The sequence below is a fragment of the Pseudomonas sp. NMI760_13 genome (assembly GCF_021283245.1).
GTDB lineage: Bacteria > Pseudomonadota > Gammaproteobacteria > Pseudomonadales > Pseudomonadaceae > Aquipseudomonas > Aquipseudomonas peradeniyensis.
In genome coordinates this window covers 1-55,998 of record NZ_JAJSRC010000013.1, presented here as the reverse complement: position 1 = coordinate 55,998, position 55,998 = coordinate 1, and the positions used below count along the sequence as shown (strand labels likewise).

The following is a 55,998-nucleotide window of genomic DNA, read 5'->3' as shown; positions in this document are numbered from 1 at the left end:
GCGGCCGACCTGCTGCTCGCCCTCGGTGCGGGGCCGTCGATGGTCGGGGTGGCCTACCTGGATGACAACGGCGTCGCCTACAAGCAGGGTCGCTACCAGGGCGTGCCGGTGATCGCCCGGGAGTATCCGGCCAGCGAGGTGCTGTACGCGCAAAGGCCGGACCTGGTGGTCGGTGGATTCGCCACGGCCTTCGGCGATGGGGTCAGCTCGCGAACCCGGCTGGCCGGCAACGGGATCGCCACCTACCTGCTCGAGTCGGCCTGTGCCGGCCATTCCCTGGACTACTACGCCCATGTCCGGCGTGACCTGACCCTCCTTGGCGAAATGCTCGGCAGGCAGGCGAGAGCGCAGGCGTTGATCGAGGCGATGGAGGCGGACCTGGCGCGGGCCAGGGCGATCGCGCCTGTCGGCAAGCCGCTGTCGGTGTTCTACCTCGACAGTGAAGTCCGGGGGCTGGACAGCGAAGGTGGGCGGGGTTTCGTCACGCGGTTGCTGGCCGCTGCCGGGGCGCGCAATGTGCTCGCCGGGCTCGACCAGTACCGCGTGACGGTCAACCGCGAGGCGCTGCTGAGCAGCGACCCCGATGTGATCCTGCTGGCCGACGCCCTGTGGTCGCCGGCCAGCCGCAAGCGTCAGCTGCTGACCCGCGACCCAGTGCTCTCGAGCCTGCGGGCGGTGCGCGAGAACCGCATGATCGATATCCCGTTCACCGAGCTGGTACCCACGCCGGCCAGCGGGCGGGTGGCCCTGGAGCTGGCGCGGCGGCTCAGGGAAGTGGCCGTCCCATAGCTGGCCAGCCCTGATCGCGAAGCTTGGCGTGGGAGCGGGCCTGCCCCGCGATGGGCTGGGTGCTACTCGCCGATGACCAGCTGACGCGCCAGCTGGTTGTGACGCTCCAGTACCCGCGGCAGGTCGACGGTGGTGATGCGCCCACCCTGAACCACCACACGCCCGTTGATCACGCTGGTGTCGACATGGGTCGGGGTGCAGAACACCAGCGCCGCCAGCGGGTCGTGCAGGGCGCCGGCATAGGCCACATGGCCAAGGTCGAAGGCGACGAAGTCGGCGACCATGCCCGGGGCGAGGGCGCCGATATCGTTGCGGTTGAGCACCTTGGCGCCGCCCAGGGTGGCAATCTCCAGCGCCTCGCGGGCAGTCATCGCATCCGGCCCGAAGCCGACCCGTTGCAGCAACAGCGCCTGGCGCACCTCGCCGATCATGCTGGCGCCGTCGTTGGACGCCGAACCATCGACCCCCAGGCCCACCGGCACGCCGTGGTCGCGCATCTTGCGGATCGGCGCGATGCCTGAGGCCAGGCGCATGTTCGAGCACGGGCAGTGGGCGACCCCGGTGCCGGTGCGGGCGAACAGCTCGATGCCGTGCTGGTCGAGCTGCACGCAGTGGGCGTGCCAGACGTCGTGGCCGACCCAGCCCAGGTCCTCGGCGTACTCGGCCGGGGTCATGCCGAACTTCTCGCGGCTGTAGGCGATATCGTTGACGTTCTCGGCCAGGTGGGTGTGCAGCGACACGCCATACTGGCGGGCCAGAACCGCCGCCTCGCGCATCAGGTCGCGGCTGACCGAGAACGGCGAGCAGGGCGCCACCACCACGCGCAGCATCGAGCCGTGGCTGGCATCGTGGTAGTCCTCGATCAAGCGCTGTGACTCCTTGAGGATGTCGCTTTCCTTCTCCACCACCGAGTCCGGCGGCAGGCCGCCCTGGCTGCGGCCGACGCTCATGCTGCCGCGCGCGGCGTGGAAGCGCATGCCGATCTCCTCGGCGGCGTGGATGCTGTCGTCGAGCTTGCAGCCGTTGGGGTAGATGTACAGGTGGTCGCTGGAGGTGGTGCAGCCCGAGAGGATCAGCTCGGCCATGGCCGTCTGGGTCGATACCGAGATCATCTCCGGGGTCAGCCGCGCCCAGATCGGGTAGAGGTTGGTCAGCCAGTTGAACAGTTCGCCGTCCTGGGCCGCCGGCACCACGCGGGTGAGGCTCTGGTACATGTGGTGGTGGGTGTTGACCAGGCCCGGGATGACCACCTTGCCGGTCATGTCGAGGATCACGTCGGCGTGTTGCGGCAGGGTATCGCTGGGGCCGACCTGCCTGATCACATTGTCTTCGATATAGAGGCCGCCGCGTTTGATCTCGCGGCGTTCGCCGTCCATGGTCACCAGCAGTTCGGCGTTCTTGACCAGTAGTGTCTTGGGCATGGGTGTCCCTCCCGCTTGGGGTGTGTTTTCTGATTGTAGGGAAGCGTCAGGCGCCGTGGCGAAGCCCGGCGTCGAAGGCTGGAGCAGAACCGCGCACGCGCAGGATCGGCCCTGGCGAGGGCGTATCGGGCGTGTGGGTCGATGGCAGCAGGGCGGATGCGGCGTTCAGGACGCACGGCATTCGAGAAGGGGGCCCGGGGAGGTTGGGCGATAGCGGATGTCGCATGGCTTGAGCCTGTCGCAATACGCAACGGCGATGACCGTTGTCGTAGGCGTGAGGCAGTGTAAACAGAATTTCTTTTTTTTGTATACGAGTTTTTTGCCGCAATTCTGACGACTGCGGGACGGGCCACTCTCATGGAACAAACTTGATTTAGCTTGACCCTGTGGGAGCGGGTTTATCGGACCGCCGCACCGCCGTGAAGAATCCAGCGCGGTGTATGGCACCGGCTGCGCCGGTGTTTGCGGGCAAGCCCGCTCCCACGGGGATCGCGCCAGATTCTAAAAATTGAGCAAGACAGTTGCTCCCACAATGATTCAGGGCATGATTGATGTCGTTGCGCCAGCATGCGACTGTCTCGCTACCAGCCACTGTCACAGGCCGGCAGGTTCGCGCGGGCTGATTACACTGTGGAAATCGCCACACGGGGAGTACCTGGGATGGGCTGCGCGTTGATGGGGCATGCGGCAAGGCTGGCGTCTGCACGGGGCAGGCGTTCATGAACAACCGTGGCCGGAGTATCTCCCTGCAATGGCTGGTGGCGCTGGCGATCATGCTGGGCATGCTGGCGCTGGGCGCGGCCCTGGCCTGGCAGGGCTACCTGGGGGTGCGCCAGACCCTGGTGGCCGCCGCCGGCGATGCCGCCCAGCAGATCGGCCGGACCATCGACGAGCGCGCCCGACGCCTGGTCGATCCGGTGCAGAGCAGCATCCGCCTGCTGGCCTTCGATACCGCTGCGGGCACAATGGCGCAGCACCTGGAGCGCCTGCCGCAACTGGTCGAGAGCCTGCGCGCCAACCGCATGCTCAGCGCCGCCTACCTCGGCTACCCCAATGGCGAGTTCCTGCTGGTCCGCCGCCTGCGCGACCCACAGTTGCTGCAGCGCTTCGCGGCACCGGCAGGCACGATGTTCCTGGTACAGACCGTCAGCCTGGGCGAAGACGGTGCGTTGCATGGCGAATGGCGTTTCTACGACCAGGCGATGACCCTGCTGCTGCACCAGCCCAAGCCGGACTACCGCTACGATCCGCGTCAGCGCCCCTGGTTCGTCGAAGCCTCTGCGCAAGCCACCACCGTGCTTACCCGCCCTTATGTGTTCTTCACCACCCGCGAGATCGGCCTGACCATGGCCCAGCGTAGCGTCGATGGCGCGGCGGTGATCGGCATGGACGTCTCGGTCACCGACCTGGCCAGCGAGAGCCGCGACCTGCGCATGACGGCTGGCACCGAGATCGCCGTGGTCGATGACCAGGGCAGCGTGGTGGCCTATCCGGACCTGCAGCGGGTCATCGTCCGCGAAGGCGAGGGCGTGCGCCTGTCGCGCATCGATGAACTGGGCATTGCCAGCCTCGCACGGATCCATGCTGATACCCTCCAGGGTACCCGGCCACAGCCGTATCAGGTTGAAGGGCAGACCTGGTATGGCATGCGCGTGCCGCTGACCACCGTGGCCGGGCAGGACCTGCAGGTGCTGATTGCCGTGCCGGCCCACGAGCTGCTGGCCGGCGCGCGCCAGGTGTTGTTCGAGCAACTGCTCTGGGCCGGCGCGCTGGCGGCGGTGTTGCTGTTGCTCGGTGGCTTGCTCGGCCGGCGCATCGGCCGCCCGTTGCGCCGGCTTACGGAGCAGGTGCAGGGCCTGGCCGGTTTTGATTTCAGCCGTGAGGTGGGTGTGCTCTCGCGGGTGTCGGAGGTGCGTGAACTGAGTCGGGTGCTCAGCCGCATGTCCGGCACCATCCGCAACTTCCAGGCGATCACCCTCACGCTCAGCCGCGAGACCCAGCTCGAGCGTATGCTCGACGGCGTGCTCAACCACCTGGTGGCGGCTGCCAGCGCCAGTGCCGGCGCGGTGTACCTGTACGATGCCGACAACGCACGCCTGCGCCTGGCTGCGGCCTGCCGGGCCCAGGACTATCCGACTGAACTGGCGGTACATGAGCACGACCATCAAGACCTCGCCAAGGCCGTGACCCAGGCCTTGTCGTTGCAGGGACGCAGCCTGGCGGTGGTGCTCAACGACCGCGGCCAGTCGCTCCTCGGCATTCTGGTCCTGCAACTGGAGGACGAACACGCCGGGCAGGCGTTCCGGCGCTTCGTCGAGGAACTGTCCGGCGCCGCCGCCGTGGCCATCGAGACCCGCCAACTGGTCGAGGCCCAGCAGCGCCTGCTGGATGCCATGATCAAGCTGCTGGCCGACGCCATCGACGCCAAGAGCCCCTATACCGGCGGCCATTGCGAGCGAGTGCCGCAGCTGGCGCAGATGCTCCTGGACCAGGCCGTGCAGGCCGAAAGCGGCCCCTATGCCGGCTTCAGCATGAACGAGGACGAGCGCTACGAGTTTCGCGTGGCCGCCTGGCTGCACGACTGCGGCAAGATTACCAGCCCCGAATACGTGGTGGACAAGGCGACCAAGCTCGAGACCCTGTACAACCGTGTGCATGAGGTGCGCATGCGCTTCGAGGTGCTCTGGCGCGACGCCGAGATCGCCTACTGGCAAGGCGTGGCCAACGGCGATGACGAGTTGCTGCTGCGCCAGGCGCTGGAGCAGTGCCGGGCCGAGTTGCAGGACGAATTTGCCTTCGTCGCCCACGCCAATATCGGCGGCGAGTTCATGCAGGAGGCCGACATCGAGCGCCTGCGCCTTATCGGCCAGCGCCGCTGGCTGCGGCACTTCGACAACCGCCTGGGCATCTCCCGCGACGAGGCCGCGCGCTTCGCCGACACGCCAGTCGCGCCCTTGCCGGTGGAGGAGCCGCTGCTTGCCGACCGCGACGAGCACCAGGTGCCCTGGGGGCCGCGCAAGCCACCGGTGGCCAAGGACGACCCGCGCAACCACTGGGGTTTCGACATGCGCCTGCCGGCCCATGCCAGCAACCACGGCGAGCTGTACAACCTGTCGATCCGCCGTGGCACCCTCAACGACGAGGAGCGCTTCAAGATCAACGAGCACATCGTGCAGACCATCATCATGCTCAGCGCGCTGCCGTTCCCGCGTCAGCTGCGGCGCGTGCCGGCGATTGCCGGCAACCATCACGAGAAGATGGACGGCAGCGGCTATCCGCGCCGGCTTGGCAAGGATGCGCTGGGCATCCCCGAGCGGGTGATGGCGATCGCCGACATCTTCGAGGCGCTGACCGCGGCGGACCGGCCGTACAAGGCGCCGAAGACCCTGTCCGAGTCGGTGAAGATCCTGGTGTCGATGGCCCGTGACAACCATATCGACGGGCAGTTGCTGCGGCTGTTCCTCAACACCGGCGTGTATCGCCAGTATGCCGAGCAGTTCCTGCGCCCCGAGCAGATCGATGAGGTGGACGTGGCCTACTGGCTGGCGCAGTTGTAGGTATTCAAAGCCTCAGACCCTCAGCAGCAGGTGCTCACGCTCCCAGGCGCTGATCACCTGCCGGTAGTTTTGCAGCTCGGTGCGCTTGACCGCCACATACCCGCGCACGAACCGGTCGCCCAGGTACTCCCCAAGCAGCTCGCAACCCTCCAGCCGCGCCAGCGCCTCGTCCAGCGTGGCCGGCAGGCGCAAGCCGCCATGGTCGTAGGCGCGTCCCTGCACGGGCGCGCTGGGCGCCGCCTGTTCGAGCAGGCCGAGATAGCCGCACAGCAGACTGGCGGCCATGGCCAGGTAGGGATTGGCATCGGCGCCGGGCAGGCGGTTCTCCACGCGCAGGGCGGCCGCTGTCGCGGTGGGCACGCGCAGGCCCACGGTGCGGTTTTCTTCGCCCCATTCGACATTGACCGGGGCACAGGCGTCGGGCAGGAAGCGGCGGTAGGAATTCACGTTCGGGGCGAGCAGCGCCAGTGCCTGGGGCAGGTACTTCTGCAGGCCGCCGATGTAGTGCAGCAGCCGATCGCTCGGTGTGCCGTGGGCGCTGGCGAAAAGGTTGGCGCCGGTGGCCCTGTCCAGCACGCTCTGGTGGATGTGCATCGAGCTGCCAGGTTCATGGGCGATCGGCTTGGCCATGAAGGTCGCGCTGATACCGTGCTGCAGCGCCGCTTCGCGCAAGGTGCGCTTGAAAACGATCAACTGGTCGGCCAGGCGCAGCGGGTCGCCATGGTGGAAATTGACTTCCATCTGCGCAGGGCCGCTTTCGTGGACCAGCGTGTCCAGGTCCAGGCCCTGGACGGCGCACCAGTGGTAGACGTCCTCGAACAGCCGGGCGAATTCGTGGGTGGCTTCGATGGAGAAACCCTGCCGACCCGTCTCCGCCCGGCCCGAGCGGCCTTCGGGCGCTTCCAGCGGCAGGTCCGGGTCATGGCTGCGCTTGGTCAGGTAGAACTCCAGCTCCGGCGCCACCACCGGTTGCCAGCCACTGTCGCTGTACAGGGCCAGCACGCGCTTAAGCACATTGCGCGGCGATAGCTCGATGGGCTGGCCGTGCCGGTCGAAGCTGTCGTGGATGACCATGGCGGTCGGCTCCGCCAGCCACGGCAGGCGGTAGATGGCATGGGCGGCGGGGCGGCAGTGCATGTCGATGCCGGCTTCGTCCAGCAGCGCGTAGAAGACCTCGTCGTCGACGAAGTCGCCGGTCACCGTCTGCAGCAGCACACTCTCCGGCAGGCGCATGCCGCCCTCGTCGAGGAAGCGGTCGAGGGAGGCGACCTTGCCGCGGACGATGCCGGAAAAGTCGCTCACCACGCATTCGACCTCGCAGATACCCTGTTGCCTGAGCTGCTGCGCCAGTGGTTCGGCGGGGGTGTTCATTCCCACCCCGGAAGGGGGCATGCGTTCATCCTGAATGCCGGCCCGCCCAGGCAGGGGATTCGCGTACAGCGTCATGTTGCACTCTCGATACGCCAAAGACCTGGCAAAGGGTATTGAGTTGCGTATCAAGTTGCTGTCGGTTTGCGGCTCGTCGGCGTAAAGAGTTGATAAAGCGTGGCGGGTAAAATCGGCCCGCCACCGCTCTATGAAACAACAGGCGCCTTTCAGGCTAGACAACGTCAGCGTGGGAGCGGGCTAGCCCCGCGATCACCGGCGTAGCCGGTGCCATACACGGCATCGCGAGGCAAGCCCGCTCCCACAGCGATCGCTCAGGACGGTTGGGCCGCCAGGCGATTGCTGACGCTGCGCCCCAGCACCAGCACCGTGACAAAGCCGCAGCCCACCAGCGCCGTGGCCAGGCTGAACAGCACCGCGCTGCCCATCTGGTCGACGATCCGCCCACCGAAGAACGAGCCCAGGGCGATGATCACCTGGAACATGGCGACGAACAGCGGCATGCCGCGCTCCACATCCTTGGGCGCCACGACGAACATCCAGATGCTGGCGCAGGCCGGGAAGGCGCCGAAGGCGAAGCCCCACAGCGCGATCAGCATCGCCGCGCCGGTGAGGTTGGTGGCGAAGTAGGGGAACAGCGCGGTGCCGACGCCGATCATCAAGGCGACCAGCATCAGGGTGTAGCGCACGCTCTGGTTGGCGGCAAAACCGGCGAAGACATTGCCCAGCACCCCGGCCACGCCGTAGAGCAGCAACAGCGAGCCGATCATCGGCCCGTCGAAGCCGGCGTTGTGCTTGAAGAACGGCGCGACGTAGGTATACGCGGCAAAGTGCGCCAGGCCGATCAGCAACACCGCGATCAGGCCGACCCGCGCCTGCGGGTTGATGAACAGCGCCGGCAGGTCGCTGATGCGGATGGCCTTCTCCGGGTTGAGCCGCGGCAGCAGCAGGACCTGCGCCAGCAGCACCGGCACGCCGACCAGCGCGGTGACCAGGAAGGTCATGCGCCAGCCCATGAGCCCACTGAGCCAAGTGCCCACGGGCACGCCGAGCACGGTGGCCAGGGTCACGCCGACCATGATGATCGAGGTGGCCTGGGCCACGCCCACGCCCTTGGGCGCCAGGCGGCCGCTCAGGGCGATCGCGGTCGCCCAGAAACCACCGATGCTGATGCCCAGCAGCACCCGGCCGAACAGCAGCAGGCCGAAGTCGGTGGCGTAGGCCACCACGGCGTTGGCGACGATCATGATCAGCGTCAGGGCGATCAGCAGGTAGCGTCGGTCCAGGGCACCGATGCCCACCGACAGCAAGGGCGCGGCCAGGGCCGCCATGATGCCGGGCAGGGTCACCATCAGGCCGGCCTGGCCGGCGCTGATGCCAAGATCAGCGGCGACATCGTTGAGCACGCCCACCGGCAGGAACTCGCTGGTCACCAGGGCGAAAGCGCCCACGGCGACCGAGAGAATCGCCAGCCACTGCTGACGGACGCTCTGCTGGCTGTGTTCGGGTGGGCTGTGGGGGGACGGGTTGGGGCTTGGCATGGTGCGGGCTTCCATAGGGGACTGTCGCCTGGGACAGGCGCTGCAGCGAGGGGAAAACGGGGAGGCGATTATAGGGGGTGGATTTTGCAGCTCGACAGGCGGGCGGCTTGATAGTAATCATCAGTGGGATCGATGGGTGGCTTGGGGTAGAGCGTTTGGCCATCCCTTTGAGGGTATTGCGATTGTCGGGATATGACTGCTCAATTCAAGATTGCCGGGGTCGCTTTGCGACCCTTTCGCGGCACGAGGCCGCTCCTACATGGGGTACGCGATCCCTGTAGGAGCGGCCTCGTGCCGCGAAAGGGCTGCAACGCAGCCCCAGTACGCTGACTGACAGTCATCACAATTTTTCACCTGCACAGAAGGGCATATGACAGCGGCACATCAAGGAAGCTGCCTGTGCGCAGCGGTCAGCTACGAGTTGCTCACGCCACCCAAGGCCGTGAGCCATTGTCACTGCAGCCAGTGCCGCAAAGGCCACGGGGCTGCATTCGCGTCATACGGTAGCGTGCTGCGCAGCGCGCTTCGCATACTTCGCGGGGCCGACAGCATCAATGCCTACGCCTCATCGCAGACAGTGTTACGCGAGTTCTGCGGGGCGTGTGGCTCGACGTTGTTCTGGTCACGAACCGAAGGTGAGTTCGCCGACTGGATCTCGATCGCGCTGGGTACACTTGATACACCGTTCCAGCCAGGCAAGCAAAAGCACGTCTACATCGATTCTGCGGTGCCCTGGTATACGCCATCCCGTTATTGTCCCGAGGCCGACTGACGGCTTGCATCGCCGGAACGGGGTATGTTGTTGCCTCTGCGCTTGTTTACTGGCCTGTCATCACTGCTTGAGTACTCGATGCTGATTTCCACGCTTTCCAACGGTCGATTCATTACGCCATCGCTCCAGGCCGAACCCTGTGTGCCATGGTGGAGTTTCACCAAGACGGTGTTGGCCGCGACCGCCCTGACTCTGGTGCGCGACGGACGACTCGCCCTGGATGCCGCGCTGCCTGAAACCACTTACACCTTGCGTCAGCTACTGCGTCACGAAGCGGGTCTTGCGGATTATGGCGAGCTTCCCGCGTACCACGCGGCGGTTGCCAATCATGAAGCCGCGTGGTCCGCGGACGAGATGATGCAGCGCCTGGATGGCGCTCGACTTCGCTACGACCCTGGAGCGGGTTGGCGCTACTCGAATGTGGGCTACATGCTGGTAGCCAGGCTCATCGAACGTGCCACAGGCCTGCCGCTTGAAGAGGCGCTCAGGCAGCAAGTTCTGGCTCCACTTGGCATCTTGTCGGTTCGCTTGGCAACGAAACGCGCAAACCTGCACGGTGACTACCTCGGTCATTCGTTGAACTACGACCCTGGCTGGGTCTACGACGGCTTGCTGATCGGCCCTGTTTCCCAGGCTGCCCTTTTCCTGGATCGCCTGCTTGCCGGGACACTGCTTCCGGGCAACCTGCTCCAGGAAATGCAGGCAACAAAGGTGTTGGGTGGGCCAATGGCCGGCCGGCCGTGGATCGCACCAGGCTATGCCTTGGGTCTGATGCGAGGGACGATCGAGGGCGGCCTGACGCTGGCCGGGCATACCGGGTGTGGCCCCGGCAGTGTGGTGGCGGTCTATCGATGTGCGGTTGGGGAGGCCATCGCGTGTTGCGCAGTGTTTTCGATGGCGTCGGAGGAAGGACGTATCGAGGCGCTGGTCGCTCAGGAGATACGCAAGGTGCTTGAGGCTGTGCGCTGAAGCTGCCTGGTTCTTGTCCCGCTTTCAATGGATATCACTTGCTGCCCGATTCAATACCCATTTTGAATTGGTAACGGATACACGTGAGTGGCTGCTTCCGACCCAAAGCGGACAATCATGAAGCGCAGTAATCGGCCAAATGCGACCGCTCGGATATGCCTACGAATGAAGTGGCAATTGCCGAAACAACGGATTCGGATCAACACCCGCTTGGGCTCAGACACCCTTGCCACGAGCTTTACACTATCCCGTGTGGTACTTGTCCCAGAGCTTGTTCCGGAATCGCCCTCCTGGATCGACTTGCGCTTTGAGTGCTAACAGACGGCGCGCGTTTGGGTAGGCACTTGAGAACTGTTCCGGCGTGGCATGCAGTTGGTAGGGCAGATAGTAAGTACCGCCAAGCAACAGCGCCGCGTTGATGAGTTCGCGTGTCCACACGCCAACTGCCTCGCGATCATCCACCCCGACGCGCTGCCAATAATAGAGCACGAATGAAAACACTTCTTCGCGTGCCCAGGACAGAAGCGAGTCGGGGTCGGCCGGAGCGTGTCGGATGGAGATATTAACGGCGTCAACGCTGTGCGCCTGAAGAATGGCGGCCATTTGCGTTACGAACGCATTGAGCTGTGTCACTGGCACAAAATATTCTTGCAACGCATAGGTACTGTTTCGGGTTGCAATGGGGCCAAGCGAAGCGACATCCGCACTGGCCTCGTAGTTGCGCCGTACGACCGGTTGATTGAGATAGCGCAGTGGATCGATCACATCCTTGCGAATCATTGGGCCACCGGGAAGCTTGGTCACACTCCACATGACGGTCTGGTTGATCTTGTACGACTGCCCCGGGGCCACCAGCCTTTCCGCGACGGTCAACGCTTTGTCCGAGGCACGCCAAGTGACGGAAGTGGCCATGTCGAAATAAGGGGGGGCCAAATCGGCATTATGCAGGATAGCCTGTTCGTTCTCGCGGACGTGCTCATTGAAAAAACGCGGGTAATCAGCAACTGGCATGCGGCGTATCTGACGTTCAATTGTGATGTTGGACGCAAGGTCCAGTTCGACCTCAGTGATCACCCCCATCGCACCATAGCCACCGATAGCCGCGTAGAACAGGTCGGAATTTGTGGTGCGGGACGCTTCTGCTACCGAACCGTCTGCAAGCACCAGTTGCAGAGAACGCACCGAGTTGATGACTGGACCTGCGCCGACATAGCGTCCATGAGCATTGACTGACAGCGATCCGCCGACGGTGAAGTTGGCATAACTCTGCATGATTTTTATCGAGAGGTCGTCCGGGTCTATGACCGACTGCAGGTCACGCCAACGCATCCCTGTTTGCACGCGTATGACTCTGCTCTCAGGCGAGTATCGGATTACCTGATTAAACTGACGCATGTCGAGGTGCAGGCTGTTTTCGGTAGCAATCTGCCCCCCCATGCTATAGCGGCCACCACCGATGCTGACTGGGCCTGACGACATCGCGAGCGCCCGCTGTATTTCGCCCGTGGTGCGAGGTGCGAGCAAACGATTGACCCAAATCGGATTGAGCATCGTCACATCGTTCACCAGGACGCCCGATGGTGCCGCCCATGACGACCACGGTGAAAGCACACTGACGGCAATCCCGGTCATCCCGGCCTGGAGTAGATGGCGCCGAGTGAAAATAGGCGACGACTCTGAAACGGCGTGCTGTTGTGTACTGTCGATCAATTGGATCGTGTCCCAGGAAGTGGTGTAACTAAACCAACCGAAGGCGCCCTGCGGGCGAAAGAGGATGGTCATCGTGGTTCTTGGCTAACGTTGAGTTTGCGGACTTAACCTTCACCAGAGAAACCACAATGACCAAGCCCACTATCGCATTGACCGAGTTGGTTGTGAAAGGGGCAGACGCTGATCTGCTCAAGCAAATGATCCAGTTCGTTGCCCAACGTATGATGGAGTTCGATGTCGAAGGCCTGTGCGGCGCCGGCTTCGATGTCAAAAGCCCCGACCGGACAAACAGCCGTAACGGCTACCGGGATCGCCTCTGGCAAACCCGTGCTGGCGACGTTGACCTGAAGATCCCGAAGTTGCGCCAAGGTAGCTACTTTCCTGGCTTTCTTGAGCCTCGGCGCACCACTGAGAAGGCGATGGCTACGGTGATCCAGGAAGCCTACATTCAAGGCGTTTCAACCCGTTCGGTGGACGAGCTGGTCAGAGCCATGGGCGTGACCGGCATCTCCAAGAGCCAAGTGTCACGGTTGGCCGGCGAGATCGATGAGCGTGTCCACGCCTTTCTGGACCGTCCCCTGGAAGGCGATTGGCCTTACCTGTGGATTGATGCCACGTACGTCAAGGTGCGGGAGGCCGGGCGCATCGTCTCGGTCGCTGTAATAATCGCCGTGGCCGTGAACACCGATGGCGGGCGCGAGATCTTGGGCATGCGGGTTGGCCCTTCGGAGGCAGAACCGTTCTGGACGGACTTCCTGCGAAGCCTGATGCGGCGTGGCCTGCGTGGCGTGAAGCTGGTCATCTCCGACGCCCACGAAGGGCTCAAGGCAGCTGTTTCCAAGGTCTTCAACGCGACCTGGCAGCGTTGCCGCGTGCACTTCATGCGCAACGCCATGGCCCATGTGGGCAAGGGCCAGCGCACCATGGTGGCGGCGCTTTTGCGTACGGTTTTCGCCCAGGACAGCCGCACCGAATGCCACCAGCAGTGGCGCCTGGTCGTCGATCAGTTGCGCGAAAAGTACCCCAAGATCGCGGCGCTCATGGATGGTTGCGAGGATGAAGTGCTGGCCCACATGGCGTTTCCCAAAGCGTATCGACAGCAGTTGCACAGCACCAATCCACTGGAACGGCTCAATGCTGAAATCAAACGCCGCACCGACGTCGTGGGCATCTTTCCCAACGATCCTGCCATCACACGGCTGGTAGGCGCGATGCTGTTGGAGCAGAACGACGAGTGGTGCCTGCAACGGCGCTATATGCAGTTGGAGGCGTTCGAGGCAGTCAGCGATAATCCACAGGCCAAGCTGTCGGCCGTGATCAACTAAACGGCAAACTCAGTGGTCAAGGCCATGATGAGTTACACCACTTCCTGGGACACGATCGAATTCACGCTTGTGATCGGCGGCGATTGTTCGATTCTACTGGGGGCGCTTGCAGGCGCGCGGCAGGCCGGGCCGCTTTCACTGATCCACATCGATGGGCACAGCGATTTTCGTCATCCCGGCAACTATGACCCCGAGCAAACGCTGGGCACCGTGGCGGGCATGGACCTTGCCCTGGCGACCGGGCGTGGCGAAGGCGCTGGCAACGCATTGGCCGGGTGTACCGGCCCCGCTGTTTGACGATACCTACGTCGTGCAACTGGGGGAGCGCGAAAACCGTGACGAGGATTTCGCATGGCCCGATATCAACCACACGTCGATCAACCGGATTGATGTCTTCGAGGCGTTGGCGATCGGCCCCGAGGCCGTTGTGCGGCGCATCGGCGATGTACTTGACCAAGCTCCCGCCCAAGGCTTCTGGATTCACCTCGATGTCGATGTGCTGGACCAAGCCACGATGCCCGCTGTCGATTCCCCAGGCACTCCAGGGCTCACGCCGGACGATCTGGTGAAGATCATGACGCCCTTTGTGGCCGACCGACGCTGCCGGGGCATGACCGTTACCGTATTTGATCCTGACCTCGACCCTGACGGACGATTTGCCGCCGTGATCGTCGGGATCCTGGCGCGGCTCCCGTTTCCCAACGGTGCCGATTGAGGTCTACCGCCATTCGCTGCCGCTGACGGTCGCCAGCGGCAGGCCCCGGCGTGATGCGCAGCATTTACTGGGCCGCTAGCGGCGTCTCGGCCCGAGGCTCGGCGCTCGGTGCATATTGCTCGATCAGGCGCCACAACAATCTGCCCATGGGAAGCCGGTAGATGTCGCTATGAGCGCCCCCTCCCGAACCCGGTGAGTTGAATTGGGTTATTCCGTTGGATGCGTCGATGTAGCTGACCTTGTTCCGACTCAGCGTCGATGCCGTGCAATGGCTGTCACCTACCTTGCACAGGCTGAAAAGGCCATTCAGGGAGGCGGAGGTATCGCTGGCTTTCAAGCAGTCGAACGTGGCGGACCTCGCCGGAGCTAACGCCCCACACACCTGGTTCCAGGACTTGATCGAGCCGGACGGGTCGTACCAGAACACCGGGCCGCCGGCAGCGCCGTCATGCTCCGAGGCGGTAAGCGCGATGTGGGTGTTCTGCAGTTTTGCAAAATCCCGATAGGGGGCGCCTTCCTTGCCATCACCCACGGTGAAGCGATTGATACTGACCGCGCCCTGAAGGCCTACCGCCAGGTCCACATGGCTTTGCGGATAGGCCTGCTGTGGCACCAGCGCGGGCGAACTGAACAGCGCACGCATCATGGCGCGTGCACCGAAGCTGTGGCCGATGGTGACGACTTTGGCCTTGCTCTTGGACGCCGCAAGCGCGTTGGGCACACTCTGGTTGACGAGCATGTTCAACCAAGTCAGGCCGATCTCGTCGGCGTCATTGGCCTTGTTGCCATAGCTGAAGAAATTGGTGACCGAATTGGACCAGAACGATGGCCAGGTCACACCGATGACGAGAGGGCGAAATCGAGCAGTGTCGAGGACGTCTGTCTTGGGCGTGGTGTAAATACCTTTTTCGCCTGTTGGCTGGAAGATCTGGTTGCTCTGCAACGCCTTGGCCTGGTTGAGCGGCGCCTTTTGCGCCTGGCCAACTTCATAGGCGGCAGCCATCAGGTTGCCCGTGATGTCGTTGATGTTGCGGATGGCCTCGTCCTGGGCAGTGTTCCAGCCCATGACCACGACGACGACATGGGTGTAGCGTGAACCGGTAAGGTCCCTGGTCAGGTTTTGCTCAAGCGATCTCAGCGCTCGTGCGCTCTCCTGGTACAAGTTCGTGAGGTCTGAGTGGGTCTGCTCCAGATTGCGTGAGGCATCGCAGGCATTCCAATCGCTCACTTTCTTCAGGTCGTAGTCTTTGCGGATGCCAGCCAAGGCGTCGGCTGCATAGGCGTTGTAGACAAAGCAATGGGACTTGGCCATGTAGCCTGTGTCTTGGTCCAACAGCACGCCATTCTTGAGTATGTGCGAGACGAACATCGCCTTGGTGTCCCACTGCTGGATGCGTTTGATCTGGTGAGACGTGTTGCTAGCGGTATCTTCTTCTTCCCTGAAGTAATTGGCGTCGCCGTGAAACAGCTGTTTGCTCTCGTTGCTGACCTTGGGCCCACCGATGATCGGTTGTGGGCTCTTTTCGAGCGCGACCACGTAACCGGGGTAGTGGAGGGCTGTTCCGGAGGGGAAATAGAGCATGCTGTGGAATTTCACTGCGTTGACGCTATCTACCTCCAGTTTGTTCTCGTAGGGCGTCATGACGCGATCCGTCGAGGTGCAGGCGGTCATGGCCATGGGCATCAAAAGCGCGGACAGTGTCGTCAAACCTGCTTGCGTGAGCCTGAGCATGGAGTCCTCCGTGGAGCGATGTATTCCGTCTGGTTGGGGTGATGTCAAAATGACTTTAGCGGCTTTCGCGCATTCAGCATTCACCGCCTCCGATGGTTTCAAGGCCGCTGAGCGGCGAGATGCGCCATGAACTTGACACTCGAACATTCGAGACTTTAATGAAGACGTCAGGTCATTCATTTCTCAGCAGTTTGCGATGGGGGCGCAAGCGGACCGGCGACTCACCGGTCAAGGATCCCCCACATGCCCAATGCCAACGATGTGAAGTGGTTCAAGAACCAGTTTCAGAGCCAGATGTCGCCTGCGCTAGCCAATACGCCCCTGACGGTGGATTTCATGGCTGCGATCGCGTGTCAGGAAACGGGACAGGTCTGGCCGGTTCTGCGCAACAAAGGCCTGCCGGTGCCCGAAATCCTGGAGCTCTGTGTCGGCGACACCCTGGATGTAAACAAGCAGGATACAAAGAAGGGGCGCCAGGCCTTCCCCAAGGACAAGGCGGCACTGCTGGCCGCTCCCAACGGCCAGGCCATGTTCGACATTGCCCATCAGGCCCTGGTGGACATGGCCAACCATATTGACGGCTACGCCAAAGTCGCCCGCAACCCGGACAAGCTTTGCCATGGATTCGGGATCTTCCAACGTGATTTGCAGTTCTTCAAGACCGATCCCGACTACTTCCTGCAACGGCGCTACGTCAACTTCGACGATGCGTTGCAACTGAGCGTTGCCGAATTGAAGCGCGGCCTCAAGCAACTCGGTCTGACCAAGCGATCGTCCCTCAGTGACATGGAGCTTGCGGCGGTCGGCATCGCTTACAATACCGGCGGCTTCAATCCCCGCAAAGGGCTGCGCCAGGGCTTTTTCGACGGTAAGCGGTTCTACGGCGAGAACCTCTTCGACTTCATCCGCCTGGCCCACACCGTTGCCGTGGACGGCCAGCCCCCACTGATGCCTCAGCCTGCGCCGGGACGCTCATTGGTGCCCCCTCCCAGCGAGCTGACGGCACAAGGCGAACTCTTCAGGGTCGACACGCGCGAGGGCCCGTTGCGCATGCGCAGCGAACCGCGCAAAAGCGACCCGGCGCAAGCCAACGTGATCGCCAACCTGCCGGACGGCCAGCCAGTGCGAGCCCTCACCGGCAAGGCGCGCAATGGCTTCCTGGAAGTGGAGACATCACTCAATGGTGCCTTGCTGCGCGGTTTCGTTGCGCAGAAATTCCTGATTGCAGACTCAACAGTGAGGGACATTCCGGTTGTCGCCCCATCTGTATCCTCACCTGCCAGCGGTATCACCGCCGTCGCCATGCCACACAAACCAGGGGTAGTGACGCGGCGGATCGATTTCGCCGGTGCCCACTCACTCAACGAAGCGAGCATGCCGCAGCGGCGCGGTGACTCGGCCGACAGTTTGCGCGCTGAACTGGCGGCGATCGTTGACTGGCTGGCGGTGGACAAGCCGTCTCACAAGCGCTTCCAACCCAGGGACGGCATGACCTTCTGCAATATCTACTGCCATGACTACTGCATGCTGGCAGGTGCATACCTGCCGCGCGTGTGGTGGACGGAGAAAGCCCTGATCACGCTGTCGCAGGGTAAGCCGGTCGAGCCGCTGATCGGCACGACACTCCGCGAAATGCGGGCAAACGACCTGTTCCGCTGGCTGCGCGATTTTGGCCCCGACTTCGGCTGGCGCCAGACGGGCACGTTGAGCAAATTGCAGCAGGCCGCCAACCAGGGCGGCGTGGCGTTGATCGTCGCGCGGCGCAAGGCGGATGGAAAATCCGGGCACATCGTTGCCGTCGTCCCTGAAACGGCGCAGAAGAGCGCGAGGCGTGATGCCAATGGCGAAGTGTTGGCGCCGCTGCAGAGCCAGGCCGGGGCAAGGAACTTCCGCATGGAAACAGGGACGGCCAACTGGTGGAATGGCGAGCAGTTCGCCGAGAGTGCGTTCTGGATTCATGGGTGATGCGTGGCCGTCGAATGGTGTGGCGAGCGGTCAGTCGGAACAGGCTGCTCGCTTCCTTGCTCAACGTTCTTGCGCCGACGAGGCATGCGCTGCTGCGTCTTTACGGCTGAACCACAACAAGCAGGCGCCTGCGAACAGCAACCCCAGCGTGCCGTAGAGGCTCCAGCTCAGCGTGAACCCGACGCCGGCAATCAACGAAGCGCCCAACCCCACCGAGACCATTCTGGCGGCCGCCAGGAGAATGGGGATGAGGGAAAAGAGACGGGCCTGGGTCTGCAATGAGGTCTCCTGAGAGATCAACGCGGTGATTTGGGTGACGCCGAGAATCTCGCCCATCGTCCAGAAAAGAACGACAGGATCAACGCTGTGTGTTCGACGAGCGCATAGGCACCGAATCCGATGCCATAGAACATGGCCGCCAGGGCCAGGTTGGCGAGTGTGCCGAAACGAGCGGTCAACGCGATCAGAGACTGCGTCAGCAAGACGACCAGCAAGGCATTGACGAGCCCCACCGCGGCGAAGGTGCTCGCCGCCTGCTCGGCGGCGATCGCGTCGAGCCACAGCTGCAGCTGGTACTCGCGCTGCGCAGTACCGCCGTGGCGAAGAACAACGCGCCGGCGATGATCACGACACGAGGCACGTCGCCCAGGCCGCGCCCCGTGCCACAGGTGCCTGATCCTGGCGTTTGGGCATCGCCAGAAAGAGGCTGGAGACGAAGCGCAAACGGCTCTTTCAGCCCTTCACAACGACCAAGCAGGGAGGTCTGGGGGGGCTGGTGATGGTCAAACGCATCATGGAGCGCTTCGGCGGGCAGGTGGATATTCAGAGCACACCGAACGAGGGAACCCGCGTTCGCCTGACCTTTGCGCTGGCCGCCAGGCAATGAGCGCTTGTGCTGGCTTGACCGGTGCTTATCATCTAGGCGCTGGTGTAGCCCAGCTACCTGAGGCGGTTGGCATCGAGCGTGCCCTGGCACGTAAGGCCATCAGCAATGACAATCCCCCCCTTTGCCGCCGAGGAGAACCGATGGCTGAATCCACCTCACAGGGTGTTGCCGAGCAGCCCTCCATAGGGTTGCTCGAGGCTTTCCTCTTCTGGCTCAAGCTTGGGTTCATCAGTTTCGGTGGCCCGGCAGGGCAGATTTCCATCATGCACCAGGAACTGGTTGAGAGGCGCCGCTGGATCAGCGAGAAGCGCTTTCTGCATGCCTTGAACTACTGCATGGTGCTTCCAGGGCCGGAAGCCCAGCAATTGGCAACCTACATTGGCTGGCTGATGCATCGCACCTGGGGCGGGGTGATTGCGGGGACGCTTTTCGTGCTCCCTTCACTGTTCATCCTGATCGGCCTGTCCTGGGTCTACATTGCCTTCGGTGAGGTACCTGCGATCGCGGGCCTTTTCTATGGCATCAAGCCGGCGGTCACGGCCATTGTCATGCAGGCCGCGCATCGCATTGGTTCGCGGGCCCTGAAGAATGGCTGGTTGTGGGGAATTGCCGCTGCGTCGTTTGTCGCGATATTCGCGCTGAACCTGCCTTTCCCGTTGATTGTGCTGATTGCCGCCATCACCGGCTTCCTGGGTGGAAGGCTGCTACCTGGGCAGTTCGCGACAGGCGGCAAGCAGGGTGAAGTCAAGGCCAGCCATGGCGCTGCCGTGATCGACGACGACACGCCCACACCGGTGCATGCACGCTTTCGCTGGAGCTATCTGGTCGGCCTGCTGATGGTCGGCGCCGGCCTGTGGATGCTGCCGATGGGGCTGTTGACGCTGGTATATGGGTGGGCAGGTACGCTCACCCAGATGGGCTGGTTCTTTACCAAGGCCGCACTGTTGACCTTTGGCGGTGCTTACGCCGTGCTGCCGTATGTATACCAAGGAGCAGTGGGGCACTACGGCTGGTTATCACCGACGCAGATGATCGATGGCCTGGCGTTGGGCGAAACGACTCCAGGCCCCTTGATCATGGTGGTGGCGTTTGTCGGGTTCGTTGGCGGTTATGTCCACCCGATGTTCGGAGCCGATCATCCGTTTCTGGCGGGCGCGGTCGCCGCCAGCCTGGTGACGTGGTTTACCTTCCTGCCCTCGTTCCTGTTCATCCTGGCAGGCGGGCCGCTGGTGGAGGCGACGCACGACGAGTTGAAATTCACCGCTCCCCTGACGGCCATCACGGCCGCGGTGGTGGGTGTGATCATCAACCTCGCGTTGTTTTTTGCCTACCACGTCATGTGGCCGCAGGGTTTCGCCGGAGCCTTCGAGTGGCCTTCAGCGGTGATTGCAATCGCCGCCGCGGTCGCGCTGTTGCGCTACAAGCGTGGTGTGATCCAGGTGCTGCTGGCAAGCGCGCTGGCGGGGCTTTGTATCCACCTGCTGCGCGCCTGATGTGCAGGCGCGGCTTCAGCCGCGATGGGTCGCAAGGCGGCCCCTTGGTTCACACGTTCTTGCGCAGCGCGTTCAGGACAACTGGGCCGCCAGGCTGTTGCTGACGTTACGCCCCAGCACCAGCACCGTGACGAAGCCGCAACCCACCAGGGCCGTGGCCAGGCTGAACAGCCCCGCGCTGCTTCGGGTTGACGAACAGGGCAGGCAGGTCGCTGATGCGGATGGCCTTGTCCGGGGTCAACCGCGGCAGCAGGAATATCTGCGCCAGCAGCACCGGTATGCCCACCAGCGCGGTGACCAGGAAGGTGGTGCGCCATCCCATCAGCCAGATCGATAGGACGCTTTGAGAACACCTCTGTACGCCTCCCAACAAAGCCTCACAGCCTGTTGCCTGCAGGTGGTCAGGCTAAACCAGATAGACCGACAATCCGGCGCATTGTGATCTACGATGGCTGGGGGGGCAGTAGATTAAGGCTTAGTGCTGGGGCAGCGGAGCCCTGAAGGAAGCGTCTGATGAAAACGTTACTCGCCACTGCCCTGTTCGCGTGTTTGTCGGCGTCCCCTCCTGCGGATGCCGCACCATTGGAAGGTGCGCTGAAGGACTTCAAAGCGATTCTCTTCGATTATTTTCGTAATCAGCCAGACCCCGTTATTCCAATATTTCTTCCCGCAGGCGAGAAGCCAGGAGACGTGTACCGTGATGTGTTCGGCGGCTATGTTGCCCGACAGGCAGAGTGCTTCAACAATGTAAGTGTCGACAAGGAAGAATCCCGTTTCCAGGAGGCCGTGGAAAGCGTGGCTGGTAATCTGTCCGGGAACGTGCAGGCGCAGTTCACAGAAGCGGCCAGGGTTGGAGGTGGTGTCGGCGTCAAGATGGGCGATTCGGTCACCATTCGTTTTCGTGACGTTTCGGCTCACGTGGCATCGGATGTCGCGTTGATGACTGCATTCAAAAAAAACCTCCGGGCTTGTGCGGCGATCGGGAAACTTATGCGGCAACCAGGCTCTGGCAACGCGGCGTTGGTGTTGGGGCAAGTCTTCACAGCGAAACAAACGATCGAAACGATTGCGACTGTCGAGCACTCGGGTCAGCTCGGAGGCGAAGTGCGATTGGACGAGGTCATGAAGAAGTTAGGTGTGCTCAGAGACGTCCTAGGTGCCGCCGGCATTTCGCTGGATGTGCTCGGTACCGCAAAGATCGACGGAGGAAGAACTGCGACAACACAGGTATCACTGACTGATCCTCGGCCCTTGCCAGTCGGTTATCGACCTGCTTTTCTCTCGCAACAGCACCTGAACAAGCTACTTGAGCTCCGTCAAAAAGGAGTCCTTGCGGAGATTGAACGCACTGTTGCCGTTACCCGTGATACGCATGAAATAGAAAAAAAATACAACAATGTCATTTTTGATCCAAAGCGGCTCGCATTCGAAATGGCATCTGGCGACATGATTCCTTTCGACAACAAGAATGCTGAACACGTCCAGTACATTCAGGGGCTTGGACTGCTTTTTGCCATAGGCATTGACGCGCAATCCGGTAGTCCGCGCCCAGCCTACACGGCGCCCCCCTCCCGTATCGAGGACGATGGTGCCCGCGCAGTGTTAAGCGAGCGCAAGGGGCCTCCTGCTCCCTGACAATGCACGCCTGGACGATGCTCATGATCTCTTTGCGGTCGTTGGCAGCCGCCTCTGCTACTGATGGTCTGTCGGTGAGGAGGATAGACCGATTTATTCCCATTCTTTGGCAGCCATGCAGCGACTACTTTATCTTCCAGCCTCAACTACTATTGACTCATCCGGCTTCGGTGGCACGGCCAGTTCGGATGATGGGTGACTTTAATAACGGGTACTACGGATACCCACAATGCCTTGTTGGAGCGCGCCATGAACAATGAGAGAGTGAACTTGACCGAGCTTCTAAAATACCCGCTGACCGTGTTTTCAATTCTCCTGGCTCTGATAGTGGCCACGCATACCTTAGGCATAAAATTTGGCGTGGTGTCGGAGTTGAGCGTTGAAGGTATAAAGTTTACTCAGGAAACCAAAAGTGAGGTCAGTGATTTGGCAAGTAAGCTCAATGCTGCGCTGACCGCAATTGAAGAGTTAAAGGCTCGCACGCCAAGCGCACAAACCCCTATCGTTCAAGCAGCCATTGCTGAGGCCGCTCAGACGGTGTCTGACCAGTCCGCACAGTTTTCAAGAATTTCTCCGGGTTCACGCCAGGGCTATATATTTATTGGCAATTACGACAACGCGTGGAGTGCGCTTAAACTCGGGGCGCTTGAGACAGGCCAACCCATCGTCATTGCGCCTGGAAACTTGAAGGCAGGCACTACCTATCAGGTGCTCGGTAACATGGTGGTTCGCGACGGCCTGCCAGCGAATGACTCGCAGTATTATCAAGGGCGTGCCAGTCTGGGCACCGTGCCGCGCGGTTCGAAAGTTCGATTGATCAGCACGCCGGTTGGAATACATCGTGAATTTGCGACCCAGTATTGGGCACAGATCGAGATACCTTAGGATCTGTCTGAAGTCCTACGGCACCTGACCGACGCCGGTACTAGAAGCCATCAAAACCACCAGCCACAACGCTGCAAGCATGATATTCGCCCCCAAAAGAATTGGTAGCTGGAGGAACGTTCTCATCAAGGTTAGTCCGTACACCATGATCCGACGGAAAAATCTCCAGACATAACGCTATGCCCAACACAAAACGGAGGGTTGCACATCCTTTCAGACGCTCTAGGTTCTGTATGAAAACCTTTGAAACCTCACCGGAGCCTCTGGAAGCCTGATTTTCCGTAGAGTTCTCGCTTTTTAGGCGAAGGATTCTGCCATGCCCAAGCGATACGAACTTTCCGACGCAGAATGGGAAATAGTCGCGGATCTCTTTACCGCACATCGACGTACAGGACGCCCAAGAGTTGACGATCGCTTGATGCTCAACGGCGTGTTGTGGGTGCTGTGCTCCGGTGCAACCTGGCGGGACATGCCTGAACGATTCGGGCCTTGGTCGACGGTCTATCAACGATTTCGAGACTGGCGAAACCAAGGAACCTTCAACAAGATGCTCAAGCGGTTACACCTCAAACTCAATGCACAGGGCCAGATTGACTTAACCACCTGGTGCATCGACTCAACCGCCGTGAGGGCCACCCGTGCCTCTGCCGGAGCAGGCAAAAAAGGGGGGCTGAAGAACCAACGGACCACGCACTTGGACGAAGCCGGGGCGGGTTGACGACGAAAATTCACATGGTCAGTGACGCCCGTGGCATCCCACTCCACTTCACGCTCTCAGGTGGTAACGCCAGCGACATCTCCCATGCTCAGCGACTGCTGGACGGTGTCCACATCCCTTCGAATCGAGGTAGGCCACGCAAGCGCTGCCGCTGGCTCTTGGCCGACAAAGGCTATGATGCAGAATCCTTGCGGCAATACTGCGACCGCTATCGGATGCAGCCGGTGATTCCGCTGCGTGACATGAAGCGCAAGCCGAAGCCGGGCTTACCGCGCCTGTTTGACACAAGCCCAAGTATCGGCAGCGGAACGCTATCGAACGGCTATTTGGTTGGTTGAAGGAGCACCGCCGCCTGGGTACACGCTACTGCAAGCTAGCGGAAAGCTTCGCTGCGATGGTTACGCTGGCTTGCTGGCGGCGGTGTTTACGACATTACTTTTCGTACAGTGCCTAATGCGGCTTTGGGCCGCCAGCGGCCAACATCGGATGGCCTCTATGGGGCGAGAGCAGCCGGTCACCAGGGGCCGTTATCGACCCACAGCTGTCGCTGACAAGGCCATGGCGAGGGCGAAGCAAAAATGCTAATTTAGATTCATTCTCATTTATTGCCCGTTTTCATGGACAAACCGCGATCCACCTCATCCGACCCAATTGGCGAACTGTATGCAGGGCACCATCACTGGTTGGTGACGTGGCTGCGGCGTCGTCTGCAATGTCCGCATCAGGCCTCGGATTTTGCCCAGGACACCTTTTACCGTGTACTCACCGCCGGGCATTATGATCCGCCTCGTGAACCTCGAGCATTTCTTGCCACCATCGCGCGTCGCATCCTGATCGACAACGGTCGCCGCTTGCGGCTGGAACAGGCTTACAGAGAGGAGCTCGAGCGCAGTATCGAGCACTCGGACCAGGCGTTTTCTCCCGAACAGATCCTGCAGGCCATCGAGCTGCTCGAACGTATCGACCGGGCTTTGTCACGCATGAAGGCGAGGGTCCGGGAGACCTTCATCCTGCGTCACCTTGAAGGCTGGCCTCAGGATGACATTGCACGCCACCACGGTATCTCGGTGAGGACCGTGCAGGCCGACCTGGTCGAAGCCATGCTGGCGTGCGATGCCGCCATGGGGATGAGCTGATGGCAGAGACGACGGCCGATTCCGTCCTGCGCGCAGCGGCGCAATGGCTGGTGCTGCTCGACAACCAGGCCGATGAGCATTTGCAGGCAGCATTCCAGGCTTGGCTGGCCGAGTCGCCCGAGCATGGCGCGGCGGTCGCCCGCTTGCAGGGGCGTCTGGGTTCGCTGCAACAGCTTCCCCGCCACGCGGCCGTCACGGCCCTGCGCCAGGCACCGCGCAAAGCCCTGAGCCACAAGGTGCAGGCACTGGCCTTGGCGATCGCCCTGGTGCCAATGGCGTGGGCTGCCACGACCTATTGGCAACAGGGCTACCTGCTGGCGGACCTGAGCACCTCGGCAGGGGATTGGCTCGATCACCGACTCGACGATGACAGCCAGATCCACCTGGACGCGGGGTCGGCGGTGGATGTGCGCTTCGACGCAGGCGAACGCAGGATCGAACTGCTGCGCGGCGAAGTCCTGGTCGATGTCGCCAAGGATCCTCGCCCGTTCGTGGTGGTCACGGCGCATGGGCGTGTGCAGGCCCTTGGCACGCGTTTCACGGTGGAGCGACAGGACGACTCGACGCAAGTGGTCATGTTCGAGTCGACTACCGCCATCAGCAGTGCCGGGCAATCATTGCACCTGACCGCCAATCAGCGCGTGCGCCTGAGCGCCGAAGGCCCTGGCAAGGTAGAGCAGGTGCAGGCAGAACCCTTTGAACAGGCGTGGCGCAAGCACCAGCTGTTGGCAGACGACCAGCCGCTGAGCGATGTGCTCGCGCGGTTGTCGCGTCACTACCCCGGTGTGCTGTGGGCCGACCATGCAGCCCTTGCAGGCCTGCGGGTCACGGTCATGCTGCCGCTGGACGATCCACGCCAGGCACTGCGGCTGCTGCAGCGCACCTTGCCAATCGAGGTCAGTCAGTACACCCCGTGGACAACCAGGGTGACCCTGAAGCCCGATGTGGTGAGTAAATAATTTCAATAATCATTTCGTGTTTTCGATTTTCGCCCGTCCTCCCATGGCCAACACCATCAGGAGTATCGAAAACATGAACTCGCCGATTCGAGCGCTGCCGCGTTCCACCTCGCGCAGCCTCTGCCTGGCCGTGCGCCTGGCCCTTTGTGCGGCACCGCTGGTGCTGCCCGCCAGCGCCTTGGCCGAGCAGATCGTGCAGCGATATGACATCGCTGCCGGCCCATTGGGTGAAGTACTCAGTCGTTACGCACAGGCCAGCGGCGCCCCCATCTCGTTCGAATCCCGCCAGGTGCAAGGTTTGACCAGCCCGGGCGTTCGAGGCAGCTTCACCATCGAAGGCGGTTTTGCCCAGGCGTTGCTGGGCTCGGGGCTGGTGGCAAGCCCAACCCAGGATGGTTATCAACTCCTGCAGGCATCGCCGGTTACAGACGCGCTGGAGCTCGGGGCGACCACCATTTCCAGCAAGGTGCTCGGCGCGACTACCGAGGGCAGCGGGTCCTACACCACGGGGTCAACCAATACGGCGACCAGGCTCGCCCTGAGCCTGCGCGAAACACCGCAATCGGTGACGGTGATCACCCGCAAGAAGATGGACGACCAGAACATCCAGAACCTGGACGATGTCGCGCGCACGGCAACCGGCATCACCCTCACCAAGATCGGCACTGACCGCTCTACCTATTACTCGCGCGGCTTCGAGATCAGCGATCTGCAATATGACGGTATTCCGACCAATATCTCGGAAAACTACTCCATGGACGTCATGTCCACTTCGAACATGGCGATCTATGACCGCGTCGAAGTCGTACGCGGGGCCAACGGCTTGCTGCAGGGGACGGGCAACCCGTCGGCGGCAATCAACCTGGTGCGCAAGCGACCGACCCAGGACTTTCGCCTGGGCGCGGAGCTGGGGGCAGGCTCCTGGGACAATTATCGTAGCCAGGTGGATGTGTCCGGGCCTTTGACCCCCACGGGCAATGTTCGCGGCCGCGCAGTGGCTTATTACAACAACGCCAACAGCTACAAGGACGGCTCCGGACGGGACAACCAGTTGCTCTACCTGGTCGGCGAAGCGGATCTTGACGACGCCACCGTGCTGACGGTCGGCGCCACGATCCAGAAGGACAACCAGAACGGCTATGACTGGGGCGGCTTGAATACCCGCAGTAACGGCTCTTTCTATCCGCTTTCGCGTTCCACCAACCTCAACGGCAAGTGGGCCCATCTGGATCGCAACAACTACACGCTGTTCAGCGATGTCACGCACACCTTCGACAACGAGTGGAAGGTGACCCTGGCCATGAACGCGATCTGGTCGGACGCCGACTTTCTCTCCGCGTATCCGAACCGGGTATCGGGTGACAACTATCGGATGACCGTCTCCCAGGCCGACTACGAAGACACCCAGTTTGCGCTGGATCTCTACGCGACCGGCCCCTTCGAGCTGTTCGGGCGCAAACATCAGCTGATGCTTGGGGCCAACACGCGCCAGGACCAGTTCGACGCGGTGATCAAGAGTGCCACCAACAACCCGACGATCAACATCACCGACTTCGACTACAGTGCGCTGCCCAGCCCCATCCTCAATGCCATCGGCGCGGACTACAACTACACGCGCAAGGAGCGTGGCCTGTACGGCGCCTCGCGCTTCAGCCTCACTGATGACCTTAGTCTGATCCTCGGCACGCGGGTGAGTTGGTCGGACTACAAGGTGGGCAGCCCCTATACCAACGATCAATACCGCGAGAATGGCCGGCTGGTGCCATACGCCGGGTTGGTACTGGACCTGGACAAGCACCACACCTGGTATGCCAGCTACACCGAGATCTACAAGACACAGAGTTACTATGGTGTCGGCAATACCCTGCTTGATCCGATCGAAGGCGAGAACTACGAAACCGGCATCAAGGGTGAGTACTTCGAAGGCCGCCTGAACACCTCCCTGGCGATTTTCCAGACCAACCTGGAAAACATGCCCGAGGCACTGTCGGTGTCGCCCACCTGTGGCGTGACCGGTACGAGCAAGTGCTACGAAGCCGGCGCGAAAGTGCGTAACCGCGGCTTCGAGCTGGAGATTTCCGGCGAGCCATTGGAGAACTGGAACGTCAGCGCGGGCTACACCTACAGTGATCCCGAGTATGTGGCCGGCGGTAGCAAAGGCTCGGACTACTATCGCAAGATCCCGCGGCGCCTGCTCAAGGTGTCGACGGACTACCGCTTGCCCGGTGTCCTCGACCAATGGCGTGTGGGCGGCGATGTGTATGCCCAGAGCCGCACCGCCGCCGATGTGACCGGGTACACGATTGAACAGGGTGGCTACGCCTTGCTCAACTTGCATGCCCATTACCAGATCAACCAACAGTTCAGTGTGCAGTACAACCTCAACAACGTGCTGGACAAGACGTACTACCAGTCGTTGCCCACTTCGAACAATTTCGGTGGCCTGTACTACGGTGACCCTCGCAATTTTGCGGTTACCTTGCGCTACCAATATTGATCGAAGGCCTGGGGTGGCGCTTCACCCGTCTTGTACCGATGCCCTTGCAAGTACGCATGCAGTTGACCGCGTCGCTGATTGCCGTAGAATCGCGCGCCCAAAATTCAGCAGGCATGGCGAGAGGGAGCTTCAATGCAACGGGTGATGATCATTGGTCAGCCAGGGTCTGGGAAAAGTACCCTGGCGCGCAAGCTGGGCGAGCGCACAGGGCTGCCGGTCGTGCATATCGACACGATTCACTGGCAGCCAGGGTGGGTCGAACGCAGCCGGGACGAGAAGACGCGTCTTTGCCATGAGGTCGAGGCCCGTGAGTGCTGGATCTTCGAAGGCGGGCATTCGACTACATGGACGAACCGGCTGGCCCGCGCTGACATGTTGATATGGATCGACCGCTCGGCGCCGCTTCGATTCTGGCGTGTGTTGCTCAGAACAATGCTGAACCGCGGTCGATCCCGGCCTGACTTGCCGGACGACTGTCCGGAACTGCTGGCCAACCTGCCGGAGTTTTTCAGGTTCATGTGGCGGACGAAAACCTCGTCTCGGGAGGCGATCAAGCGATTCGTGGCGACGGTGCCGTCGGGTTGTCGCGTGGTCTGCCTGCGGTCCAATCGGGATACCGAGGTTTTTCTCGCGAGTCTGGGCGCGCAGTCTGATCAGGCTGTGCAAGGTCACTAGATGCTCGAGCTCGATTGGCGGCAGGCGCCTGCCGTAAAGGCGCATCAGAACGGTTAACCTGCCTAAGGATGGCCCATGGCGCTGACCAGCAAGATCACGACCTACAACCCTGAATGGCCGCAACGGTACGAGGCGGACAAGGTGCTGCTCGCCTCGGCATTCGGTGATGAGCTTCTCGCCATCCACCATGTGGGCAGCACGGCTGTCCCGCAACTCGCGGCCAAGCCCGAGATCGATGTGCTGATCGAGGTTTCAGAGCATCAAAATGCGGCAGCGCGAGACCAAGTGTTGTTGAAGCTGGGGTATGTACGTGGCAGTGACCTTTCGCAAGGGCACCATTTCTATCGTCGCAATGTCGGTGAGGTACGCACCCACAAGATCCACATTTGCAGACGTGGACACCTTTCAGTCATCCAGATGCTGACGTTCAGGGATCTGCTCAGGACCGACGCCTCCCTCCGGCAGCGATACCAAGATCTCAAGATCGAGCTTGAGGCCACCAATACCGGGGGGATGGCTGAGTATCTGGAGAAGAAGGGGCCGTTTATCCTTGCGACGCTGCTCGAGGGCGGTATCAGGCGGTAGTGATGGTCTCCCGTAGGGCATTTCGATTATTCGAGGCCCACCGCTTTCGACCCGTAGCTGACGCACGCGGAATTGGCCTTCGACCAGATAGAAACGTTTTCCTGCTATTAGGCACCTCGGTGCCTGGCCAACTCATCCCGAACCGACTGCAATACGCGCGACTCATGCCCGTTGCGCCACACAAGGTGAGTTCGCACCCGAGCAACCTTTGGGGGCAAGGGGAGCGTTCTGACCAAGCTTTCCAAGTGTACAGCCTTGAGCACGGATTGCGGCATGATTGCCACCCCCGTTCCGGCTGCTACACAAGCTGCTATAGCATGATAGGACGCAAGTTCGAGCACTCTGGTGGGCACGATTTCGCAGGTCTGAAGCCAGCTTTCCAGAATGCGCCTGAACGAGCAGCCCCTGGTGAACGCGATGATGGTCGCTCCTTGGAGTGCACGCGCATTAGCGATTGGGCTGTTCTTGGCGACGACAAGCGCCAGTTCCTCAACGAAGACCTCTTGGCAATCCAGTCCGGCGACGGTGAATGGGTCCGAGATAAAGGCGGCCTCGATATCACCGCGATGAACCTGTGCAATCAGTGCGTCTGTTGAGCCAGATACCAACTCGATCTGAACATCTGGAAAGCGTTCGTGATAGCTGGATAGCAGCGGAGCAAGCCTAGCGGCAGCGGTACTTTCAAGAGTGCCGATCCGAAGCACACCTTGCAGAGTGCCGCGCTTGAGAGCGGTTTCTGCTTCTACGGAAAGGCGAAGCAACTTCTCAGCGTATTGATACAGCAGTAGTCCTTCATCGGAAGGCGTCAGCTTCCCACCCTGACGATGGAAGAGCGCCACACCCAATCGCTCCTCCAGGTTCTTTACTCTGGTGGTGATGTTCGATTGCACGCGGTTAAGCTGGGCTGCTGCGTTTGTGATGCTGCCGTAGTCCACCACGGCTTTGAATATTTGTAGTGAATCTAAGTCCATGTTTCTCATGTTGAGAATCAACTATGCTGATTATTCATTATTGAAGAAGATGCACACAGCATACACTCCAGACGATCCGAGCGGGCAGCTGCCTGCCATCTGGTTGTCGAGAGCAGCTTCCTGAGAGGTGAAAAGTGCGCAAGATTGGTCTTATCGGTGGAATGAGCTATGAGGGCTCTGCGGTGTACTACCGGGAGCTGAATCGAGGCATAAGCCAACGCCTGGGCGGTCTGCACTCGGCCCAGGTACTGCTGCACTCGTTGGACTTTCAGACCATTGTCGACAAGCAGAAAGCTGGCGAATGGGCGCAAGCCGGGAGCCAACTTGCTGAAGTGGCTCGGAGCTTGGAAAACGCGGGCGCTGACTGCGTGATGATCTGTGCTGTGACCATGCACCTGGTAGCGGATGCTGTCATGGCAGCCACCTCGCTCAGTGGTGCCATTCGAAGTAGCCACCAAGCAAGCGCCATAGAAGAGTATTTCCGCCTGTGTCCTCGGTCATGACGACAGTCCGCTATGGGTCGATAGCTGTCATTCGCGAATGGCTGCTTCCGACCCAGAGCGGACGCAGCCGACCTAACGATGTGTCGTTCGGCGAGCGACACATCACTTATGGAAGAGCAAGCTCTTCTAACCTAGTGCGGCGGCGAATGCTTCTGGCGTGGGGCTCTCCTGCCATTGCGCGATAGCCCCCGGCAGCACCAGCCATGGTTGCTTGCGCCGAGTCCAGATATGCGCAACCGGTTCGAAACGCTCAGCGCCTTCCAGGATGCCGGCCCGTACCACTCGCATGCCGGGTGCTGCCGTGGTCTCGTTAAACAGCCGGGTATGACATGTACCGCAGGCATGTTGGGTAGACGTTTGTCCCTGGTGTTCATGCTCAAAGATCGCCGTTTCGCCAGTCACCTGAACAGCCGAAGCCACGCTCAGCATGTGCAGACCAAACGCACTGCCGCTCCAGCGCTGGCAGTTCAAACAGTGGCAGGCATACAGCGGCGGCAATCGCTGCGCCACGATCTCAAGGATGACTTGCCCACATTGGCACTGACCGGTGATTCTCATGCGTTGGTTCCTTACAATGACGCCAGGTAAAATGTGAGCGAATGATCGCTTTTCATGGGCTCTGGCAGAAGATCAAATTAGGAGCAACTGTTGGCCAAGAATGTATGAGCGGTATTGAATGGGAAAGCCAGCGTGTATTTCTCGCCGTGTTGCGCTCTGGCAGCCTGAGCGGCGCAGCGAAGTTGCTGGATATCGCCCAGGCCACTGCGCGCCGGCGACTCGACCATCTTGAACACGCTCTCGGTGTGAGTCTGTTCACCCGCACACCTCAAGGACTGACGCCTACTGCCGGAGCGCAGCGCCTGATCGAACATGTGGAGGCCATGGATATGGCCGCGCAAACCTTCAACCGCATGGCCAGCTCTGAAGCGTCGATGGATCACGGTACAGTCCGGCTGACCTGTGGCGAGTTGCTTGGCGTCGAGGTATTGCCCGACCTGCTGCGCCCTTTCCGTTACGAACACGTCGGACTCAAACTTGAGTTGAGCATAAGCGATGCCCTTGAAAACATCGCCAGGCTGCAATCGGATATTGCGGTGCGGCTGATGCGGCCCAATGAAGCGGATATCACAGTGCGGCGTGTCGGAAGTTTGCGGATTGGCATCCATGCCAGTGCCGGGTGCCTGGAGCGCTACGGTAATCCAGCTTCCCTGCTGTCGCTGCGCCAGGGGCCGTTGATCGGGCCGGACAGACGCTCAGCGGATTTGCGTCGGTTTGTCGACGCCGGTCTGTGCGATGCCGATCAGCACTTCGCCATTGCCTCTGATCATCACCTTGCTCAGCTGGCCGCTCTGAAAGCGGGCTTAGGCTTCGGACTCTGCCCGACGCAAATCGCAAAATCGCACGGCCTGGTACATGTGCTAGCACACGATTTTGGCTTTGAGGTAGATGTGTGGATCGCAATGCACAATGACCTGCGCAAAATTAACAGGATCGCTCAGGTGTTCGAGGTTCTTGGAGAGCAGTTGCATCAGTATCTATGCTCGGCCGATCAGTGAGCAGCGTAGACGGTCGCATTCACTGCTGGCCTCAACGGCAGCTATGGGCCGAAAGCGGCCATTCTCGAGTGAGGCCTATCGACCCATAGCGAATCGCCGTGGCTGCCTGACAAAGCAGCCAAGGTGGGGTTGGGCTTTACGTGTGCTTGCCCGGGTCTATAAGTTGCACCCTTAGCCCCAATCAACTTCGCAAGAGGCAAACCTTTGTCGACCGATCCGCTGTGTCTCGTTTTTGTTCCGGCGCTTGTATCCCTGCTCAAGGCGGCGGAGGATCGCAAAGGCTCCCAGCTCAGCGAGGGTGAGGTGCTTGAGATTCGCGATAATGCAACCGCGACAGCAATACCCTTCAGTGTCGCCGTCGCGTTGGAAAGAGAGCGGGGTTACGAGGACATCGTCCCAGAAGAGTGTTGGAAGGAATGGCAGCGAGTACGCTCATTTCTCTGAGCAAACAGTCCTCACACAACCGTTCGGGGCCAGAAATTGCGCAATTACTATCGGAGCGATGGATCAAATGGCGACAGTATCCAGCCTCATCGGCCCTTGGAAAGGTGCGGCGTCGACAACGTTGCTACAGCGTTGTCGAGATGCCTGGGACACGCCTTTTGAAGAGCTTTCAGATCTCATGGTCGCTACTTTTCTGAGCCAGCGAATCGCAGTTCCTCAACTGTTGGTCGAGGCCATGCGGCGGTTGGATTCAGAGCCCCGCGATGACACGGAGTACTTCGATGGCCAACTGGCTGAGGCAGTTTCGGCGCTGAAAGCTGACTGCGTCTGACCGCTAGCTGCCCGACTATGGGTCGATAGCAGCATCACAACAGGACACCAGTATGTATGCATTCCTCAGCCTGTCTTAATCGCCATTTCACAACCACCGAAAGTGGTCGTTTGCAACGTCACGTCCGCCCATCACTCGGCTAGGCTTTCCTTGCTTTCAGCGCCGTGCGGAAAGTTGTTGCGGCGCCAGGAACGCGTCGTGGAAGTAATTGTGGAACGCGTGCATCGCCGGGCTGAATTCCCGCTCGCGATGCCAGGCCAGGCCGACGCTCATGGGGGTGACCTTGTCGCTGATGGTCACTGTTTCGATGCGTTTACCCTCCAGCGACCAGGGGCGGTGCACCAGGTCGGAGAGGATCGCCACGCCGCTGCCGTTGGCCACCATGCTGCGCACCGCTTCCACAGAGCTGGTGCGGATTCGCACGTTGGGCTGCTGGTGGGCATGTTCCCAGTAGCGCATGGCGCTTTGTTCGGCTTCGTCGACGGTAAGCAGGATGAAGGGCTCCTGTGTGACGTCGGCAAGGCTCACGGCCGAGCGTTCGCACAGCGGGTGATGACTGGGCAGCCACAGCCGGCGCTCGGAATTGAACAGGGTTTTCGAGACGATGTCCGGGTGGGTCAGGTTCGAGGTCAGCACCACCGCCATGTCGAATTCGCCTTCCAGCAGGCCTTGCTCGATGGCCTGGCGCTCCCGTTCGTGCACTTCGATGGCCACGTCCGGGTGCCAGTGTTCCAGGCGTTGCAGGTGGTGCGGCAGGAAGTAGCCGATCACCGTGTAACTGGCCGCTACCCGCAACAGGCCGGTGGCGCGAACGTCCGGCAGCGGGCTGTTGAGGGCGTCGTCGACGCTGCGCAAGATCACGTAGGCCCGATTGAGAAAGTGCCGTCCGGCATCGGTCAGGCTCATACCCTGGGCCGATCGCTGGAACAGTAGCGTGCCGAGCATGCCCTCCAGTTCCTTGATCGCAGTGGTCACCGCCGACTGGGAAATATTCAGATGAATCGCAGCTTGGGAGATTTGCCCGATCTCGGCCGTGGCGACGAAGTAGCGAACCTGGCGCAGGGTCAGTGACATGAACACTCCGCTTGATGAGGTATCTGATTTTCAGAAGATATCCCCTCGGATAATAGATCTTCCCAAGGGGGTGGCTGGAACTTAACGTGCTCTGCATGAAGTCACAAGCGTCAGGAGCACGTGTCATGCAGGCAGTAGATTTCAATTCGGACATGGGCGAAGGCTTCGGTCCGTGGACGATCGGCGACGGGGTCGACAACGAACTGATGGGCTTCATCAGCTCGGCCAACATCGCCACCGGTTTCCATGCCGGCGACCCCGGCACCATGCGCCGCACGGTCGAGCAGGCCAAGCGCCTGGGCGTGGCCGTCGGTGCCCATCCGGGCTTTCGTGACCTGGTCGGGTTCGGCCGCCGCCACATCATTGCATCGGCCCAGGAGCTGGTGGACGACATGCTGTATCAGCTGGGCGCCCTGCGTGAGCTCGCCCGAGTTCAAGGCGTGGCCCTGCAACACATCAAACCTCACGGTGCGCTGTACATGCACCTGGCCCGGGACGAAGAAACGGCGCGCTTGCTGGTAGAAAACCTGCAGCGCCTGGAGCCTGAACTGCTGCTGTATTGCATGCCCGACTCGACGATCTGGCGCATCGCCACGGAGCTTGGCCAGCCAGTGATCCGCGAGTTCTACGCCGACCGCGAATACGACATCAGCGGCTCCATCGTCTTCACCCGCAATGTGCGTGCCTACGACCCCGCGCAAGTCGCTGCGCGGGTACTGCGTGCCTGTCAGCAAGGCGTGGTGCGCACGGTGGAGGGTGAAGACCTGGCGATCGAGTTCGACTCCATCTGCTTGCACAGCGATACACCCGGTGCCCTGGCACTGGTCGAGGCCACCCGCAAAGCGCTCGATGGCGCGGGGATCGAGGTGCGCGCACCGCGATAACGCAACCGAAGACACCTGGCACGCAGACGCCAGGGTTTGCTCGACACACAGATTTTTTGCCTGCCTTTCTACAACTATTCCAAGAGGAACAGACATGGCGCAGCACACAGTCATCACCCCATTGCCGGGGACGTTCTACCGCAAGGCCACCCCGGAGTCGCCGAACTACGTCGAGGCCGGTGCCAGCGTCAGCGCCGACACAGTGATTGGCCTGATCGAGGTCATGAAGCAGTTTTCCGAACTGACCGCGGGTACGGCAGGGCGTCTGGACGCGTTTCTGGTCGAAGACGGTGATCCGGTGGAGCCGGGTCAGGTCATCGCGACACTCGAAGACGCGTGAGGGCACGACCATGACCCAAGGCATTGGTAAACTGCTGATCGCCAACCGTGGCGAGATCGCCGTGCGGATCATCCGTGCCGCGAAAGCGCTCGGGATTCCAACCGTGGCGGCGTGCAGCGAAGCAGACGTCGATTCCCAGGCCGCGCGCATGGCCGACGAAGTGCACATCCTCGGCCCGGCCCGCGCTGACAAGAGCTACCTCAATGTCGAGGCCTTGCTCGGTGCCCTGAAGGCCACCGGGGCCAACGCGGTGCACCCCGGTTACGGCTTTCTTTCGGAAAACGCCGAATTCGCCGAAGCGGTACTCGCGGCTGGGGCGATCTTCGTCGGCCCATGCCCCGAGACCATCCGCCGTATGGGTGACAAGGCCGAAGCCCGGCGCACCGCGCAAGCGGCGGGCGTGCCGGTGGTGCCCGGTTCTCCCGATGAACTGTTCGATGTGGAATCGGCGCTCGAAGCCGCCAAATCCGTCGGTTTCCCGCTGCTGATCAAGGCCTCGGCCGGAGGCGGCGGACGCGGCATTCGCCTGGCGCAAAACCTGCAACAGTTGCGCGAAGAATTCCCCCGTTCCCAGCGCGAAGCCCAGGCCGCCTTTGGCAATGGCGCGGTGTACCTGGAGCGCTTCATCGGCAAGGCCCGGCATATCGAAGTACAGGTGCTGGGCGACGGCAAGCAGGCGGTGCACCTGTTCGAGCGCGAATGTTCGCTGCAACGCCGTCGCCAGAAGATCTTCGAAGAGGCGCCGTCGCCGGTCCTCGATGCGCAGCAGCGCGAGGCCCTGTGCGCGAGCGCCGTGCGCCTGACCGAGGCGCTGGGATACAAGGGCGCCGGTACCCTTGAGTATCTGTACGACGACGCCACCGGCGAGTTTTTCTTCATCGAGATGAACACACGGATCCAGGTGGAACATCCGGTCAGCGAACTGATCACCGGTATCGATTTGGTCCAGGCCATGCTGCGCATTGCCGGTGGCGAGCCACTGGGACTCAAGCAAAGCGATATCGAGATCAACGGCGCAGCCCTGCAGATGCGCCTGAACGCCGAAGACCCAGCACGGGATTTCTTCCCAAGCCCAGGGCTTGTGCAAGCGCTGAACTGGCCACAAGGCGAGGGCGTGCGTGTCGACAGCCATCTGTATGAAGGCTACCGGGTACCGCCATACTATGACTCGCTGCTGGCCAAGCTGATTGTTCATGGCCGTGACCGCACCGAAGCTCTGGCCCGCGCGCGACTGGCGGTCGAGCAGACCACGCTCACCGGCATGGCCAGCACCTTGTCGTTGCATGGCGAACTGTTGGAGCAACCCTGGTTGCACACCGCCGATTTCCACACCGGCACTTTGGAAACCTGGCTGGCCGAACGCCGCAGTGGAGGTGCAGCATGAGCAGTCCGATTCGCTACAGCTTTGGCGCCGACGAACATCTGTTTGCCGAAGTCAGCGAGAGCATGTCCCTTGAAGCCTTCTTCAAGGGCATGGCGGTCACCCGCGCGGTGGAGCGTCTGGCCCTCGATGGCGTGCTCGACGTGTGCTTGGCCAACGCCTCGTTCCAGATCCGCTTTGACCCGGATCGCATCGCGCCGGCCGATCTGCTTGAAGCGGTGAAGGGGGCCGAGGCCCAGGCCGTGGCCGAGCGCACCCTGCACACCCGGATAATCGAAATCCCGGTGCTCTACAACGATCCCTGGACCCACGAAACCCTGATGCGCTTTCGCGACCGCCACCAGGACCCGAATGCCACGGACCTGGAGTACGCCGCGCGCATCAACGGCTTGGCCGACGTCGAGGCGTTCATCGCCGCCCACAGTGGCGCGCCGTGGTTCGTGTCGATGGTGGGCTTTGTGGCGGGCCTGCCGTTCATGTTCCAGATGGTCGAGCGCGAACGCCAGTTGCAGGTGCCCAAGTACCTGCGACCGCGTACCGATACGCCGAAGCTGACCCTGGGCCATGGCGGCTGCTTCGGTTGTATTTACTCGGTACGTGGCGCCGGTGGTTACCAGATGTTTGGCGTCACTCCGGCACCGATCTACGACCCGCAGCAGAACCTGGCGTACCTGAAGGAACACATGGTGTTCTTCCGTCCCGGCGACATCGTGCAGTTCAAGCCGATGGACCGCGATGCCTATGACCACGCCGTGGCCGAGGTCGAAGCCGGGCGCTTCGATCTGCGTATCCGTCCAGTGGAGTTCTCGCTCGATGCGTTCCTTGCCGACCCGATCGGCTATCCCAAGTCGCTGCAGGAGGTGCTGGCATGATCAAGGTGCTCAAACCCGGTCTGGCCACCTCGGTGCAGGACCTCGGCCGCGAAGGCTACTACCATCTGGGTATCCCGCCTTCCGGGGCGCTGGACCAGTACGCCCTGAGCGCGGCCAACCAGTTGGTGGGCAATCCGGCCAATTCGGCGGCGCTGGAGTGCACCTTGCTGGGGCCGGAGCTGGAGTTTCAGCAGGACGCCCTGGTGGCGGTATGTGGTGCGCAGATGACGCCGAAGGTCGATGGCGTGGACATGCACTTGGACACCGCCTTCGAAGTGAAGGCCGGGCAAGTGCTGCGTTTCGATTTTCCCAAGGCTGGCGCGCGGGCTTATCTGGCGGTGGCCGGCGGTATCGATGTGCCGGTGGTGCTCGGCAGTCGTTCCACCTACGCGCTGGGGGCGCTGGGTGGTTTTCAGGGGCGCAGGCTGGTGATTGGTGATGAACTGCCGATCGGCGCCGCCAGCGGCAAGGGCCGTGCCGGGGCGAGCCTGCCCATGGCCTTGCGACAGTCGCTGGGAGGGGAGATCACCCTGCGGGTGGTACCGGGGCTGTACTACGAGCGCTTGACCCTGGCGGCGGCGGACAGCTTTTTCGCTGAAGCCTGGACTGTCGGCTCGGAGGCAGATCGCATCGGCTATCGCTTCAAGGGTGGCAGCCCGCTGAGCTTCCAGCCTCGCGAGCAGCCGTTCGGCGCAGGCTCCGACCCTTCGAATATCGTCGACAGCTGCTACCCGATCGGCTCGATCCAGGTGCCGGCAGGGCTCGAGCCCATCATTCTGCACCGCGATGCGGTGTCCGGTGGCGGCTACGCGATGATCGGCACGGTGATCAGCGCCGACCTCGACCTGGTCGGCCAGATGCAACCCAACCAGAAGGCCCGCTTCGTTGCGGTGACGCTGGAAGAGGCGCTGCAAGCCCGACGGTCCTACAAGAAAAAACTCAGTTGTCTGAGTAAGCTGTTCCCTTCCTGATCTGCCCGCCGCACTGCGCGGGTAAAGCCAAAAAGGTAAGCCAACGCCGCCCTTCGTTACGGGGCGGCTGCCCGCGCTTCAACCTCTGACTTGCGGCGCCGCGCAAGGTCGGTATCAGCCGTCAGTGATGGTCTGGCCTCGGCTACCAGGCTTGCGCATGAGGTTCTGGACCTGCCAGCGCAGGAAACAGCGGCAGCACTTCTTCGGCCAGTTCCTGGATGATTTCCAACGGCGGGCGCCGCGCCATCTGCATGCCCAGTGCCGCATGATTGACCCCGGCGTCACGCCACTCATGCAGCAGATCGATCAGGCCGTTTCGACCGGTGCGCAACACGTAGCCGCCTTGTTGCGGCGTGCGAGGGAAGGTCGGGTCCTCATCCAGGTCGATCCATTCATTGGTGACATGCGGGCGGAAGCCTCCATCGGGAATGAGCGCCCGCCAGGCACTGATCTTCTCGGCCAGGCGCCGAGGGCCAAGGATATTGTGGGTGGTGTCGGGGTAGGTGATCCAGCCGTCGGCCTGCTCGCCAAGCCATTGCAAGGACTGGCGCGATGAACCGGTCACCAGCAGCGGGATCCGTCCAGTGACGGCTTTGGGGAGCAGTTGGGCGCCATCAAGCTGTCCCAGTGGCGAATGGATCGGTGCAGGATGGCCGGCCAGCAGTCGGCGGAAGTAGTCCACGCTCTGCGCGAAGCGCTCCCCTCGACCGTCATGGGTCAGGCCATAGGCCGGAAACTCCACCGGTCGATCGCCCGAGGCGATGCCCAACACCAGGCGTCCACCTGACAGACAGTCCACGCTGGTCGCGGCTTTCGCCAGGTCGACAGGGTGACGCAGCGTGAAAATCGCGCTGCCGGTTGCCAGGGTGATCCTGCGGGTATGGGCCGTCAGATAGGCCAGGTAGGTGAACGGATCGAATACCTGGCCGGCATCACCGAAGGCAGGGTCGTACAAGGGCACATCACGTACCCAGGCGGCGGCAAAGCCCAGGCGGTCGATCTCGCTGAGCAGTTGCGCCTGTCCGTGCAGCACGCCCATATCGCCGTCATAGAAACGAAGCGGCAGGAAGATGCCCAGGGTCAACTGACCGTGGGCGAACATACGACGGTAACCGGGATGCAGGGCGAAGGCATCGGCGCTGGCGCCCTGGGTGCTGATAGGGGTCATGGACATTCCTTGGTCGGGGAGTCAGGGGCCGGTGGCGGGCGCCGGGAGACGAATGCCGCGTTGCACGGCGGGACGCTGCTCGATCTGCCGGTACCAGCGATTCAGATGGCGGTAGGAACTGAAGTCGAAGCCAACGATCTCGGCGATGTGCAGCCAGGCGAAGCTGGCGATATCTGCAATCGAATAGGATTCGCCGGCCAACCATGGGCGGGTTGCAAGCTGCTGGTCGAGAAGTGCGAAGGCATCCTCGGTGAGGGCGCGGTAGCGCTTCTGCGCCGCAGGATTGGGGATGGGCTCGAAACACTCGAAGTGCACGCGCTGACCCAGCAAGGGGCCCATGCTGGCGCTGTGGTGCATCAGCCAGGTGATTGCCGCCCAACGCGGTTGCGCGGCCTGTTCGAGCAGCTGGCCGCTGTGTTGCGCCAGGTACAACAGAATCGCGGCTGATTCGAACAGCACAATGCCGGCCTTGCGGTCTATCAGCACCGGGATGCGGCCTGCCGGGTTGAGTGCCAGGAAGTCTTCGTGGCGATGCTCGCCCAGGTCGATGTTCACGTGGACCAGGCGATAAGGCAGCCCCAGCTCCTCGAGGGCAATGGTGATCTTGAAACCGTTGGGGGAGCTGTCGGTGTAAAGCACAAACGCAGGGTCCGGCATGTTATTCACCTTAATAAAACTGATTCGAATGTGTCTGGCACAACGCTATGCTAGGTATCGTCCAGGTGGTTTACGAACGATCATTCCACTTGCTCAGATCAGTTTTTCTAAGGTTGGTATTGCATGGGTGCCGTGTTGCCGTTGCTTGCGTTGCGTGCCTTTTCCGAAACCACTCGCCTGGGCAGCCTGAAGGCCGCCGCCGAGCGCATGGGCGTGACCCCGGGTGCTATCAGTCAACAGATTCGCCTGTTGGAAGATCGCCTCGGAGTCACCTTGCTGACCCGCAGCCGTTATGGCGTGCAGCTCACAGAGGCGGGCGCGAGTCTGTATCCGGGGCTGTCGCGTGGGTTTGGCCAGATCGAAAGCGCGCTGCTCGATCTTCAAGCCCTGACACGGGCCAACACCCTGACGATCAGCACCCAGCCGTCATTCGCGTCCAGTTGGCTGGTGCCGCGGTTGGCTGACTTCAATGCGCTGCATCCGGAGATCGACGTGCAGGTGCAGTCCACGGCCGAGCTTGTCGATCTGCACCGGGAGCCTGTCGATATTGCCTTGCGTCATGGTCTGGGCGATTACCCGGGGCTGGAGTCGATACCGCTGCTGGCGCCTGTGCTGCTGCCGGTGGCCAGCCCTGGCCTGCTTGCTGGCGGGCCGGTTTTGGAGGCGCCGCAGGACTGCTTGCACTACCCACTGCTGCAGGATGCTGAGCGTGCCGACTGGACGCTGTGGTTGCGGGCTCATGGTGTCGAGCCCGATCACCGTAGCCGCCGGGGACCGAGCTTTGACGAGGATCTGCTGTTGGTGCGTGCGGCTGTCAGTGGGCAGGGTATTGCTCTGGTACAGGCGCAGCATGCCGAAGAGGACCTGAGAAGTGGCAGGTTGGTGGTGGCGGTGGACCGGGCCTGGCCTTCGCGGTTTGCTTATTACCTGGTTGGTCGCGGGGAGAGCATGCGGCGAGTGCCGGTGCGTGCGTTTGTTGCGTGGATTCAAGCGCGGGTTGAGGCTGAGGCGGTATTGGGTGGTCGTGCTGGAGGGGCTGACTCAGGTGTTTCGTCGTAAGGTGTTGATGACGGAACTATGTGGGCAGGGGGCAGGGCTGGACGGGTGGAGCTCAGGCGTGGGCGGCGCGAGTGTCCGCCTCGGGACGAAAGTAATTGCCCGCTACCGGCAGCTATCGACCCATAGCAGAACTTGTTGCGAATGATGGCTATAGGCTACTCTCACGCTGGGTTGATAGTGGGGATATAGCTGCCTTCTAGGGCATCCCGTCGGGCCAGTAATAAATTCAAGGATCGAAATGAGTACCGCGAAGATTTCTGCGCCAATCTCAGGTGACAAGGCATACCAGATACGTGCCCGCGCCGCTCTTCCTATACTTGTTCGTCAAGCAGAGGCCGGTGTCCCAATTTCTTACTCCGATCTTGCTGAGGAGCTTGGAATGCCTAACCCTCGTAACCTTAATTACGTTCTTGGGAGTATTGGTCAATCGCTAGAAGGGCTCTCAAAAATATGGAAGGTGAAGGTTCCACCTCTTCAGTGTCTTGTAATCAACAAAAATACAGGACTACCAGGAGAGGGTATTGGTTGGTTTCTCGTGAAAAAAGAGGATTTTTCAGCACTTCCGCTCCGCCAGAAACGTGTCATTGTTGAGGCAGAGCTCGCGCACGTTTTTTCCTTTTCTCGATGGGACATGGTTCTTAAAGCTTTATCACTTGAGCCGGTGACGTGCGATTTTTCACCTGTTTTGAAAGAGGCCAGTCGGGGCTATGGATCGGGAGAGAGCGGGGAGCATAAGGCGCTCAAAGAGTATGTGGCTTGCAATCCGCAAGTCATCGGGCTCAGCTCTAATACACCAGTGGGTGTAACCGAATACAGGTTGCCTTCCGGTGACACTCTTGACGTCTCGTTCACTAGCAAAGCGGTTTGGATAGCTGCTGAGGTCAAATCTGCCATATCAGCGGAGTCTGATATAGTAAGGGGGCTATTCCAATGCGTTAAATATAGAGCTGTTATGGATGCAGTGCTGCTTGCTGAAGTGCGCCCTCACGTCGCGAAAGCCATCCTTGTGTTGGGAGGGAAATTCCCTAAATCACTTATACCTCTGAGAAATCTTTTCGCCATTGAAGTAATTGACGGCATCGTACCTCCAGCGAACAATCACGAATGCGATCCTGCTCATTTGAATAATACTAAAAAAGTAGATCTGCTTGGTGTTGTTTAGGTTGCACGTAAATTTACGGCTGTTATGGTGACGCGCCGTACAGTCCGTTCTCGACCCGGGGCTGCTCTTCAAGACGGACAGCTAACGGCAAGGAGCAGACGTTTTGTCCGATGACTGATAATGTCAAGTGTTTATCAATTAGGAACCAGCAAGTGCCAGAAAATTCGCTAAGCAAAATCGAAAGAATCCATATGGTGGTTCAGATCCTTGCACAAGCCGTGACCATTATCGCTGCAATCGTCGTAGCGGTGTGGGGTTATTACTCTACTGTGTATGTAAAGAAAGAAAAAGAAGTAACAGAGTATACATTGAAGGAAATGGATCAGAAGACCACAAAAATACCACATATCCAGGTAAAGGTCGAGCCAACGGCTCGGCCACTAATGGATGGGCAGACCTTGCTCCAGGTTAAGGTTGTTCTTTCTAATATTGGCAACAAGGAAAGCAAAGTAGACTTGGACGATGACTCCCTGACGCTGGTGCCAGTCGAGTTTTCTGATGGGAAACCGCTCTTCCAAAAACCAATTAGTCTACTTTCGGGTCGCTATTTTGGAACCCTCAACCGTACACCGCTAAAATTCGTTAATGTTGGAGCAGGTGAGAGCTACGAGATCACATTCGTACAGACCATCGAAAACCCAGGTATTTACCTCATTCACTTTCTCGCGCTTAACGGTATAGATCCCTCTCCGGGGGACCTTTTGATCACAGGTGGGGTGCCGTACAAGTATTCCATTGGTGCAGACCAATACCTAGTTGTGCAATAGGTCACCTCTCCTCTCAGGGAGTCTCCGCTTTTGGCCGCTTTCTGCTTGTCGGCACTGGCTGATGTGGGAAGAAAGCGGTCAGTGGTGAGCGGCTGCTTTCGACCCATAGCTGTCCTTCACCAAAAACAGCTACTGGCCATAAGTGGCCGGTCTCTCGGTAAATATATGCCTCCGTTTCGTCTTTACTCAAATATGTTTAAGGCTGTAATGTCGAAATGGCTAAGAGCGCTAGTTGTGACTGCAAGAATAAACAAAACCCAAGGTATCACATAGTCAGGACCATCCTCCTTCTCAAGAATAAATCTCACCAGTCTCCACGATTTGAATCGCAACCAACGATACTGCTCGTAAAAAATCTTATAATTCCTGAAGTATAAGTCGCCATGTTGCCCTCTATCATATTGAACCTGATATTCAAGCCTTAATTGATTCCCTTCATAACCGAAACCTAACGGAATAACCGAAAGGCACTCCCTGTTGTAAGATTCTATTTGGTGCTTTTGCGCGTAATTCTCGCGCTCTTGCTGAAAGGCTTCCCTATGATGCACTACGTAGTCGGCTTCAGCTTTTTTCTTTAGTGTCTTGAATATGCTGGAGGTTTGATTTGAAAAATTGCCAATGGCCAAATGGTTAATGAATCCATGTCTAATCCTGTTTTTTGAGCTTAAATAGAATCGCCATGCAAAATAAACTAAGGCGGCATGAGCCGCCCAGAGTAGGGCTTTAGGATTTTGTACTTTATAGTTTATTATCGAAAGTCTAATTGAGTCATCTGCAGGGCTTAAGGCAAGCAACCAATACAAAACAAACATCAGGGATATTAATTTTAGATTTCGCGAGTGATGGTTTGGTTCGCTATACATATGCCTTTCGCCTAGATTGAGTGTTCATTTTGCTTGTGCGAATGGAAGTTCTATTTTTCCTCGCGCGCGACCGACCCTTCAGAATGAATTCTAGGCTGCGAACTAATCCGCCAATCCCAGTTGCCGCTCATTAGGAACAGAGCGCAGTGTGAACCGATCCCTCAACCGAATGAATTATCCAGCCAGCATCAAGCATGAGTGGATGCTCAAGAGAAAGGTTGGCATCACCTGTCTTGTACCAGTAAGATATCTCTTTGAACTCCTTGATTTCACCCGATTGGCTGATTAGCTTACCCGTAAGCTCGTATTTACCACAACTGGTAGTGCAAGGCATCGTTACATTGAATGGTATCCACCAATGATTCACTTCTTTCTGGAAAGGTTTTCCAATTGTGAAGGATACTCCATTCGCTGGAGTTGCTGGAAGCATTGGAAGAGGAGGTAGAGGATTGCTGTCTGAATGAATAACTTTAATTGCTGTAAAGTGGATGACCGTGTAACCACAGTTTCCGCCACCCCTATATGAAGTGGGATAGGGTTGTGCAAAACCGAATCGCCCATCGTTTGGGCCTGTTTTACCTGCAAGGGCCTCTGCCGTACTTTGAATGGAGCCACCGTGGGCAGGACAGGGCACGCGAGTTCCTGTGCCCCAGTCGTCTCTCTCTCCTTGGAACCCCCAGGAGCCTGAGATTTCGAGCTTCGGCCAGGGCGAGATTGGAATGGACTCTGCCACACCAAAAAGTAACGCTTTCAATAGATTTTTGTCTTTCTCTCCAAAGTCAATTGCTCCTCCAGCGTTCCCGCTGTACGCCGCAGATGAAACTTGAAGTAGGTTTCTGAGTCGATATTGAAGGAAGCTTTCACCATAGTACTCTGTGGTTCCACTTGCGTTGTTCATCATGTTTCGTAATGCATTTTTTGCCTCCGCCGTCGCAAACTCCAAGTACGGCGTCATTTCTTGCGCGGCAGCTACGAGTCCAGGAGATGTTGCAGCCGTGGGAGAGAGCATTCCTCGGACGAGCGCCGTTTGATCTTCCAAGATGAGAATAGACCGAGCTATGTTATCAATCGCCGGCGGGTAGGGGCTCTCCAAATCGATGTGTTTTTGTGAGGGCCAGTTCTTTGCTTCTGAATACCCCATCAGATCAGCGAAAATTGGAACTGTACTACCGTCCAATCCCGTCGCTCCATATACCTCGCTCGCGAATACTTGCATCCGCTTTATCAGGTCAGTAGGTGTCGCTGTATAAATTCCGCCAGCTTCAGGCGTACCGATTTTCCCACCGCTCTGCGCGTACTTAATGTGGACCCTGCGGCCGCCTACCAGTGAAGTCACCTTCGACTCCATACTGGCTTCTCCCTTTGCGGCTCCCACTGCCGCCTTAATTTCCGCCCTAAATTCCTCTGAGCTCCGAGTTTCCGTCGAGGAGAACTCGAGAACGCAAGCGAGTTCTCCTCCGTGATATAATGTCCGGATAAATTTCGACCCGAATTTATCATAGAACTCGGCTGCGGATTGTCCATTCAGAATATCCAAGGTTTCGTCTGACAGATAAGCATTAACTATCGTGCTTTCTTTCGCAATAAAACGTGCCTTTACGGCGACGTATGCGCAGTCGCTTCTCATCGTCGTCGACTTCATCATTGAGAGGCTAGCACTTCCACCGGAAACACCTGAGCTCCCGTAACTCGCCGACGCAGAGACATTTAGCGCTTCAGAAAGTTCGGAATAATTTTCAACGTATTCGAAAGCATAGTCTGGCCTTACGGACATATTTGGCTTAGGTGTTGAGTTATCAATCACGGCACCATTTTTCATTCTATTGGTGCGGACTGCATAACCCAGTCCGAGTGAAACCGCGCCTGTTATAGGGATTTGTGCCGGATCGAGCGCATCCGAAGGAGAAGATAACGGGCGTCGTGTTTCCAGGGCATTCAATGGCTGATCGGCTTTGCTTGTCGTATTAGTCATTATTTATCTCCGCGCTAGTTATTAGAAGGAGCGACCAGGCAAAAAACTCACATTACAAAAATAGGTTGTATTTATTTTTCTACATGAGTGCATAAAAGATCCTCCAGTATTTTGCTTGTAGCACACCTTTCACATTGCGCGCGCCCGGATAAACAAAGCACTTATCGGGAGATCTGTGGCAATAATTATTCTCCTTCAATTATTCCGGGGTGATGACTGGCGTGCCAGCTAAGGGATCCTTTGTCACCCATAGAGGGGATCATTTCAATAGGTTTGACATTAAGCTAAATCAAAATACAGAATGCTGCTGCGTATTTATTGATAAAGAGGTGGTTTTTCTGTGCCGGCGCTCCTCTCCAGTACCCGCTAGATTTTAACTAAAAATTATCAGGTTTTAATCGCCTTCATGTCCTATTTTGCTTTATGTTGATAGTCATGTAATCATTGTGGTTGCGACCTATAAAATTATTTAACCTCACGGAAATTTGCATAACCGACTCTGCAGGTTGATTTAACGAAATCCCTTTTAACCTCTTCCATGCTAGCGATGTGCGCTGACGCTTAGCCCGCACTCACTGAGAAACCTTTAGGAAAGACCTGCAGATAGCCTCCCAAGGGTGACATGCCATGCATTTTGGCTCGACCTATTCTGTAGTGTAGATATCAATGAGCCCAATGCCAGCCAACACATCCTCAGCCCACTGCTTTTTTTGCTGCAAAGCTAGTCCCTTCGCACCAATTTCTCGCCATCGCATTCGTTCTTGAACTGTTAGCGATGTGACAGCAGGTAGCGTTTTGGCTGAAGTCTTTAGGCTGCAAGCCCGTAAGGCAGACGTATTGTTTATGGGAAAGGCAGGCTCACGGCACCTCGCCTATAGCCGTTCGTGAATAACTGCTTTGGGTCGATAGCAGCCGATCACGGATGGTCAAGTCGCAGGCTCGTAGCTTGCTGTCGAGGGCCAGATAGAACAGCGCAAAATCACGAGTTTGGAGCCTACCTGAATGACTCAGATATCTTTGAGCCGGAGCGGGGCTTTCTGCCCGACCAATTTCCCTTTGTTCCAAGGCTGATGGCTGCTGGTCGTAATAGTGTTCATCGCTTGTCCTCCATGTGAGGAAGGACAAGGATGGTCAGACCGATCCAGAAGTACTAACGACTCATAGCTATCCCTCTCCGCACTGACCGAAACAGGCAAAAGCAAAAATCCGGAGTGCCTGATCCTGAAACAGCTTTACCCCCGTTTCACTCAACCACCGGCGCATGCTCTGCCATCAACTCGATTATCCAGTCGATAAACACCCGCACCTTGGCGCTGACATGGCGATTCGGCGGGAAGGCCAGGTACATCGGCATTGGCGACATGTGCCAGTCTTCAAACAGCGGCAGCAGTTCGCCGCTGCTCAGGTGTGGCTTGGCCATGTACTGCGGCAGCCAGAGCATCCCCAGGCCAGCCAGACCGGCGGCAAGGTACGCATTGCCGTCATCGACCGTCAGTTGCGGGCGGGCCTGGACCTCTATGCGCTCCTCACCTCGCTGCATCGCGTAGGGCAAGGTTTTACCTGTTCGAAACCAAAGAAAGCCGATGGTTTTGTGTTGGCCTTCCTCTAACTCACAGGGGTGCACCGGTGTCCCGAAGCGCTGCAAGTAGCCGGGCGTGGCATACATGCCGAGCTGCAAGTCGCCCACATGCCTCGCCACCAGGGACTGATCGGTGATCTCGCCGCCACGTACCACGCAGTCGACGTTTTCACCAATGATGTCGACGATGCGATCACTCACGCCCACGGTCAGCTGGATTTCTGGATAACGTGCAAAGAACGCCGGCAAGGCGGGTATGAGCAGCATTCGCGCCAGCGGGCTGGGGACATCCACCCGCAGCCGTCCGCGCGGTGTCATGGACGCGCTGGACAAGCTGGTCTCGGCGTCGTCCATGTCGACCAGTAGCCGGACCACGCGTTCGTAGTAGGCCGCGCCGTCAGCGGTGACATTGACCTTGCGTGTGGTGCGGTTGAGCAGGCGCACGCGCAGCCTCGCTTCCAGCTGCTGAATGAGCTGCGTCACGGTGGTCTTGCTCATGTGCAGAGTGGCGGCCGCCTTGGTGAAGCTGCCGGTTTCCACCACTCGGGCAAACGCCTGCATTGCATCGAATCGGTCCATTCCACGCCTCGTTCGCACCTGGATTGTTTGGAGTATACAAACAGTCCTGGCCAGAGCTGCCCGTTTATCCAGGTAGGTGGCCTTTTTATAGTGGCCTCACCGTAAACACCGGGCCGCGAAGGCCCAGAACGAGGTAGGTAATGTCCAGCAAACGTGATGTTGTTTTCCCTCCCGATCGCCTTGCTTTGTACGAGCTGCACCGCTACTCGCCGGCGATTCGCTCCAACGGTTTTCTGTTCGTATCCGGTCAGGTCGGCAGCCGCAAGGATGGTTCGGCCGAGCCGGACCTCGCGGCGCAGGTTCGCCTGGCTTTCGCCAACCTCAACGCGATCCTCGCCGAGGCCGGCAGTAGTTTCGAGGATGTGGTTGATACGACCATCTTCATGGTCGACCCCGACTCGAAGTTTGAAACCATCTGGGAAGTGGCGGCCGAGTATTGGGGCGAAGCGCCTTATCCTACGGTGACCGTTATCGGTGTGACCTGGCTGTCCGGCTTCGACTTCGAGATCAAGGTGATCGCGAAACTGCCGCAATAGAGGCGGGCCAGCCCCTACTTCCGGTTCAAGTCGCAGGGCGCGTTCATGCTATTTAGCTGCACTCGGTCGGCCCCCGGTTACCCGTCGGCCAGACGGTAATGGCGGTTCGCCTTGCGGGGGCTATCGTTGCTTGTCTGGGCGACGACTACCGACCGAGGGCGGTGCCATGAACACGAGTGATCTACTGGAACAGTTGCTTCGGGCTGGGCAGGGCGCGCAAGCGCAACAAGGGCGCGGCGGCATGTCAGCGCAAGATGGACTGGGTGGCTTGCTGGGTGGGCTGCTTGGCGGTGGCAGTGGAGCAGGGGGTGGTGGTGGTCTTGGTGGTTTACTGGGCGGCATTTTGGGTGGCGGTGGTGGCAACGCTGGCGCTTCCGCTCAGGGACGCTCTGCTGGTGGCGTCAATTACGCGGCTCTGGCGTCGTTGGGCATGATGGCGTTCCAGGCTTATCAAAGCTGGCAGCGCAGCCAGGCGGCAGCCCCGCAACAGGCCGTGCGTACCGTGGATCAATTGTCTGGCCCCGAGGCCGAGGATCACAGCCATGCGATCTTGCGTGCGCTGATTGCGGCAGCCAAGGCTGACGGTCGCATCGACCCGCAGGAAGAACAGTTGATCTACGCCGAAATCAAACGTCACACCAGCGACCCGCAACTGCAGCAGTGGCTGGACGAAGAAGTCAGCAAACCACTCGATGCCGCCGAGGTGGCGCAGTCGGCCCAGGACCCGGGCATGGCTGCGGAAATGTACCTGGCCAGTGTGATGCTGGTGGATGACCAGCAGGACGCGGAGCGGGCCTACCTTGATGAGTTGGCCAGTGCGTTGGGGATCGATCCGACGTTGCAGGTGCATCTGGAGCAGCAGGCGAAAGGGGCCGCCTGATCGGGCTGAAGTGCTCTTGCTGTCTATCAATCTAAAGCCTGCGCAGGCAAGGCCCGAGAGATTGCGCGTACGCTCAGACTCTTCGTCTCGACCAGGAGCGGACATTGCTCCAAGGCAGTGTTTTCAACGCAGCCTGATTGTTGGGCTGCGTGGGAGCGGGCTGGCCCCGCGATCACCGGCAACGCCGGTGCCATACGCCGCATCGCGGGGCCAGCCCGCTCCCACGTTGGTAAGGCTTGTAACGTTGTTCCCTGCACGACTGCGTAGCCCTTTGGGCCTGGCGATCTCTTACAAGAGCCGGACCTGGGCTTCAGCCCACCTCCGTGAACCGCCGCCGCGTCACGAACAGCACCACGCCCAACGGCACGGCCAGGAGCGCCAGCAGCTCCAAGTCAAAGCCCAGCAACTGCTGCTGGCCGACTTTGAAGATGCCGACCAGGCCCGCAGCCAACAGCGCCACGCCCAGCCACTTGCGTAAGGGGTATGGTTTCAGAAACTGAACGAGGAGTGCGCCCAGTACCAGAAGGATGGCAGCTTGCATGATGTAAGGCATGTGCAGCTCCTCAGACCTTGATGACCAACGTCACGCCGGAACGCTGCGGGCCAATTCCGCCATGAACCTCTCCCTCGATGCTGACCAGTACGTCGCCTGCATGCAAGTTGGGTAAGGCCCCTTTGAGGTACCAGTTCATACCTGTCGTAACCGCTGCAGCGGAAGCCCAGCCAATGACCGGCCCGCCCAAAGCTCCCACCTTCCCGGCAGCAGCACCTGAGGCTGCAGCAATTCCTTTGGCGACGTTGCCGCGCAGGGTGTTGATGGTATCGGCTTGCTGCCGGGTCAGGGGGTTGGAAATGCGGACTGTCAGCAGGCAAGGCAGGTTTCGGGCCTGCATCCGGTCATATAGATCCACGACCATGTTGTTGACTTGGTAGTGGGCGCGTTTTGCTTCGCCAAAGTGCAACTCGCGCAGGCGGCCTCGGTCACTTTCCATAAGGGTAATTTGCGAGAGATTGAAGACGATCCCTTCATCGGTCCTGTACTGCGTGGTCCTCTCGAACTTCATGCGCGTGTCCATTCGTGCAAAAAGAAGGGATTTTCTACAAGCGGTGGGGTAGATGCAAACTGTCTTTTGGATAGCTGGTTGAGGGGTAGGAGAGCGAATTCGTGTCGCGTCCTACAGGGCTTAATCAGATTTTCCCTATTTCGAGTAGTCCATTTCCGAAGCATGCTTTGGCCGCTTTTACGCCCTCCAACAGAGGTCTAGTCTCGCAGGGTCGCTGCAAAAAGTAGCGGCCGGGTCTGCAAGCCTGAGCGGGACAACTAGATCAGCGCCACCCCTTGCCATTGGTCTCAAGCCATTGGCAGTGCGTTATGGTGGCTGCGTACGGGTGGCCTTCGGGTCAGCCGGGCTTACTCTAGTTGCCCCGGTCTTGCAGGCCCGTACGTAGCCGCCACCCTATCGCCTGCAAGCGATGGGCTGCGGTCCGATCAGCGCAACTAGAGAATTTCATCATGCTCAAGATCGTCCCGGATCCACCCCCGTCCGCTGAATCCCCTCATCTCCTTGAAGACACGTTGGTCCAGGCCACCGAGTACGTCATGTGCGCGCTGGCCGTCGCCCATCAGTCGTTCAGCCATCTGCCGAAATCACCGGCCACTCTGGTGATACTGACGATGATGCACGAGCTTGATGCCACTCGCATGCTGCTGGAGTCGGCACTGGTTCAGCTCCAGATGAGTGCGCGACCGCCGTCATACACATTGCACTGATAGAGCTGCCACAGGTCCCAGGTTCCGCGCGCAATCAAAATTGCCGGGGCCGCTGCGCAGCCCTTTCGCGGCGCAAGGCCGCTCCTACAGGGTCGAGCTAAATCAATGAGTTACGGTTAGTTTCACGAGAGAGGATTTCGCAAATGGACAACGAAACCCCTGCAGACCACGGTCAACTCGGTTGGACCGTCGGCACCTGCACCTGCCTGGAAGGCGCCACCAAAGGTACGCGCCTGTTCCGCGTAGAGCCCGGCAACTGCGCGAGCCACGCCATGGAGCAGGCTTCCGTGCTGCTCGACAGTGCACGCCGGGCTTCCTTCATCGGTGTGATGGACAACGAACCGGTGTTGGTCTGGGCATCGCACTACCTGGGCGATATGGCCAAGGCATTGATGGATGATGCGCATATGGGGATGTTGAAGAAGGTGTGAAACAGGCCCCGGTGGTCTGGGTCGGCCAGCCGCACCGATCCAGGTCACACTTGGAGGTGCGCTTCAACCGTGTGCCTTGATCACTGGGCGCTATCGAGGTCTTTTAAGATCTCTGTCAAATAAGGTTTGGTATAGCGCTCTGACGGCTGTATGTGTTCCGAGTCCCCTGGACGGTGGTATTCCCCGTCATCGAATGCCAGGTAGATGTCAAATGCCGGCTGTGGCATCTGCTCGTCCATGCTCAGTTCGACGATGGCGGTGAATAGGCCATTCATGATGTTATCGCCAGCCTCATACGATATTGCCCCCGAAATGAATCGTCGGGCCGTTTCGATTGATAGGGCATTGAGCAGATCGGCAGATCGCAGTTCTGGGCTTCGGCAGTAAACCGATAAATCGTCCAGGGTCAGCGAGCGATCGTGCGCTGTACCTAGCAAGGCATCGGTATCGGAGTGTGGGACCGGTGTGAGCATCAGCGACGAACCTAATGTATTTCAAGACTGGGGGTGCCGGATCTCGAATCGCTTGCCGGGCAGGCTAGTCCCAGTACATTTCGATGTTTTCCTGCACTCTGAACTCATCCAGCACGCTGTGAAAATGCGACCTTTCAAAAGTCAGGCTGGGTATCGCGTCGAACCAGTCAACAGCAGGGGCTTCGACAGTGACCAGGTCTTTCAGCAAGCCAAATCGGCTCCAGTGAACGGCATGCTCATGGGCGCGTTGCTCAGCGACAATCACGGTACAAGTGAGGTCCAGGTCATCCGAGCAAACCAACAAAGGCACCAAGGTCTTCCATCCAGGAGCCGTGGAATAGATCCGGTCCCAGATCAACAAGGTGTCTTCATCACTGTGCAAACCTGAGTGGGCGGCTACAAGGTGGAGTTCGGCATCCGCATTCTGCCTGGGTAGCCAAACCTCAAGGGGTGATCCGTCAATCGCAAAGGTTGGGTAGTAACCTTGGCTGTACTTGGACTTGTGACTGGCAATTGATAGCCGGTTGAACATTCAGTTTCTCGCTCTGCTGAAGCTCACATAACTTACTGCTTTTGGCTGTGAATGTCTGCCAAGGGGTGAGCAGTGAGTAGGGCAGGGCCCGGCCAATGATTTGTTGGTACGTCCTACAGGGATGAATCAGATTTTCCCTATTTCGAGTAGTCCATTTCCGAAGCATGCTTTGGCCACTGTTGCGCCCTCGAAGTGGCGGCTAGTCTCGCTGGGTCGTTGCCAAATCAACGACCGGGTCTGCAAGCCTGCGCGGTATTACGATGGTGCTCACCATGAGCCTCGGCGTCGAGTCGTGGGTCTCGCTTTATGGTGGCTACGTGCGGGTGGCCTTTTGGTCAGCCGGGTTTTCGCCTCGTAATGCCCCGGTCTTGCAGACCTGCACGTAGCTGCCACCCTTCACCTGCAAGTGAAGAGGTGGCGGTCTGACTAATGCATTGCGAGGTGTTTATGCTCAAGATCGTCCCGGATCCACCCCCGTCCACCGAATCCTCCTATCTCCTCGAGGACACCCTCGTCCAGACCACCGAGTACGTCATGTGCGCACTGGCCGTTGCCCATCAGTCGTTCAGTCACCTGCCGAAATCACCGGCCACTCTGGTGATGCTGACGATGATGCACGAGCTTGATGCCACCCGCATGCTGCTGGAGTCGGCTTTGGCCCAGCTCCAGATGAGTGTGCGACCGCCGTCATACACATTGCACTGACAGGGCTGCCACGGCCCCCTAGGCGATCATCTAGCCATGTAGGAGCGGCCTTGTGTCGCGAAAGGGCTGCGCAGCAGCCCCGGCGATTTTGATGGCGGCTCGGAACCTGGGGCCGCTGCGCAGCCCTTTCGCGGCGCAAGGCCGCTCCTACAGAATTGAGCTAAATCAATGAGTTATGGCTTTTCCACGAGAGAGGATTTCGCAAATGGACAATGAACCGGTGCTGGTCTGGGCATCGCACTACCTGAGCGATATGGCCAAGGCATTGATGGATGATGCGCATATGGGGATGTTGAAGAAGGTGTGAAACAGACCACCGGTGGTCTGGGTGGTCAGCCGAACCGACCCGGACCACACTCGAATGCCCTCAACACCTTTTATCGTGGCGACAAGCCCGTATAGTGCCTAGCTGTCATCAGTCAAAGGAGTGGTCATGAAACAAGCAGCACATCGCCCGGAGAGGGGAATCTGATGCGTATCGCAACGATCCTCGCGGCAGTCGGGACTACCTTGTCGTTGATGTCGGCGTCGCTGTCGGCGTCACCCGGCCAGCCTTCGTCTCCGTTACACACTGATCAGCAGCGTATCTCGGTCCAGGTCGAAGGCGAGGGCAGGGATGTGATCCTGATTCCGGGGCTGGCATCGTCTCGCGAGGTATGGGCTGACCTTGCCGCTCGGTTACGCCAGAACCACCGTCTTCACCTTGTGCAGCTCGCAGGCTTTGCCGGTTTGCCTGCGGTGTCCGATAGCGAAGGGAAAGTGGTCGCTCCGGTGGCCGAGGCAATTGCTGACTACATCCGCACCCAGCATATAGAGGCACCCGTGATCATCGGTCACTCACTGGGGGGAGAGGTTGCATTGATGCTGGGGGCTCGTCATCCCGATCAGGTTGGGCGCTTGATGATCGTCGATGCGTTGCCGTTCTATACGTTGCTGATTGACCCTTCGGCCACCAGCGAAACCGCTACGGCGCAGGCGGCAGCAATGCGTAGTTCGCTCTTGTCGGCATCGCCGGAGCAGAGCGAAGCGATGCAGAAGGCATCCATCGCCCGACTCGCCAAGACCGAGGCGGTCAGGCCAGGGGTGGTTTCTGCGGGGATCAGCTCTGATCGCAAGACCGTGGCGGATGCAGTGTATGAGTTGATGATCACTGATCTGCGTCCCGAACTCGGTCGCATCAGCGCGCCGGTCGAAGTCGTTTATGCATACGACGATTTTTACGGTGTGCCTGCATCCAGCGTCGATGCAACGTTCCGTCGGGCCTATGCCTCGACACCTGATATCCATTTCACCCGCATCGATGACAGTTTTCATTTCGTCATGCTCGATCAACCGGAACGGTTTGCCAGCGTTGTAGAAACCTTCCTCAAAAAGTAAGCAGTGCGGAGCCCGGCCAATGATTTGTTGGTGCGTCCTACAGGGATGAATCAGATTTTCCCTATTTCGAGTAGTCCATTTCCGAAGCATGCTTCGCCCACTGTTGCGCCCTCGAACTGGCGGCTAGTCTCGCTGGGTCGTTGCCAAATCAACGACCGGGCCTGCAAGTCCGTCTGAACATCGAACTGTACTCACCTTCGAGTCGCTGGCGTTTTCCAGTGGCTGTGCTCAATGGTGGCTACGTGCGGTTGGCCCTCGGGCCGGCCGGGTTATCGCTCGATGTTCCCCGGACTTGCAGACCCGCACGTAGCCGCCACCCATCCTCCTGCAGGTGAATGGGTGTCTGGTTGATCATTCATGAACGTCGAGTATGAAGTCATGTTGAAGATCGTCCCAGATCCACCCCCGTCCGCTGAATCCCCTCATCTCCTTGAAGACACCCTCGTCCAGGCCACCGAGTACGTCATGTGCGCAGTGGCCGTCGCCCATCAGTCGTTCAGCCACCTGCCCAAATCACCGGTCACCCTGGTGATGCTGACGATGATGCACGAGCTTGATGCCACCCGCATGCTGCTGGATTCGGCTCTGGCTCAGCTTCAGATGAGTGCGCGACCGCCGTCATACATATTGCACTGATAGAGCTGCCACAGGCCCCAGGTTCCGCGCCGCAATCAAAATTGCCGGGGCCGCTGCGCAGCCCTTTCGCGGTTCAAGGCCGCTCCTACAGGGTCGAGCTAAATCAATGAGTTACGGTTAGTTTCACGAGAGAGGATTTCGCAAATGGACAACGAAACCCCTGCAGACCACGG

53 protein-coding genes and 5 pseudogenes (1 of these 58 only partly in view) are annotated in these 55,998 nt (G+C 59.7%); 38 read left to right on the top strand and 20 right to left on the bottom strand.

All coding sequences use genetic code 11. From position 1 onward, the window contains the following. Positions 1 to 789, top strand: partial view of an ABC transporter substrate-binding protein gene (locus LU671_RS15380; RefSeq protein WP_232856115.1) — the 3' portion only. The gene continues 135 nt to the left of window position 1, outside the view; only the last 789 of its 924 coding nucleotides appear in the window; the start codon falls outside the window, past its left edge; its stop codon occupies positions 787 to 789. A gap of 62 nt (positions 790 to 851) precedes the next feature. Here LU671_RS15380 and LU671_RS15375 read toward each other — a convergent pair whose 3' ends face one another. Next, positions 852 to 2,210 carry an 8-oxoguanine deaminase gene (locus tag LU671_RS15375; RefSeq protein WP_050706082.1) on the bottom strand — a complete coding sequence of 453 codons (1,359 nt, stop codon included), beginning with the start codon at positions 2,208 to 2,210 and terminating at the stop codon, positions 852 to 854. A 719-nt stretch (positions 2,211 to 2,929) separates the two neighbouring features. Here LU671_RS15375 and LU671_RS15370 point away from each other — a divergent pair. Further along, positions 2,930 to 5,767: an HD domain-containing phosphohydrolase gene (locus LU671_RS15370; protein WP_232856114.1), complete on the top strand. Its 2,838-nt coding sequence runs from the start codon at positions 2,930 to 2,932 to the stop codon at positions 5,765 to 5,767. A 12-nt stretch (positions 5,768 to 5,779) separates the two neighbouring features. Here the strand turns inward: LU671_RS15370 and LU671_RS15365 are convergent, their stop codons facing one another. Continuing rightward, positions 5,780 to 7,138 (bottom strand): glutamine synthetase family protein, encoded by a 1,359-nt coding sequence (locus LU671_RS15365; RefSeq protein ID WP_232856113.1) that lies wholly within the window; start codon positions 7,136 to 7,138, stop codon positions 5,780 to 5,782. Positions 7,139 to 7,467: 329 nt separating this feature from the next. Further along, complete coding sequence (locus tag LU671_RS15360; protein ID WP_232856112.1) at positions 7,468 to 8,694, bottom strand: MFS transporter; 1,227 nt, start codon at positions 8,692 to 8,694, stop codon at positions 7,468 to 7,470. Between the two features lie 370 nt (positions 8,695 to 9,064). Between LU671_RS15360 and LU671_RS15355 the strand changes: the two genes are divergently transcribed. Both LU671_RS15355 and LU671_RS15350 read left to right on the top strand, forming a co-directional pair. After that, a complete protein-coding gene (locus LU671_RS15355; RefSeq protein WP_232856111.1) occupies positions 9,065 to 9,466 on the top strand; it encodes a GFA family protein in 402 nt (133 codons plus the stop codon). 78 nt (positions 9,467 to 9,544) lie between these two features. After that, complete coding sequence (locus tag LU671_RS15350; protein WP_232856168.1) at positions 9,545 to 10,435, top strand: serine hydrolase domain-containing protein; 891 nt, start codon at positions 9,545 to 9,547, stop codon at positions 10,433 to 10,435. Between the two features lie 243 nt (positions 10,436 to 10,678). Here the strand turns inward: LU671_RS15350 and LU671_RS15345 are convergent, their stop codons facing one another. Further along, a complete protein-coding gene (locus LU671_RS15345; protein WP_232856110.1) occupies positions 10,679 to 12,217 on the bottom strand; it encodes an FAD-binding oxidoreductase in 1,539 nt (512 codons plus the stop codon). Positions 12,218 to 12,273: 56 nt separating this feature from the next. Between LU671_RS15345 and LU671_RS15340 the strand changes: the two genes are divergently transcribed. From LU671_RS15340 to LU671_RS15335, 3 genes are read left to right on the top strand one after another with little or no spacing between them, the layout of a single operon-like run. After that, positions 12,274 to 13,470, top strand: a complete 1,197-nt coding sequence (locus LU671_RS15340; protein WP_232856109.1) for an IS256 family transposase — start codon at positions 12,274 to 12,276, stop codon at positions 13,468 to 13,470. A 24-nt stretch (positions 13,471 to 13,494) separates the two neighbouring features. Next, positions 13,495 to 13,767, top strand: coding sequence for an arginase family protein (locus LU671_RS29440; RefSeq protein ID WP_269806745.1), 273 nt, complete (start codon positions 13,495 to 13,497; stop codon positions 13,765 to 13,767). Beyond that, positions 13,715 to 14,185 (top strand): arginase family protein, encoded by a 471-nt coding sequence (locus LU671_RS15335; RefSeq protein ID WP_332880079.1) that lies wholly within the window; start codon positions 13,715 to 13,717, stop codon positions 14,183 to 14,185. The genes LU671_RS29440 and LU671_RS15335 overlap by 53 nt, the downstream gene beginning before the upstream one ends. Before the next feature lie 64 nt (positions 14,186 to 14,249). Here the strand turns inward: LU671_RS15335 and LU671_RS15330 are convergent, their stop codons facing one another. Next, positions 14,250 to 15,827 (bottom strand): alpha/beta hydrolase, encoded by a 1,578-nt coding sequence (locus LU671_RS15330; RefSeq protein WP_442964133.1) that lies wholly within the window; start codon positions 15,825 to 15,827, stop codon positions 14,250 to 14,252. Between the two features lie 333 nt (positions 15,828 to 16,160). On the opposite strand from LU671_RS15330, the gene LU671_RS15325 reads away from it, so the two are divergent. After that, positions 16,161 to 17,882 (top strand): hypothetical protein, encoded by a 1,722-nt coding sequence (locus LU671_RS15325; protein WP_232856107.1) that lies wholly within the window; start codon positions 16,161 to 16,163, stop codon positions 17,880 to 17,882. A 60-nt stretch (positions 17,883 to 17,942) separates the two neighbouring features. On the opposite strand, the gene LU671_RS15320 is transcribed toward LU671_RS15325, so the two are convergent. Beyond that, positions 17,943 to 18,218 carry a hypothetical protein gene (locus LU671_RS15320; protein ID WP_232856106.1) on the bottom strand — a complete coding sequence of 92 codons (276 nt, stop codon included), beginning with the start codon at positions 18,216 to 18,218 and terminating at the stop codon, positions 17,943 to 17,945. Between the two features lie 394 nt (positions 18,219 to 18,612). Here LU671_RS15320 and LU671_RS15315 point away from each other — a divergent pair. Then, positions 18,613 to 18,768: pseudogene (locus LU671_RS15315) on the top strand (ATP-binding protein); the annotation flags it as partial. Between the two features lie 140 nt (positions 18,769 to 18,908). Then, positions 18,909 to 20,261: a chromate efflux transporter gene (gene chrA / locus LU671_RS15310; RefSeq protein ID WP_232856105.1), complete on the top strand. Its 1,353-nt coding sequence runs from the start codon at positions 18,909 to 18,911 to the stop codon at positions 20,259 to 20,261. A gap of 175 nt (positions 20,262 to 20,436) precedes the next feature. Here chrA and LU671_RS15305 read toward each other — a convergent pair. After that, positions 20,437 to 20,586: pseudogene (locus LU671_RS15305) on the bottom strand (MFS transporter); the annotation flags it as partial. 188 nt (positions 20,587 to 20,774) lie between these two features. Here LU671_RS15305 and LU671_RS15300 point away from each other — a divergent pair. The 8 genes and pseudogenes from LU671_RS15300 (at position 20,775) to LU671_RS15265 (ending at position 29,351) form a co-directional block, all read left to right on the top strand. Further along, positions 20,775 to 21,896 carry a hypothetical protein gene (locus LU671_RS15300; RefSeq protein WP_232856104.1) on the top strand — a complete coding sequence of 374 codons (1,122 nt, stop codon included), beginning with the start codon at positions 20,775 to 20,777 and terminating at the stop codon, positions 21,894 to 21,896. Between the two features lie 249 nt (positions 21,897 to 22,145). Further along, entirely contained in the window at positions 22,146 to 22,781 is a 636-nt protein-coding gene (locus LU671_RS15295; RefSeq protein WP_232856103.1) for a hypothetical protein, read from the top strand. A 316-nt stretch (positions 22,782 to 23,097) separates the two neighbouring features. Next, positions 23,098 to 23,953, top strand: a pseudogene (locus LU671_RS15290) (IS5-like element ISPsp10 family transposase). Positions 23,954 to 24,116: 163 nt separating this feature from the next. Further along, the gene (locus tag LU671_RS15285; protein ID WP_232856102.1) at positions 24,117 to 24,635 is read left to right on the top strand and encodes a sigma-70 family RNA polymerase sigma factor; all 519 of its coding nucleotides are present in this window, start codon (positions 24,117 to 24,119) and stop codon (positions 24,633 to 24,635) included. Then, complete coding sequence (locus LU671_RS15280) at positions 24,635 to 25,594, top strand: FecR family protein (RefSeq protein WP_232856101.1); 960 nt, start codon at positions 24,635 to 24,637, stop codon at positions 25,592 to 25,594. Before LU671_RS15285 ends, LU671_RS15280 begins: the two co-directional genes overlap by 1 nt. Before the next feature lie 73 nt (positions 25,595 to 25,667). Continuing rightward, a complete protein-coding gene (locus LU671_RS15275) occupies positions 25,668 to 28,091 on the top strand; it encodes a TonB-dependent siderophore receptor (protein ID WP_232856100.1) in 2,424 nt (807 codons plus the stop codon). A 132-nt stretch (positions 28,092 to 28,223) separates the two neighbouring features. After that, positions 28,224 to 28,766 carry an AAA family ATPase gene (locus LU671_RS15270; protein ID WP_232856099.1) on the top strand — a complete coding sequence of 181 codons (543 nt, stop codon included), beginning with the start codon at positions 28,224 to 28,226 and terminating at the stop codon, positions 28,764 to 28,766. Between the two features lie 75 nt (positions 28,767 to 28,841). After that, positions 28,842 to 29,351: a GrpB family protein gene (locus LU671_RS15265; protein ID WP_232856098.1), complete on the top strand. Its 510-nt coding sequence runs from the start codon at positions 28,842 to 28,844 to the stop codon at positions 29,349 to 29,351. A 107-nt stretch (positions 29,352 to 29,458) separates the two neighbouring features. Here LU671_RS15265 and LU671_RS15260 read toward each other — a convergent pair whose 3' ends face one another. After that, the gene (locus LU671_RS15260; RefSeq protein WP_232856097.1) at positions 29,459 to 30,331 is read right to left on the bottom strand and encodes a LysR family transcriptional regulator; all 873 of its coding nucleotides are present in this window, start codon (positions 30,329 to 30,331) and stop codon (positions 29,459 to 29,461) included. A gap of 125 nt (positions 30,332 to 30,456) precedes the next feature. Here LU671_RS15260 and LU671_RS15255 point away from each other — a divergent pair, with 125 nt between their 5' ends. Then, the gene (locus LU671_RS15255; protein WP_232856096.1) at positions 30,457 to 30,825 is read left to right on the top strand and encodes an aspartate/glutamate racemase family protein; all 369 of its coding nucleotides are present in this window, start codon (positions 30,457 to 30,459) and stop codon (positions 30,823 to 30,825) included. A 126-nt stretch (positions 30,826 to 30,951) separates the two neighbouring features. On the opposite strand, the gene LU671_RS15250 is transcribed toward LU671_RS15255, so the two are convergent. Then, positions 30,952 to 31,383, bottom strand: a complete 432-nt coding sequence (locus LU671_RS15250) for a GFA family protein (RefSeq protein ID WP_232856095.1) — start codon at positions 31,381 to 31,383, stop codon at positions 30,952 to 30,954. Positions 31,384 to 31,424: 41 nt separating this feature from the next. Here LU671_RS15250 and LU671_RS15245 point away from each other — a divergent pair, with 41 nt between their 5' ends. The 3 genes from LU671_RS15245 to LU671_RS15235 all read left to right on the top strand — a co-directional run bounded on the left by LU671_RS15245 (position 31,425) and on the right by LU671_RS15235 (position 33,156). Beyond that, positions 31,425 to 32,381: a LysR family transcriptional regulator gene (locus tag LU671_RS15245; RefSeq protein ID WP_232856094.1), complete on the top strand. Its 957-nt coding sequence runs from the start codon at positions 31,425 to 31,427 to the stop codon at positions 32,379 to 32,381. A gap of 204 nt (positions 32,382 to 32,585) precedes the next feature. Continuing rightward, positions 32,586 to 32,825, top strand: coding sequence for a hypothetical protein (locus tag LU671_RS15240; RefSeq protein ID WP_232856093.1), 240 nt, complete (start codon positions 32,586 to 32,588; stop codon positions 32,823 to 32,825). Positions 32,826 to 32,892: 67 nt separating this feature from the next. Next, on the top strand, positions 32,893 to 33,156 hold the full coding sequence (locus LU671_RS15235; protein ID WP_232856092.1) for a contact-dependent growth inhibition system immunity protein: 264 nt from the start codon (positions 32,893 to 32,895) through the stop codon (positions 33,154 to 33,156). A 156-nt stretch (positions 33,157 to 33,312) separates the two neighbouring features. On the opposite strand, the gene LU671_RS15230 is transcribed toward LU671_RS15235, so the two are convergent. After that, complete coding sequence (locus tag LU671_RS15230) at positions 33,313 to 34,230, bottom strand: LysR family transcriptional regulator (protein ID WP_186732303.1); 918 nt, start codon at positions 34,228 to 34,230, stop codon at positions 33,313 to 33,315. A 125-nt stretch (positions 34,231 to 34,355) separates the two neighbouring features. Between LU671_RS15230 and LU671_RS15225 the strand changes: the two genes are divergently transcribed. From LU671_RS15225 to LU671_RS15205, 5 genes are all read left to right on the top strand, one after another. After that, positions 34,356 to 35,114 carry a 5-oxoprolinase subunit PxpA gene (locus LU671_RS15225; RefSeq protein WP_232856091.1) on the top strand — a complete coding sequence of 253 codons (759 nt, stop codon included), beginning with the start codon at positions 34,356 to 34,358 and terminating at the stop codon, positions 35,112 to 35,114. 94 nt (positions 35,115 to 35,208) lie between these two features. Further along, positions 35,209 to 35,454, top strand: a complete 246-nt coding sequence (locus LU671_RS15220; RefSeq protein ID WP_186712444.1) for an acetyl-CoA carboxylase — start codon at positions 35,209 to 35,211, stop codon at positions 35,452 to 35,454. Positions 35,455 to 35,464: 10 nt separating this feature from the next. Further along, positions 35,465 to 36,838, top strand: a complete 1,374-nt coding sequence (locus LU671_RS15215; protein WP_232856090.1) for an acetyl-CoA carboxylase biotin carboxylase subunit — start codon at positions 35,465 to 35,467, stop codon at positions 36,836 to 36,838. After that, positions 36,835 to 37,707, top strand: a complete 873-nt coding sequence (locus tag LU671_RS15210; protein ID WP_232856089.1) for a 5-oxoprolinase subunit B family protein — start codon at positions 36,835 to 36,837, stop codon at positions 37,705 to 37,707. Before LU671_RS15215 ends, LU671_RS15210 begins: the two co-directional genes overlap by 4 nt. Continuing rightward, positions 37,704 to 38,678, top strand: a complete 975-nt coding sequence (locus LU671_RS15205; protein WP_232856088.1) for a biotin-dependent carboxyltransferase family protein — start codon at positions 37,704 to 37,706, stop codon at positions 38,676 to 38,678. The genes LU671_RS15210 and LU671_RS15205 overlap by 4 nt, the downstream gene beginning before the upstream one ends. Before the next feature lie 142 nt (positions 38,679 to 38,820). Here LU671_RS15205 and LU671_RS15200 read toward each other — a convergent pair whose 3' ends face one another. Then, entirely contained in the window at positions 38,821 to 39,846 is a 1,026-nt protein-coding gene (locus LU671_RS15200) for an LLM class oxidoreductase (RefSeq protein ID WP_232856087.1), read from the bottom strand. Between the two features lie 21 nt (positions 39,847 to 39,867). Beyond that, the gene (locus tag LU671_RS15195) at positions 39,868 to 40,503 is read right to left on the bottom strand and encodes a glutathione S-transferase family protein (protein ID WP_232856086.1); all 636 of its coding nucleotides are present in this window, start codon (positions 40,501 to 40,503) and stop codon (positions 39,868 to 39,870) included. 123 nt (positions 40,504 to 40,626) lie between these two features. On the opposite strand from LU671_RS15195, the gene LU671_RS15190 reads away from it, so the two are divergent. From LU671_RS15190 to LU671_RS15180, 3 genes are all read left to right on the top strand, one after another. Continuing rightward, a complete protein-coding gene (locus LU671_RS15190; RefSeq protein ID WP_232856085.1) occupies positions 40,627 to 41,562 on the top strand; it encodes a LysR substrate-binding domain-containing protein in 936 nt (311 codons plus the stop codon). Between the two features lie 238 nt (positions 41,563 to 41,800). Further along, positions 41,801 to 42,724, top strand: a complete 924-nt coding sequence (locus LU671_RS15185) for a hypothetical protein (RefSeq protein WP_232856084.1) — start codon at positions 41,801 to 41,803, stop codon at positions 42,722 to 42,724. A gap of 191 nt (positions 42,725 to 42,915) precedes the next feature. Further along, entirely contained in the window at positions 42,916 to 43,491 is a 576-nt protein-coding gene (locus LU671_RS15180) for a hypothetical protein (protein ID WP_232856083.1), read from the top strand. Between the two features lie 182 nt (positions 43,492 to 43,673). Here LU671_RS15180 and LU671_RS15175 read toward each other — a convergent pair whose 3' ends face one another. From LU671_RS15175 to LU671_RS15160, 4 genes and pseudogenes are all read right to left on the bottom strand, one after another. After that, positions 43,674 to 44,354, bottom strand: a complete 681-nt coding sequence (locus LU671_RS15175) for a hypothetical protein (RefSeq protein ID WP_232856082.1) — start codon at positions 44,352 to 44,354, stop codon at positions 43,674 to 43,676. Between the two features lie 130 nt (positions 44,355 to 44,484). Continuing rightward, positions 44,485 to 46,326, bottom strand: coding sequence for a hypothetical protein (locus tag LU671_RS15170; RefSeq protein WP_232856081.1), 1,842 nt, complete (start codon positions 46,324 to 46,326; stop codon positions 44,485 to 44,487). 924 nt (positions 46,327 to 47,250) lie between these two features. Further along, positions 47,251 to 47,423 (bottom strand): annotated as a pseudogene (locus LU671_RS15165) (integrase); the annotation flags it as partial. 146 nt (positions 47,424 to 47,569) lie between these two features. Next, complete coding sequence (locus tag LU671_RS15160; RefSeq protein WP_232856080.1) at positions 47,570 to 48,484, bottom strand: LysR family transcriptional regulator; 915 nt, start codon at positions 48,482 to 48,484, stop codon at positions 47,570 to 47,572. A 140-nt stretch (positions 48,485 to 48,624) separates the two neighbouring features. Between LU671_RS15160 and LU671_RS15155 the strand changes: the two genes are divergently transcribed. Continuing rightward, positions 48,625 to 49,020 (top strand): RidA family protein, encoded by a 396-nt coding sequence (locus LU671_RS15155; protein WP_232856079.1) that lies wholly within the window; start codon positions 48,625 to 48,627, stop codon positions 49,018 to 49,020. Positions 49,021 to 49,186: 166 nt separating this feature from the next. Continuing rightward, complete coding sequence (locus LU671_RS15150) at positions 49,187 to 49,900, top strand: tellurite resistance TerB family protein (protein ID WP_232856078.1); 714 nt, start codon at positions 49,187 to 49,189, stop codon at positions 49,898 to 49,900. 310 nt (positions 49,901 to 50,210) lie between these two features. Here the strand turns inward: LU671_RS15150 and LU671_RS15145 are convergent, their stop codons facing one another. Together LU671_RS15145 and LU671_RS15140 are read right to left on the bottom strand one after the other, a co-directional pair. Further along, a complete protein-coding gene (locus tag LU671_RS15145) occupies positions 50,211 to 50,453 on the bottom strand; it encodes a hypothetical protein (protein WP_186732316.1) in 243 nt (80 codons plus the stop codon). A gap of 10 nt (positions 50,454 to 50,463) precedes the next feature. Continuing rightward, on the bottom strand, positions 50,464 to 50,964 hold the full coding sequence (locus LU671_RS15140; protein ID WP_232856077.1) for a hypothetical protein: 501 nt from the start codon (positions 50,962 to 50,964) through the stop codon (positions 50,464 to 50,466). A gap of 449 nt (positions 50,965 to 51,413) precedes the next feature. On the opposite strand from LU671_RS15140, the gene LU671_RS15135 reads away from it, so the two are divergent. Next, on the top strand, positions 51,414 to 51,671 hold the full coding sequence (locus LU671_RS15135; RefSeq protein ID WP_203652529.1) for a hypothetical protein: 258 nt from the start codon (positions 51,414 to 51,416) through the stop codon (positions 51,669 to 51,671). Between the two features lie 143 nt (positions 51,672 to 51,814). After that, a complete protein-coding gene (locus LU671_RS15130) occupies positions 51,815 to 52,102 on the top strand; it encodes a DUF3077 domain-containing protein (RefSeq protein WP_203652530.1) in 288 nt (95 codons plus the stop codon). Positions 52,103 to 52,182: 80 nt separating this feature from the next. Here the strand turns inward: LU671_RS15130 and LU671_RS15125 are convergent, their stop codons facing one another. Both LU671_RS15125 and LU671_RS15120 read right to left on the bottom strand, forming a co-directional pair. Further along, positions 52,183 to 52,575 (bottom strand): hypothetical protein, encoded by a 393-nt coding sequence (locus LU671_RS15125; protein WP_232856076.1) that lies wholly within the window; start codon positions 52,573 to 52,575, stop codon positions 52,183 to 52,185. Positions 52,576 to 52,639: 64 nt separating this feature from the next. After that, positions 52,640 to 53,107 (bottom strand): hypothetical protein, encoded by a 468-nt coding sequence (locus tag LU671_RS15120; protein WP_232856075.1) that lies wholly within the window; start codon positions 53,105 to 53,107, stop codon positions 52,640 to 52,642. Between the two features lie 447 nt (positions 53,108 to 53,554). Here LU671_RS15120 and LU671_RS15115 point away from each other — a divergent pair, with 447 nt between their 5' ends. The 4 genes and pseudogenes from LU671_RS15115 to LU671_RS15100 all read left to right on the top strand — a co-directional run bounded on the left by LU671_RS15115 (position 53,555) and on the right by LU671_RS15100 (position 55,825). Further along, the gene (locus tag LU671_RS15115; RefSeq protein ID WP_232856074.1) at positions 53,555 to 53,812 is read left to right on the top strand and encodes a hypothetical protein; all 258 of its coding nucleotides are present in this window, start codon (positions 53,555 to 53,557) and stop codon (positions 53,810 to 53,812) included. A gap of 223 nt (positions 53,813 to 54,035) precedes the next feature. Then, positions 54,036 to 54,119: pseudogene (locus tag LU671_RS15110) on the top strand (DUF3077 domain-containing protein); the annotation flags it as partial. 164 nt (positions 54,120 to 54,283) lie between these two features. Then, on the top strand, positions 54,284 to 55,189 hold the full coding sequence (locus LU671_RS15105) for an alpha/beta fold hydrolase (RefSeq protein ID WP_232856073.1): 906 nt from the start codon (positions 54,284 to 54,286) through the stop codon (positions 55,187 to 55,189). Positions 55,190 to 55,567: 378 nt separating this feature from the next. After that, entirely contained in the window at positions 55,568 to 55,825 is a 258-nt protein-coding gene (locus tag LU671_RS15100) for a hypothetical protein (RefSeq protein ID WP_232856167.1), read from the top strand. The last annotated feature ends 173 nt before the right edge of the window (positions 55,826 to 55,998 follow it).

Bases quoted from the DNA above. Each gene is read 5' to 3' on its own strand.
- LU671_RS15135 (WP_203652529.1), top strand. From the start codon at position 51,414: ATGCTCAAGATCGTCCCGGATCCACCCCCGTCCGCTGAATCCCCTCAT.
- LU671_RS15350 (WP_232856168.1), top strand. From the start codon at position 9,545: ATGCTGATTTCCACGCTTTCCAACGGTCGATTCATTACGCCATCGCTC.
- LU671_RS15160 (WP_232856080.1), bottom strand. From the start codon at position 48,484: ATGGACCGATTCGATGCAATGCAGGCGTTTGCCCGAGTGGTGGAAACC.
- LU671_RS15295 (WP_232856103.1), top strand. From the start codon at position 22,146: ATGAACAATGAGAGAGTGAACTTGACCGAGCTTCTAAAATACCCGCTG.
- LU671_RS15100 (WP_232856167.1), top strand. From the start codon at position 55,568: ATGTTGAAGATCGTCCCAGATCCACCCCCGTCCGCTGAATCCCCTCAT.
- LU671_RS15370 (WP_232856114.1), top strand. From the start codon at position 2,930: ATGAACAACCGTGGCCGGAGTATCTCCCTGCAATGGCTGGTGGCGCTG.
- LU671_RS15130 (WP_203652530.1), top strand. From the start codon at position 51,815: ATGGACAACGAAACCCCTGCAGACCACGGTCAACTCGGTTGGACCGTC.
- LU671_RS15115 (WP_232856074.1), top strand. From the start codon at position 53,555: ATGCTCAAGATCGTCCCGGATCCACCCCCGTCCACCGAATCCTCCTAT.
- LU671_RS15330 (WP_442964133.1), bottom strand. From the start codon at position 15,827: ATGACGCCCTACGAGAACAAACTGGAGGTAGATAGCGTCAACGCAGTG.
- LU671_RS15275 (WP_232856100.1), top strand. From the start codon at position 25,668: ATGAACTCGCCGATTCGAGCGCTGCCGCGTTCCACCTCGCGCAGCCTC.
- LU671_RS15215 (WP_232856090.1), top strand. From the start codon at position 35,465: ATGACCCAAGGCATTGGTAAACTGCTGATCGCCAACCGTGGCGAGATC.
- LU671_RS15205 (WP_232856088.1), top strand. From the start codon at position 37,704: ATGATCAAGGTGCTCAAACCCGGTCTGGCCACCTCGGTGCAGGACCTC.
- LU671_RS15260 (WP_232856097.1), bottom strand. From the start codon at position 30,331: ATGAGAAACATGGACTTAGATTCACTACAAATATTCAAAGCCGTGGTG.
- LU671_RS15320 (WP_232856106.1), bottom strand. From the start codon at position 18,218: ATGGGCGAGATTCTCGGCGTCACCCAAATCACCGCGTTGATCTCTCAG.
- LU671_RS15355 (WP_232856111.1), top strand. From the start codon at position 9,065: ATGACAGCGGCACATCAAGGAAGCTGCCTGTGCGCAGCGGTCAGCTAC.
- LU671_RS15190 (WP_232856085.1), top strand. From the start codon at position 40,627: ATGGGTGCCGTGTTGCCGTTGCTTGCGTTGCGTGCCTTTTCCGAAACC.
- LU671_RS15155 (WP_232856079.1), top strand. From the start codon at position 48,625: ATGTCCAGCAAACGTGATGTTGTTTTCCCTCCCGATCGCCTTGCTTTG.
- LU671_RS15285 (WP_232856102.1), top strand. From the start codon at position 24,117: ATGGACAAACCGCGATCCACCTCATCCGACCCAATTGGCGAACTGTAT.
- LU671_RS29440 (WP_269806745.1), top strand. From the start codon at position 13,495: ATGATGAGTTACACCACTTCCTGGGACACGATCGAATTCACGCTTGTG.
- LU671_RS15125 (WP_232856076.1), bottom strand. From the start codon at position 52,575: ATGCTCACACCGGTCCCACACTCCGATACCGATGCCTTGCTAGGTACA.
- LU671_RS15200 (WP_232856087.1), bottom strand. From the start codon at position 39,846: ATGACCCCTATCAGCACCCAGGGCGCCAGCGCCGATGCCTTCGCCCTG.
- LU671_RS15140 (WP_232856077.1), bottom strand. From the start codon at position 50,964: ATGAAGTTCGAGAGGACCACGCAGTACAGGACCGATGAAGGGATCGTC.
- LU671_RS15175 (WP_232856082.1), bottom strand. From the start codon at position 44,354: ATGTATAGCGAACCAAACCATCACTCGCGAAATCTAAAATTAATATCC.
- LU671_RS15120 (WP_232856075.1), bottom strand. From the start codon at position 53,107: ATGTTCAACCGGCTATCAATTGCCAGTCACAAGTCCAAGTACAGCCAA.
- LU671_RS15360 (WP_232856112.1), bottom strand. From the start codon at position 8,694: ATGCCAAGCCCCAACCCGTCCCCCCACAGCCCACCCGAACACAGCCAG.
- LU671_RS15195 (WP_232856086.1), bottom strand. From the start codon at position 40,503: ATGCCGGACCCTGCGTTTGTGCTTTACACCGACAGCTCCCCCAACGGT.
- LU671_RS15230 (WP_186732303.1), bottom strand. From the start codon at position 34,230: ATGTCACTGACCCTGCGCCAGGTTCGCTACTTCGTCGCCACGGCCGAG.
- LU671_RS15345 (WP_232856110.1), bottom strand. From the start codon at position 12,217: ATGACCATCCTCTTTCGCCCGCAGGGCGCCTTCGGTTGGTTTAGTTAC.
- LU671_RS15185 (WP_232856084.1), top strand. From the start codon at position 41,801: ATGAGTACCGCGAAGATTTCTGCGCCAATCTCAGGTGACAAGGCATAC.
- LU671_RS15180 (WP_232856083.1), top strand. From the start codon at position 42,916: ATGGTGGTTCAGATCCTTGCACAAGCCGTGACCATTATCGCTGCAATC.
- LU671_RS15340 (WP_232856109.1), top strand. From the start codon at position 12,274: ATGACCAAGCCCACTATCGCATTGACCGAGTTGGTTGTGAAAGGGGCA.
- LU671_RS15170 (WP_232856081.1), bottom strand. From the start codon at position 46,326: ATGACTAATACGACAAGCAAAGCCGATCAGCCATTGAATGCCCTGGAA.
- LU671_RS15280 (WP_232856101.1), top strand. From the start codon at position 24,635: ATGGCAGAGACGACGGCCGATTCCGTCCTGCGCGCAGCGGCGCAATGG.
- LU671_RS15365 (WP_232856113.1), bottom strand. From the start codon at position 7,138: ATGAACACCCCCGCCGAACCACTGGCGCAGCAGCTCAGGCAACAGGGT.
- LU671_RS15300 (WP_232856104.1), top strand. From the start codon at position 20,775: ATGAAAACGTTACTCGCCACTGCCCTGTTCGCGTGTTTGTCGGCGTCC.
- LU671_RS15235 (WP_232856092.1), top strand. From the start codon at position 32,893: ATGGCGACAGTATCCAGCCTCATCGGCCCTTGGAAAGGTGCGGCGTCG.
- LU671_RS15225 (WP_232856091.1), top strand. From the start codon at position 34,356: ATGCAGGCAGTAGATTTCAATTCGGACATGGGCGAAGGCTTCGGTCCG.
- LU671_RS15220 (WP_186712444.1), top strand. From the start codon at position 35,209: ATGGCGCAGCACACAGTCATCACCCCATTGCCGGGGACGTTCTACCGC.
- LU671_RS15250 (WP_232856095.1), bottom strand. From the start codon at position 31,383: ATGAGAATCACCGGTCAGTGCCAATGTGGGCAAGTCATCCTTGAGATC.
- LU671_RS15375 (WP_050706082.1), bottom strand. From the start codon at position 2,210: ATGCCCAAGACACTACTGGTCAAGAACGCCGAACTGCTGGTGACCATG.
- LU671_RS15270 (WP_232856099.1), top strand. From the start codon at position 28,224: ATGCAACGGGTGATGATCATTGGTCAGCCAGGGTCTGGGAAAAGTACC.
- LU671_RS15210 (WP_232856089.1), top strand. From the start codon at position 36,835: ATGAGCAGTCCGATTCGCTACAGCTTTGGCGCCGACGAACATCTGTTT.
- chrA (WP_232856105.1), top strand. From the start codon at position 18,909: ATGGCTGAATCCACCTCACAGGGTGTTGCCGAGCAGCCCTCCATAGGG.
- LU671_RS15265 (WP_232856098.1), top strand. From the start codon at position 28,842: ATGGCGCTGACCAGCAAGATCACGACCTACAACCCTGAATGGCCGCAA.
- LU671_RS15150 (WP_232856078.1), top strand. From the start codon at position 49,187: ATGAACACGAGTGATCTACTGGAACAGTTGCTTCGGGCTGGGCAGGGC.
- LU671_RS15325 (WP_232856107.1), top strand. From the start codon at position 16,161: ATGCCCAATGCCAACGATGTGAAGTGGTTCAAGAACCAGTTTCAGAGC.
- LU671_RS15105 (WP_232856073.1), top strand. From the start codon at position 54,284: ATGCGTATCGCAACGATCCTCGCGGCAGTCGGGACTACCTTGTCGTTG.
- LU671_RS15245 (WP_232856094.1), top strand. From the start codon at position 31,425: ATGATCGCTTTTCATGGGCTCTGGCAGAAGATCAAATTAGGAGCAACT.
- LU671_RS15145 (WP_186732316.1), bottom strand. From the start codon at position 50,453: ATGCCTTACATCATGCAAGCTGCCATCCTTCTGGTACTGGGCGCACTC.